The sequence below is a fragment of the Streptomyces sp. NPDC102279 genome (genome assembly GCF_044766365.1).
Classification (GTDB): Bacteria; Actinomycetota; Actinomycetes; order Streptomycetales; family Streptomycetaceae; genus Streptomyces.
Window position 1 is genome coordinate 1 of the sequence record NZ_JBIWLU010000014.1, and the last position, 56,613, is coordinate 56,613.

Below are 56,613 nucleotides of genomic sequence, written 5' to 3' on the forward strand. Positions count from 1 at the left end.
CGCGGTGTTTGCCGGGGCACACGCCGGGCCCGCCCCGGGGCGCGCGCGTGGGCTCTACGGGGGGCCGGGGCGCGGGGCGCGCCCCGGATGCCGGGCCGGCGGGGGGGGGGGGCCCCCCCCGCGCCCCGTCCGGTCAGCGGCCCAGCAGCACTCTGCGGGTGGCGCGGGCCAGCCGGGCCCCCGGGCGACGGGACAGCGGGGCCGGCCCCGAACGCTCCAGCCACCACTCGCGCAGCAGCCGCGTCTCCGCGCTCTCCGGGAGCCCCGCGAGCAGCAGGTGCTCGGCGAAGTCCAGGGCGTCGCGCCGGTACCCGCCGCTCATCGGATGGCCCTGCGCGTAGGCCAGGAATGCCGGGCGGTACACCTCCGCGAGGATCTCCGGCAGTTCGGGGGCGACCTTGGCGACCACGTCCGCCCGCTTGGCGGCCAGGGCGCGCGCCTGCACCCCGAGCCGCACCCGGTCGAACCCCTCGGGCGCGGGGGTACCGGCGACGAGCGCCGACAGCAGGGCAGCCTGTGCGAGCGCCAGCCGCTGCCGGGCGGCGTCCTCGGCCCCGGACGCCGGTTCCGCCCGGACCGCGGCACCGGGTTCCGGGCGTCCGGCGGCCCCGGCGTCCGGCTCCACGCCGGTACCGGTGATCGCCTTCGGCGCGGTCGGTGCGTACGTCACGCCTCCTCGCGTGCCCGCTCCGATCGTGGCGCGCGCCTGTGCCCTGGTCACCGTGCGCCGGATCGCCGTCAGTTCCCGCTCCAGTTCGGCGGGCTCGGGGAAGTTCTCGTCCCTTTCGAGGAGGACCCCGGGCGGCGCGACCCGGGACGCGAGGTCGGCGAGGATGCCGAGGACGGGCTCGGGGACGGGGTGGGCGTGGCTGTCGTGCCACACGCCGTCGCGTTCGAAGCCCCCGGCGACATGGACGTAGGCGATGGCCTCGACGGGGAGTTCGTCGAGCGCCTTGGAAGGGTCCTCACCGCGGTTGACGTGGTTGGTGTGCAGGTTGGCGACGTCGATGAGCAGCCGGACCCCGGTGCGGTCGGCCAGGTCGTAGAGGAACTGCCCCTCGGTCATCTCCTCGCCGGGCCAGGCGATCAGCGCGGCGATGTTCTCCACGGCGAGCGGTACGGGCAGCGCGGCCTGCGCGGCACGGACGTTCGCGCACAGGACGTCGAGCGCGTCCCGGGTCCGCGGGACCGGCAGCAGGTGTCCGGCCTCCAGGAGCGGCGAGGCGGTGAGCGGTCCGCCCGCCCGGACGAACGCGATGTGCTCCGTGACGAGCGGCGAACCCAGTGCCTCGACCCGCTCTGCGAGCGCCGTGAGCCGGGACCCGTCGGGACGGTCGGCGCCGCCGAGGCCCAGCGAGACGCCGTGCGGCACCACCGTGACACCCCGCTCGCGCAGCCGCAGCAGCGACTCTGGAACGTGGCCCGGGCACACGTTCTCCGCCACGGCCTCGACCCAGTCGATGCCGGGCATGCGCTCCACGGCCTCGGCGATCTCCGGCCGCCATCCGATTCCCGTCCCCAGCCGCCTCAGCTGCTGCATGTCCCCTCCTCCGTCACGGTGCCCGTCCGGCCTGCCTGTGTGTCGTCTCCTCACGACGGCCCGCCCCCCCGGTGTGACCGTGTCATGGCCCAGACGGCGAGCGCCGAACCCACCGGAGCTGACCTTCAGAGCAACATTTGAGGTTCGGGGTCCGCGGGCGGAGCGGGCGAACCCGCCGGCGGAGCACGTCGTCCGGGTCCGAGGCGGACAGCGGACCCCAGCGGTCACCCTGCCGGCGGTGAGGTTCGCCCGGCCGGTGTCCGCGCGGTCGGCGTACGCCCACACGGGGAAGGTGAGCGCTCCGAGGGTGGCGACGAGCGCCGCGACGACGAGGGCGCCGCCGTTGAGACGCCGCAAGTTGCCTCCTGGCGCAGGCCAACTGGGCGTTGTAAGCCGGTTCTTGGTTTGTGCTTGGTGATAGGCGGGGGAGAGCTTTGCCGTTCAGGTGCCTCCGTGGCGGAATGTTCCGGGTCTCGGCACGGTGCGGCTCAGCGTGCGGGATGCTGGAGGGCGAGGTCGGGAGCGGGTTGTCCACGTCATCCTTCGTCCGGGGACTGGTAACGCCAACTTCCGTTTATCTACTATGTATTGACCGTCGGGCCAGACCTTGGCGCGGCACTGATCTGGGGGAATGATGCAGCCTGACCAGCAGCTGTCCACGGCGATCGATGCCACCGTGCCCACGGCCGCGCGCATGTACGACCACTATCTCGGCGGCAAGGACAACTACGCCGCGGACCGGGCGGCGTGCGAGGAGCTGGACAAGGTCGTACCCAGCACACGCGCGCTGGCGCTGAACAACCGGCGCTTCCTGCAGCGGGTGGTGAAGACCCTCGCCGACGGGTACGGGATCCGGCAGTTCCTGGACCACGGATCCGGCCTGCCCACGCAGGACAACGTGCATCAGGTCGCCCAGCAGATCGACGAGGCGTCCCGCGTGGTGTACGTCGACAGCGACCCGATGGTCCTCGTGCACGGCCGGGCCCTGCTGGACCAGAACGACCGCACCGCCGTCATCCACGCCGACCTGCGCGAGACCGAGCAGATCTTCTCGCACCCCGACACCCAGCGGCTGATCGACTTCTCGCAGCCGGTCGCCGTGCTGTTCAACTCGGTGTTCCACTGCATCCCGGACAGCGACACGGACGGGCCCCTCGCCGTGATCGCCCGTGTCGCCGAGCGGCTCGCCCCCGGCAGCTTCATGGTGATGTGCCAGCTGGTCAGCGAGGACCCCGAGGTCCGTACGTTCGTCACCGGCTTCATGGACACCGCGACGCAGGGCCACTGGGGCCGGGTGCGCCAGGAGAAGGACGTCGCCGAGTACTTCGACGGGATGGAGATCCTGGAACCCGGGCTCGTCGAGGTGTCCACCTGGCGTCCTGACACCGACGTGGTGCCACGTCAACTCACTCAGGAATGGATCGAGTTCGGCGGAGTCGGCCGCATCGTGTGACCCGGAGGCGATGCTTCGGCCGGCCGCGCCGAAGCATCGCACCGCCGAACCCGCCCGACAGCCGGGGCCCCCGCCGTCGAGTCAGCCCGACACGCTGTAGCGCCGCTCCATCGTGTCGCGCAGCATCGCCAGGGACTCGCGCGGGTTGAGGGCCTCGTCGGCGAGCCGGTCGAGCACCACGCGGTACTCCTCCGTCTCGTCGCGGTCCTCCAGGAAGTTGGCGCTCCTGATGTGCTCCAGGTAGACCACGTCGGGCAGTTCGACACCGCCGAAGCGCAGATAGGTGACGGGGATGGCCGGCGCCGACGCGTTCGTCACGTCCAACGGCACCACCTGCACGATCACATGGGGGCGCTCGGCCATCTCGATGAGGTGCTCCAGCTGCCGCCGCATCACCTCGGGACTGCCGAGGACCCGCAGCAGCACGGACTCGTCGACGACCGCCCACAGATGCGGTGCGTCCACCCGGTCCAGGAGCTCCCGCCGGCGCATGCGCAGCTCCACCCGGCGCTCGACCTCACCGGCCGTCGCCGTCGGCAGACCGCGCTGCACGACCGCCCGTGTGTAGTCCGGGGTCTGCAACAGCCCTGGCACGTACTGGATCTCGAAGGTGCGGATGGTGGTGGCCGCCTCCTGGAGCCCGACCAGCCGGTCGAACCACTCGGGCATCAGCCGCTTGTCGTAGCGCTGCCACCAGCCCGGCTCACCGGCGCGCCGGAGGAGCCGGAGCAGGACGGACACCTCGTAGTCGTCGGTCCCGTACAGGTCGAGGAGGGCCCGGACATCGGCCTCCGTCGGGGGCTTGCGGCCCTTGCCCGCCTCTATCCGCGACAGCTTCGCGGGGCTGAACCCGAGGGCCCGCGCCGCCTGTTCCTGGGAGAGGCCGGCGTCCTCGCGGGCACCCGCCAGCTGAACGCCGACCAGCATCTTCAGCAGAGTGGGCGCGGGCTCCTGCCGACTCAGATACGGTTCGAGGCGGGAGACGCGGGGTGACTCGACAGACATCCTGGCTCCCAGTCGACCGGCAGAAGACAGCCCAAATTATCGCACCGAGTCGGTCTTCGCCGCATGCGTCGACAGAAGTGGAAAATCACTCCTCCGCTTCGCCGGGACCGGGATCCGGGCTGCGTGACGCGGGAGACCGTTCACAGGAGGTGGTCGAACTCGCCACCCTTCGCACCGGCCAGGAAAGCGGCCACCTCCGCCGTGGTGTAGACGAGGGCCGGACCCTCGGGGTCACGGGAGTTGCGCACCGCGATTCCCCCTTCGCCCAGGCCGGCCACCTCGACGCAGTTCCCCTCGGCGTTGCTGTGGCTGCTCTTGATCCAGTGAGCGGCCAGCGAACTCGCCCGCACTCCGTTAGACACCGATCGCAACACGCACTCTCCTTGCTGACGTTCCATCACGTGGATACCGCCCACCCCGTCCCGGAATCGGACGGACACCACGTGGCTTGATCTTCTCCCTCCACCCTCGTGCAATTTCTCGTGCAATTGCACGAAGGTGGTGTCAGGTGGATACTAGCGGCGGCGCCAACGGCGTTGCCAGCGCCAGGTACTGACGTTGTTTCAGGAAGCGCCCTCGGGGCGGGACCGGGGCCGGGACGTCGACCGGCTCGCACCACCTGACACTGTCCGACGCCTTCGGAGGGAGCGGAAATGGCAACACCACTCGACAACCTGGAACACGTGTCGTGGGAGGACATCAAGGACTCCAGCGGCTCCGCTCAGGCCATCCCGTTCCTGCTCAGCGCCATCGCCTGGGGTGACGAACCGACGGCCCGGGCGGCACTCCACGATCTGCGGGAACGAATCTGCCAGTACGGATTCGTGGTCGAACAGGCCACCGCCGCGACGGTCCCCTTCCTGTGGGAACTCGTCGAACTCCCGCAGGTCACCTGCCGCGTGCAGATCGTCCAGCTCCTCAAGGACATCGCCGACGCCCGCCAGTGGGAGCGCACGGCCCGCGCCTACCCCAAGCTGCTCAACCGCCGTGAGAACTACGTGGGTTGGGAGCGCGAGGCCCGCCAGGCCGTCCGCGCCCGCCGTGGCGCCCTGCAGCACCTGCTCGACGAGCCGGACACCGAACTCGTCCGGGTCACCGCCGAACTCGTCTCAGCGCTGGCCGACTGACACGGTCTGCCGCCGTACTCCGGCGCCTCCACCCCGCCCGCCGCGATCGCGGAGCGGCCGGCGCCGTCGGAAGGGTGTCAGACGGCCGGGCTCGGCGACGCCAGGGTCCGCCGGACCGCGTCGCGCAGCCAGTGATGGCCGCCGTCGGCCGCGTGACGGGGATGCCACGCCATGCCGATGGCCAGTGGTGGCAGGGGCAGCGGGATCTCCAGAAGCCGAAGGCCGAGCACGGTGGCCGCGTCCGTGAGCGAGGACGCCGCGGCGCCCGGCGGCGCGGTGGGGATGAGACACACCATGTCGCTCCCGGCGGCGAGCGTCATCGCGGCCAGATGCCCGGGCAGGACGACAGTCACCCTCCGACGCAGGTTCCGCTCGGCCAGAGCACTGTCCAGCGGGCCGGTGAACCGGCCCCGACGGCTCACCACCACATGCTCGGCGGCGGCCAGGCGTTCCGGCGTCAGGGGCCCTTCGGCAAGGGGATGTTCCGGCCGTACGGCGGCCATCATCCGCAGGGTGACCAGTTCCTCGACCCGGGTCTCCGGGTCGACGTGGTCGATGGAGCCGACCTCCAGGTCGATCCGGCCGTCACGGAGCGCCGGGCCGGCCTCCAACTCCTCGGCCCGGAACCGCAGGGAGACCCCGGGTGCCTCCTGGCGGGCCAGCCGCAGCAGGCCGGGAGCGAGGGCTGCGCCGACCAGGTCCGCCGCCTGAAGGGTGAACGTGCCGCGCAGGGCGGCCAGATCGACGCCCGCGCCGGGGGAGAGCAGCGCCCCGACACGGCGCACCACCGTGGACGCCTCCTCCCGGAGGGACTGGGCGCGGGGCGTCGGGACCATGCCCTGCCCGGCCCGGACCAGCAGCGGGTCCTGGAGGACACGGCGGAGGCGGGCGAGCGTCCGGCTCATGGCCGCGGGAGACGTGTGCAGTCGCGCGGCGGCGCGGGTGACGCTCTGCTCGGTCAGCAGGGCGTCCAGCGCGACCGCGAGATTCGCGTCGATGACCGGCTCTGGTGTGCTGCTCATGTGGGTTGTTCCATTCCAGGCAATGATCCCTTGCTGAAGTTCCCATTGTGGCAACACTGAGGGGCTCCGCAGGATGAGGGACGTACCGATCCGGCACGACCCGCGAGGTTTTCATGATCGTCATCACTGCCCCCACCGGGAACATCGGCCGCCACCTGCTGCCCCTGCTCCTGGAGTCCGCCCCCGGCCGCGGCGAGGAACTGCGCGTGATCGTGCGCGACCCCGCCCGGCTTCCCGACACGGTGCGCGAGCGCGTCGAGGTGGTCACCGGATCGCACGGTGACGCCGACGTCGTCGACCGGGCCTTCGAGGGCGCCGACGCCGTGTTCTGGCTCGTCCCGCCGGACGCCTCCCGTACCCCCGAGGAGGCCTACAGCGGCTTCAGCGGCCCTGCCGCCAAGGCCCTCGCGGCGCACGGCGTCGGTCACGTCGTCGGCGTCTCCGCGCTCGGCCGCGGCACGGCGGTCGCCGGACGCGCGGGGCTGGTCACCGCCTCCCTCGTCCTGGACGACCTCATCACCGGCACCGGCGTGGCCTACCGGGCGCTGGCCAACCCGTCCTTCTTCGAGAACCTGCTGGAGGAGGCCGACTCCCTCCGCGACAGAGGCGTCTTCACCGACGCCGTGGCCGCCGACCGCAGGGCCCCGCTCGTGGCCGTCGCCGACATCGCGGCCGTCGCCGCCGGCCTGCTGCTGGACCGCTCGTGGACCGGCAGCGACAGCGTTCCGCTACTCGGACCCGAGGACCTGTCGCCCGACGACCTGGCCCGCATCATGACCGAGCAGCTCGGCCGCCCCGTCCGCTACGAGCGGCAGCCCCTCGACGAGCTGTACACCACCCTCGTCGGCCACGGGCTCGACGACGCCTTCGTCCAGGGCATCGCCGACATGAAGCGCGCCAAGGACGAGGGTCTCGACGCAGGGGTCGTCCGCACCCCGGAGACCGCGACCCCCACCACCTTCGAGCAGTGGTGTGCCCGGACCCTCAAGCCGGCCGTGCTCGCCCGGTGACGAACCACCCCGCCATGGACCGCGCGAGGTCCGACACACCGCAACAGCCCGTCACTTCGGAGGCGCCCGTCATGACCAACCCCGGAGCCGCACCGCCGGTCACCGCGTTCATGCTCATCAAGACCAGGCCCGAATGGCTCGCCATGACCCCGCAGGAACGCATGAACGCGTTCACCGGCCAGGTCGTCCCCGCCATCGAGGCCAGGACGAGCGGCGTCCGGTCACGCTTCTACGACACGGAGTTCTACTCCACCCGCGTCACCGACGTGTGGGTCTGGGAGGCCGACGACCACGACGCCTACCAGCGCCTCGTCGACGCGCTGCGCGAAACCCCGTTCTGGGACCACTACTTCGAGATCGTCGACCTCTTGGTCGGCACCGAGAACGGCTACGCCCGCACCTACGGCTTCGACCCCGTCGCCACCGTCACCACCTGACCGGCCGTCCGATCGCGCCGACGTCCCTCCGGTTCCCCCGAACCCGAGGCCGTCGGCGCGCGGCGTACCCGCAGGCCCGGCCGGGGCCGTCGTCAGTGCTTGAGCGACCTGACGCGGTCCACGCCCTCGACGGCGACGGTCTCCCCGGGCGCGATCTCCGTGAAGCCCGCGTCGCGCACCAACGGGCCGCCCGACAGCACGAGTTCATCCCAGTGGTCCCGCTGCGCGGTGCGCACAGTGAGGGGGAAGCCCGCATCCCGCCAGGCCGCCTTCTCCTCGTCCGACAGCTCCCACCAGGTCAGTTGAGCGCCATGGCCCGTCTGCGCCATCGTCTTCCCGGCCGACATGTCGAGCCCCGGATTGAGCCACAGCACGGGCGCGTCCTGATCGGCCTCTCCCGGCGGCTCCGGATCGTCGAGGTCCGTCCCGGAGACCTGGAGACGGGCCAGGTCCTTGGGCCAGCCGTCCAACGGCACCGGCGGGAAGACCCGCACCTCGGCGGACCCGCCGGTCACCGTGATGCCGGGCAGCGCCTCGGCCCGCCGCCACTCGGCCCCCCGCGCCCGCCGGACGACCTTGCGGATCCGGGCGTCCTGCCAGTCCCGCATCGCCTGCGCCCACTCCCCGTCGCCGAGCGACCGTTCGTCGCTCAGGATCGTCAGGACCGCCCGGGCCGACGTCTCCAGCGCGTCGGTGCGCGCGGGCGGAGCCGCCTTCTCGATGTGCACGACCAGCGGCAGCACGAACTGCGGTGCCTCGTCGCGCGCGGTGGGCTCGGAACGGAAGGGGCTGTCGTCGGCGGGGGTCGGCTCGCTGGTCACGTGCCCCAGTCTGCCAGGCGCAAGATCGGTCCCGAGCGGACGGTTCACACGGGGCCCCGGCCCCGTCCGGCCGCTGCTTCACCGAGCTGCCGTTCCCCGTGGAAGAGGTCGCTCCCGAGAACGGCCGCGTCCCGTGCCGGTCAGCCCGAACAGGCGCTGCGCTGGGCTTCCTGCCACTCGCAGACGGGGCACAGCGTGACGCCTCTGCGCGACTCCGGGTACTCGGTGGGCTTGCGGCACAGCACGCACTCCGCGAACGGCGGACCCTGGTCGCCCGCCGTCCCGAGGTCGCGGTACTCCCCGCCCGTCCCGTCCGCGCCGGTGGCGCGGTAGTCGTCGCTCATGTCACCAGCGTACGGACGAGGGGCAAGCGGACGGGCGGGGAGGCCGGGACGGTCAGTGCCGCCCGGCGGAGGCGCCGATCAGCTGCGACACCTTCACGAACCGGAAGCCCTTCCTGCGCAGCTCGGGCACGATCGTCCGCAGCGCGCGCTCGGTGACCGGAGCCGCGCTCCTTGTGCAGTGCATGACGACCACGGAGCCGGGTCGCACACCGTCGAGGACCTGCCGCGCCACGGCGTCCGCGTCCGTCGCGAACGCGTCACCACTCACCACGTCCCACTGCACGGCGGTGACGCCGACCGAGCTGAGCGTCCGCAGCGACCGCTGGTCGTAGCACCCGCCGGGGAAGCGGAAGTACGGCATCGCGTCCCGGACACCGGCCCGCTTGAAGGCGGCGTACGCGCGCTCCACATCGCCCCGCATCCTGTCCTCGGACACGGTCGGCAGCCCGTAGCAGTCGTCCGTGAAGGCGTAGTGGCTGTACGAGTGGTTGGCGATCTCGAACCGCGGGTCCCGCCCGATGTCCCGGGCCTCCCGCGGGTACTCGTCGGCCCACCGGCCCGTCATGAACACGGTCGCGGGGACCTTGAACGCCCGCAGGGTCGCGATCAGCTTCGGGTTGTCGAAGTGCTCCCCGGCCGCGGCCCGGGGCCCCTGATCGGCGGTCATGTCGGCGTCGAACGTCAGCGCCACGGTCTTGTCCCGCGAACGCGGCCCGTTCTTGAAGACAGGAGTCAGGCCGGCCGGCCCCGGCGCGAGCGTGGGCGGGCGCGGGGGCGCGGCGCTGGTGGCGGGCGCGTGGTGCCCCTGGCGGGCGACGGGCGGGGCGGCCGGGCCGCCGCACGCGGTGAGTGCGGCGCCGAGGACTCCGAGGGCACAGGTCAGGGCGAAACTCCGTACGGAAAGGATCACCGCATGAAGATATGAAATGAAATGTGACTAATCGTCCATGGCGGGGGTGTGGCGCCCGCATGCGGGCGCCACGTCACCCGGCTGGGGCCGTGCCCGGGCCGGTGTCGCCGGTGAGCAGCTGCCTCCGGCACTCCTCCACGTCGAAGTCCGCCTTCGGGTACTGCGGGTCGAGTGCCTCCAGGTGTTCCTGCAGGAGCCTGCCGATCGCCCAGTTGCGGTACCACTTGCGGTCGGCGGGGACGAGGAACCAGGGCGCGCCCGGGGTGGAGCAGCGGTCGAGGGCGATCTCGTAGGCCTTCTGGTACGCGGGCCACGCGGCGCGCTCGGTGATGTCGCCCGGGTTGAACTTCCAGTACTTCTCGGGGTTGTCGAGGCGGGCGAGGAGGCGGCGGCGCTGCTGCTCGTACGAGACGTGCAGAAAGCACTTCACGACGGTGATCCCCTCGTCGGCGAGGGACTCCTCGAAGCGGTTGATCTCGCCGTAGCGGCGGGCGATCTCCTTGCGCGGGGCCAGCTCGCGCACGCGGCCGATCAGCACGTCCTCGTAGTGCGAGCGGTCGAAGATGCCGATCTCGCCGGGCTCGGGCAGCGCCCGCCTGATCCGCCAGAGGAAGGAGTGCTTGCGTTCCTCCGGCGTGGGGGCCTTGAACGCCCGGATGCGGCAGCCCGAAGGGTTCAGCTGGCCGATCACATGCTTGACGACGCCGCCCTTGCCGCTGGTGTCCATGCCTTGGAGGATCAGCAGGATCCGCCGCTGGTCGCCGGCCGTGCTCGCCGCCCACAGGCGTTCCTGGAGGTCGGCGAGGTGTTCGCCCATCCGGGCGGCGGCGGCCAGTCCGGAGGCCTTGTCGTGCGGTCCGCCGAGGGTGGCCTCGGCGTCGTACGCGGAGAGGTCCACGCCGTGACCGCCGGGCACGCGCAGCAGCTCCCGCAGCCGCGCGGGGGGCCTGGCGTCGTCCTGATCGCCGCCCTTCCCGTGGTGCTTGCCGCTGTGCTTCTTGTCGTGCTTCCCGCCGTGCTTCTTGCCCACCGCGCGCCCCTTCCGGCCGTGTTCCTCGATGGTGCGCCGGGTGTCCGGGGTCCGCTACCCGTTCGGTGTGCTCGGGGCGGCCCGGTCACCGCGTGCCCGCAGCGGGTGCCCCGAGCCGGTGGGGGTCAGTCCAGCGGCTTCTCCCTGAGTTCATCCGGAGCTTTTGGCTCCCGGGACTCCGGCAGCCTTCCGGGCGCGTCCAGGTCCCCGAAGGCACCCGGTATGCCGAGCCCGTCCGTGTCGCCGAAGGCGTCCGGAACGCCGAGGCACTCCGGCAGCCTGGCGGCCCCGTTCGCCGGGGCGGGCGGCTCGGTGCCCTCGGTGACCTGCTGCTCGTCCGGCGGGGGCGGTGTCTCCGGCGGCCGCTGGGCCCGCGGCTCCGGAGCGACCGGGGCCTGCCCGGACTGGGCGCGTTCCAGGAAGCGGAGCAGTTCGACGGGGAAGGGCAGGACGAGGGTGGAGTTCTTCTCCGCGGCGACGGCCACCACGGTCTGGAGCAGCCTCAGTTGGAGGGCGGCGGGCTGTTCCGACATCACCTCGGCGGCCTGCGCGAGTTTCTTCGAGGCCTGCAGCTCGGCGTCGGCGTTGATGATCCGGGCCCGCCGCTCACGGTCGGCCTCGGCCTGGCGGGCCATGGACCGCTTCATCGTCTCGGGCAGGGACACGTCCTTGATCTCGACGCGGTCGATCTGCACGCCCCAGCCGATCGCCGGGCTGTCGATCATCAACTCCAGTCCCTGGTTGAGCTTTTCGCGGTTGGACAGCAGATCGTCCAGGTCGCTCTTGCCGATGATCGAGCGCAGGGACGTCTGCGCCATCTGCGAGACCGCGAAGCGGTAGTCCTCGACCTGGATGAGCGCGTCGGCGGCGTTCACGACCTTGAAGTAGACGACCGCGTCGACGCGGACCGTGACGTTGTCGCGGGTGATGCCCTCCTGGGCCGGGATGGGCAGGGTCACGATCTGGATGTTGACCTTGCGGAGCCGGTCCACGAACGGAACGATCATGGTGAACCCGGGTGGGCGGACCTCGCCCGCGAGCCGGCCGAGACGCAGGATGACTCCGCGCTCGTACTGCTTGACGACCCGGGCGCCGGCCGCGACGTAGACCAGTCCGGCAGAGCCTGCCACCGCGATCGCCGCGATGATTGCCTCGACCATGACGACCCCCTTTCGAGTCGTCCGCTGTGGGCGACCCTCTTCCGGGCCGTCCGACATGCCTGACACGTCCAGGTTACGTCGCCCGGTCGGTGTCCCAGCGGGCCGCTCGGCAGGCCCCTGGCGGGCCGGGGCGGCGGGATCGGCCGGGCCCGCCGCGTGGCGGGCCCGGCCGGAGGGTCACATGTCCGGAGTGACCCTCACCGGCTCGGTCCCGGGGGCGCTGTGCCGCGTCGACCAGGTCTCCAGCGCGGACCGGCACGCGTGGTCGAGGTGGTGCAGACCGGAGAGGTTCAGCTCGACGGGACGGTCCTGCGGCAGCGACTCCAGGCTGTCGAGGATTCTGGGCAACCGCAGGAAGGTGGCGTTGCCCGAGAGGTACACCTGGACGGGACCGGCGCCCTTGTCTATGACGTCGAGCCGCACGTGGGAGGCCTCCCACGCCGTCTTAGCCACCGCCAGCGCGAGCCCGATCAGCACACCTTCGAACATGTTGACGGCGAGGATCGACGCGGCGGTGACGACGAGGATCAGCGCCTCGCCCCGGTGCTCGCGCCACAGCGACGCGATCTCCCGCAGCGGGATCAGCTTCCAGCCCGCGTGCACCAGCACGCCGGCGAGGGCGGGCAGCGGGATGGCACCGAGCGCGGCCGGCAGCAGCGCCGCGAACAGCAGGAGCCAGACGCCGTGCAGCACCCGGGACGCCTTCGTGCGGGCGCCCGCCCGGACGTTCGCCGCGCTGCGGACGATCACGGCGGTCATCGGGAGTGCCCCGAGGAGACCGCAGACCGTGTTGCCCGCGCCCTGCGCCATCAGTTCCTTGTCGTACGCGGTCCGCGGGCCGTCGTGCATCCGGTCCACGGCCGCCGCGCTGAAGAGCGACTCGGCCGAGGCGATCAGGGTGAACGCCAGGATCGTGCCGAGCAGCCCGGCGGCCGCCGGTCCGCCGAAGGCGTCGAGGGACGGCGGCTGGACCGAGCCCAGCAGCCCCCGGACCTGGACCGTGGCGACGGGCAGGCCGAGAACCGGCACGGCCAGGGTGGCGAGGAGGACGGCTCCCAGTGCCGCCGGAACCGCCCGCACCCGCCGCGGCAGCCGCGGCCACAGGACGAGAACGGCGACGGTGGCGACGCCGAGGCCGAGCGAGGCCGACGCGTCCGGGTCCCCGACGGCGCCGGCGAGGGCCCGCGGCAGCCCCGCGAGCTTGTCGACGCCGGACACCGGCGCTTTCAGCCCCGCCATCGCGTAGAGCTGGCCCGCGATCAGGACGAGCCCGATGCCGGCCAGCATCCCCTCGACGACCGAGAGGGAGATCGCCCGGAACCAGCGCCCCAGTTTCAGTGCGCCCATGAGGAGTTGGAGCAGTCCGGTCGCGAGCACGATCACGCCGAGGGCCGGGAGGCCGTACTCCCGCACGGCCTCGAAGACCAGCACGGTCAGTCCCGCGGCGGGGCCCGACACCTGGAGGCTGCTGCCGCGCATCAGGCCGGTGACGACACCGCCCACGATGCCGGTGACCAGGCCGAGTTCGGCCGGCACGCCGGAGGCGACCGCGACCCCGACGCACAGCGGCAGGGCGACCAGGAACACGACGACGGAGGCGGCGAGGTCCTGCCACAGGTGAGGGAACCTCGCCGGGAGGTTCCAGAGGCCGGACCCGCGGGCGGGGCCCTCGGTGCCGTGGGGGGTGGTCATCGCGCGCCTCACAGCGCCGCGAAGGTGTCGGCGTCCGGGCGGTGTTCGAGCACCGCACCGGTGTGAACCTCGTGGTACCAGCCGTGCGGCCTGAGCCGGCGGCCCGTCAGGGCCCCGCGCACGCAGGGGTACGAGCGGAGCCGGAGCAGTTGCGTGCGCACGTGTTCGCGAACGGCCTCGGCGACGGCCGGGTCGTCGTCCGGCGCGTCCGGCGCGTCCGCCGGCGGCTCGGCCTGGGTCGGCCGGTCACGGAGGGCCGGGACGGCGCTGAGGTCCTCGCCGCGCACCTGGGCGCCGACGGCGCAGCGGTGCGCGTGGCCGCAGACAACGATCTCGCGGACACCGGGCACGTCCACCGCGTACTCGACGGTCGCCGCCTCGGAGGTGGGACGGCCCGGGGTGCAGGGCGGGACGATGCTGTCCGCGGTGCGCAGTTCGAAGTGCCGGCCCGGGCCGGCACCGGTGATCAGGGCAGGGACGACCCGTGAGTCGGAGCAGGTGACGAACAGCACCTGCGGGGACCGGCCTCGGGCGAGTGGGGGGAAGTCCTCGGGTCGCCGGCCGACGGAGCGGGCATGGTCGATGAATGGCTGCATGGCGGATCCTCCTGGCGCGCCATCAGGGCGCGTCGGCTTGCGGAGCGGAGTGTGGGGGGAGGTGCCCCGCTCAGCAGCGGAAGATCTGAAGTCCCGCGGGGGAGTGCGCGGTCGAGGTTCTGGACGTGCCCGGGTGTGCGGCACGGAGCGGTGCCGGCCGGCAGTCGGCGGCGGGGTCGCACGCCTGCGGAGCGAGGACCGGCGGCCCGGCGTCCGGGTCTTCGTCGTGGACGCGCCGCCGGGTTCCCTGGGCCGGTGCCACCTTGTGGGGGTGTTCCGCCTCGGCGCAGGCGACGACCTCACCCCGGTGCGCGGACGCGGACGACTCGGCGGGGGCGAGGGGTTGCAGGCCCAGCAGGACGGCGGCGAGCACCACGAACAGGGTCCGGGCCGTCGTACCTCGGAACATGCGCCCCCTCCCGGCTGCTCACCCACGGCAACGGTCAGCGTCGCTCCGTAGCGTAACCGCCGGAGTTGTCCGCAGGGTCAACCGCGCGTTTCGCCCGTGAAGAGCGCCCGAAAGGGGGCGGACGGTTGGCGCGAACCCGCTCCCCGCCGGACGACGCTCAGCCCTTCGGCCCCTCCACGAGGCCCTTCGCGTCGCGGGCCAGTGCCGTGAGCCGGGAGATCGCCCGGAAGTACTTCTTGCGGTAGCCGCCGTTCAGCATCTCCTCGCTGAACAGCCGGTCGAAGGGCTCTCCGGAGGCGAGGACGGGGATCTCGCGGTCGTACAGCCGGTCCGCGAGCACGACGAGCCGCAGCGCCGTCGACTGGTCGGGAACGGGCCGGACGTCGGTGAGGCAGACCGCCCCGATCCCGTCGGTCAGGGCGCCGTACCGGCTGGGGTGCACGCGAGCGAGGTGCTCCAGCAGGTGCGGGAAGTCGTCCAGGGACGCGCCCTCGGTGGCGTACGCGGCCCGGGTGACCTGCTCCTCGGAGAACGGCGACGGCGCCTCGGGCAGTCCGCGGTGCCGGTAGTCCTCGCCGTCGATGCGCAGCGGCCGGAAGTGCGCGGACAGGCCCTGGATCTCCCGCAGGAAGTCGGCCGAGGCGAAGCGGCCCTCACCGAGCTTGCCCGGAAGGGTGTTCGACGTGGCGGCGAGCGCGACGCCGGCGTCGACCAGCTTGCCGAGCAGGGTCGAGACGAGGACGGTGTCGCCCGGGTCGTCGAGCTCGAACTCGTCGATGCACAGGAGGCGGTGCCCGGAGAGGGTCTGCACGGTCTTCTGGAAGCCGAGCGCGCCCACCAGGTTCGTCAGCTCCACGAAGGTGCCGAACGCCTTGAGCGCGGGCTCCGCCGGGGTCGCGTGCCACACGGAGGCGAGCAGGTGGGTCTTGCCGACGCCGTACCCGCCGTCGAGGTAGACGCCCCGCGGGCCGGCCGGGGCCTTCGGGGCCTTGCCGAACCCGAAGAGCTTCCGCCGGGGCGCACCCACGGCGTGTGCTCCGCCGAGCCCGGCGGCGAAGGCTTCGAGGACGCCCACCGCCTCGGTCTGGCTGGGCTGGTTCGGGTCCGGGATGTACGTGGCGAAGCGGACCGAGTCGAAGCGCGGCGGCGGCACCATCTCGGCGACGAGCCGGTCGGCGGCCACGTGCGGCTCGCGGGCGCACAGGGACAGGGGGGCCGCTTCGGTTATCGGGTCTATCCCGGAGGCGGTGGTGGAGGACGACACGGTCACCCACTCTATGCGCCGTGCCACACTGCACGTCATGCGACGCCTGTTCCCTGTGACGTACGAAACAGCAGCCCAGGCCTCCGCCGGGGCTCCCGAGACGGATGTGACGGAGCGCGAGTGGGAGCTCGGGGAACTGGCCGAGGCCTACGCCTACCCCGAGACCGGCGGACCCTGGCTGCGGGCCAACATGGTGTCCACGCTGGACGGCGCCGCCCAGCACGACGGGCGTTCGCAGCCCATCTCCAGCCCCACCGACATGCGGGTCTTCGGCGTTCTCAGGGGTCTCGCGGACGTCGTGCTCGCCGGTGCGGAAACGGTACGCCAGGAGGGTTACCGGCCGGCCCCCGCGCGGGAGGCCTTCGCGGCCCTCCGGGAGGCCGCGGGGCAGGCCCCGGCCCCGGCCATCGCGGTGGTCACCGCGGGTCTCGACCTGGACTTCTCGCTGCCGCTCTACACCTCGCCCCTGGTGCCCACGCTTATCCTCACCGGCGCGGCGGCCCCCGCGGACCGGATCGCGGCGGCCGAGAGGGCGGGCGCCCGCGTGGTGATCGCCGGGGACGGTGCGGGGGTCGACCCGGCCCGTGCCGTACGGGCTCTCGGCGACCTCGGCCACACCCGGCTGCTGACGGAGGGCGGACCGCGTCTGCTGGGCCAGCTGATCGCGGCCGACGTGCTCGACGAGATGTGTCTGACGCTGTCCCCGATGCTCGCCGCGGGAGACTCCCAGCGGATCGCGGGAGGGGCCCCGGTGCCGCTGCCGCGCCGGTTCGAACTGGTGTCGCTGCTGGAAGAGGCCGGGTTTCTGTACAGCCGATACGGTCGCTCCTGACATGTAATCGGAGTGCCACGTTCCGTTTGTTGTGCGCCGGGCACACTAAATCGCGCAAGCCCCGTGCGGTTGCGGGGCAGGATGGTTTTTGCAGGGGGCCGGGACGGCCCACGGACGAGAAGGGCGCCTGTCGTGTTCACAAGCGTATTGATGATCGAGAAGGCCCTGACGTCTGCCGACGTGGAGTTCGTCACCACCTTGCACGGTGACGAGACGGTCACGTTCCACGTACTGCTCCAGCCCCGGGGCGATCAGGCGGACCGGCTGCTGCGAGCCATCGACGACGTCGCGCTGGGCGAGATCGACGAGGCGGCGCGCGAGGGCGAGACCCCGGAGGGCGACGCCGCCGCGAGCCAGGGCGAGCGGGCACTGGAGGTGTCGCTGATCGCCCTGCGGGCGTCCGGCAGCGAGGCCGAGGGACGGCTCATCGAGGATCACCCGCTCGACGCGCTGAAGGGCCTCGTCGACGAGGTCAAGGCCGACGAGGTCATCGTGCTGACCGACCCGCACTACGTGGAGGAGTTCTTCCACCGCGACTGGGCCTCCAAGGCCCGCCACAAGGTGGGCGTACCGGTGCTGAAGCTGTTCTCGCACAGCAAGGCGTGAGGCGCGCGCACCGAACTGAACAGCGGGGGTGCGGCTCCGGTGCCCTTGTGGGGCGGTGCCGGCCGCACCCCATAGGCTGGGGGCGCGTTCTCCGCGGAGGACGCGCCCACCTTCGTACCGGATCTTGGGGAGAAACACGCATGGCACCCGGCCTTCCTACCGCGATGGACCGACCGCACTTCATCGGCATCGGCGGCGCCGGGATGTCGGGTATCGCGAAGATCCTCGCGCAGCGCGGGGCCCAGGTGGCGGGCAGTGACGCGAAGGACTCCGCCACCGCTGAGGCGCTGCGCGCGCTCGGTGTCACGGTCCACATCGGGCACGCGGCCGACCACCTCGCCCCCGACGCCAGCTGTGTCGTGGTCTCCTCCGCGATCCGCGCCGACAACCCGGAGCTGGCCCGCGCCGCCGAGCTGGGCATCCCGGTGGTCCACCGTTCGGACGCCCTCGCCCGCCTGATGGACGGCCTGCGGCCGATCGCGGTCGCCGGCACCCACGGCAAGACGACCACCACGTCGATGCTCGCGGTCTCGCTCTCCTCCCTCGGCCTCTCCCCGTCGTACGCCATCGGCGGCGACCTCGACGCCCCCGGCTCGAACGCCCTGCACGGCGACGGCGAGATCTTCGTCGCCGAGGCCGACGAGTCCGACCGCAGCTTCCACAAGTACGCCCCCGAGGTCGCGATCGTCCTCAACGTCGAGCTCGACCACCACGCCAACTACGCCTCCATGGACGAGATCTACGAGTCCTTCCAGACCTTCGTGGACCGGGTCACCGAGGGCGGCACGCTGGTGATCTCCGCCGACCACGAGGGCGCCCGCGAGCTGACCCGCCGCGTGTCGGCGTGCGACGTGAACGTGGTGACGTACGGCGACGCCGCCGACGCGGACGTCCGGGTCCTGTCCGTCGTGCCGAGCGGCCTCACCAGCGAGGTGACCGTCCTGCTGGACGGCGCCGAGCTGACCTTCGCGGTCTCCGTCCCCGGCCGGCACTACGCGCACAACGCGGTGGCGGCGCTGGCCGCCGGTGTCGCCCTCGGGATCCCGGCGGCCGAGCTGGCCCCCGCGCTCGCCTCCTACACCGGCGTGAAGCGCCGCCTCCAACTCAAGGGCGAGGCGGCCGGAGTCCAGGTCGTCGACTCCTACGCGCACCACCCGACCGAGATGACGGCCGACCTGGAGGCCATGCGCGCCGGCACCTCCGGCCGCATCCTCGTCGTCTTCCAGCCGCACCTCTTCTCCCGCACCCAGGAGCTGGGCAAGGAGATGGGCGAGTCCCTGGCCCTGGCGGACGCCTCGGTGGTCCTCGACATCTACCCGGCCCGCGAGGACCCGATCCCGGGTGTCACCAGCGAGCTGATCCTCCGGGCCGCGCGCGCCGCGGGCGCGGACGTGACGCCGGTCCACGACAAGGCGGACGTTCCGTCCGTCGTCGCGGGAATGGCGAAGGCCGGTGATCTCGTTCTCACCATGGGCGCGGGTGACGTGACGGATCTCGGACCGGAGATCCTCGCCCGTCTGTCCGAGTAACAGAGGGCTCCCAGCGAGCCTCCCGGAATGTGAGGGGTTGAGCTTCATGTCGTACGACATCGAAAAGCCGGACGAAGAGTGGCGCGCGGAGCTGACCCCGGCCGAATACGCGGTACTGCGCCAGGCCGGCACCGAGCCCGCGTTCAAGGGTGAGTACACCGACACCAAGACGAAGGGTGTCTACTCCTGTCGCGCCTGCGGCGCGGAGCTGTTCACCTCGACGGAGAAGTTCGAGTCGCACTGCGGCTGGCCGTCCTTCTACGACCCGAAGGACACGGACGCCGTCGAGCTGATCGAGGACCGTTCCCACGGCATGGCGCGCACCGAGGTCCGCTGCGCCCGCTGCGGATCGCACCTCGGTCACGTCTTCGAGGGCGAGGGGTACGCGACCCCGACGGACCAGCGGTACTGCATCAACAGCATCTCGTTGCGGCTGGCGTCCGAAGAGAGCTGAGTTCCACCCCGGGGGCGGCGCCGCCCCCGGGAGGGCACCCGGGGCGGGTCGCGTGGCGCGCCCCGGGAGCCGGTCAGGTCAGCTGTGGCCGAGCGGGACCGGGGCCGGCGGGACCGGGTGTGCCGCGGCCTGGAGCGTGGTGACGCGTCGGATCACCTGGATGACGAGGATTCCGGCGGCGACCATGAGGACCTCTTCCAGCACGAGGAGGGGCAGCGACGTGGGGGCCTTCATCTGGCCGACCGTGCCGAGCAGCGCGTGGGCGACCCACACACCCCACCAGACGTTCACCAGCATCTCGTCCCGTCCTGTTCTCCCTCCGGCGCTCGCCCGCAGGATGTCGAGCACGAACCGGCGCGGCAGCACCAGGTTGACGAACGGCACGAACCAGGAGACGACGGGCCAGGCGCCGGACGCGAGGCCGGCGTTGCCGCTGATGACCTGCGCGTTGCGTCGGCTGCGGGTGAACCACACCAGGAAGAGGACCACCGTCACCGTCGTCAGGTAGACGAACACCATCGACGTGGTCCCCGAGGTGTGCTGGTTGGCCGCGGTGGGATGCACGGCCCGAGCCCTGACCGCCGTCGCACGGAACACGTCCGCGACGGCGGCGACGGCTATCGCCCCCTGGGCGCAACGGGCGAGGATCCAGGGTGCTTTGACGGTGGGACCGGTCACGTGGCCGACCTGCTTCTCTTGGGCGGCACGCGCCGCGACGGGCGCCGCGGGGAGAGCGGCGGATCGGATCATATGGCCGGACCTCGCCGTCACAGAACCTTGCGGTGGACCAGGGCGGACAGCACGAGCGTGCCGGGGAGCAGCGGCACCCAGACCGTCAGTACGCGATAGCCGATCACGGTGGCCGTCGACAGGCTCACCGGGGCGCCCAGAGCGGCCATGGTGAACACCAGGGCCGCGTCCATGGGGCCGATACCGCCGGGCGCGGGTACGGCACCGGCGGCGGTACTGGCGACCAGGAGCGCGAACATCATCTGTGCCCACGACAGCGGCAGTCCGAGCGAGAACCCGACCGACGCGATCACGCTCCCCTGGAGCAGGACGGCCGCGGCGGACCCGCCCCAGAGGGCGAGGACCCGGCTCGGCCGGGTGTGCAGGATCCGTATGTCGGTCAGCGCGGTGCGCAGGAAGTCGAGGACCGGACGGCGCAGCGGGCGGACGATCGCCGGCAGGGCGAGGACGGCGGCGAGCCCGAGCGCCACGCCGCCCACGGCCGGCAGCAGCGTCCAGCGGTCCGGGGCGAGCCGGCCGAGCCGGAGGGTGTCCTCGGAGGTCACCAGGAAGACGATCAGGATCGGCATCTTGGCCAGTGGCTTGACCAGCGAGTAGAGGGCGACCGAGGCGGTGGCGCGGGGCAGCGGGATGCCCTGTCGCCGCAGGAAGCGCAGGGTGACGGCGTGGGCGCCGATGCCGGCCGGCAGGACGTGGTTGGCGGCACCGGCGGCGAACTGCGACGCCAGCAGCAGCCCGGGCGGCAGCCGCTCCGGAAGGGCGCCCTGCCGTACGCACGCCGCGGCCGCCCAGCCGAGGGCGGTGAAGAAGGCCCCGGCCAGCAGCCACCAGGGGTCGGCGGCACCCAGCCGGACGGCTCCGTCCAGCAGGGCCCGCCGGTCCAGTACGGCCCACCCCCCGATCAGCAGGAGCGGCAGCAGGACCATCGTGAGACGGGTGAGGCGTGCGAGAGGGGTGAGGCGGTCGGCGGTGGGGGCGCCGACCGGCGCGGGGACTTCGGCGGGCACCGCGGCCGGGGTGGAGACGGGGGCTGCGGGGGCCGCGGGGAGGCTTTCGAGCGGAAGCAGGGACACGGCGCACGTCGTCCTTCCGCGTCACGCCCGCATGCGGACGGACGGATCCAAGGCGATGCAACGGGGACAGGAGAAACGTTCCCGTGCGGGGTGGCGTCCATGTGTCCGGTAGAGGAAGGGGGGCGAGCTTGTGGGCGACACGGGAGGGGGCGGGGGCGGTCGCCCGGCCGGCGTGACGTGGGGGTGGCGCCGTGCCGTGGAGGCGTTCCTAGGCGGGCGCGGAGGACGGGGACTCTTCCGTCGGGGTGGCGTGGAGGCCGTGGAGCACCTCCAACTCGCCTGCTGTCAGGGGCGGTTCGGTCAGTTGGGGCAGCCGTGGCCCGGTGAGCGTGGCCAGTACCGTGCCGGGGCGCAGCAGGCGGGTGGGGCCCGCCTTGAGGCCGGTCACGTCCCACAGTGCGGTGGCGGCTGTCAGTGAGCCGGTCGCGGCGCGGGTGAGGCGACGTGTGTACTGGGCGGCGACGCGGTCGGCCGCTGTCCGCCGTCCGCCCCGGACGTCGGGATAGAGCACGTCCTGGCCGACGGCGATGTTCCACGCCGTCTCCACGTGCCGGGCGACGGAGCGCTGGACCCGATGGGCGAGGCCGGTGGCCGCCAGATCGGCGTTTTCGAGCCGGTGTCCGAGTTCCCGGGCACCGAGCGCGGCGACCGACATGCCCTGGCCGTAGGCGGGGTTGAAGGTGGCGAGTGCGTCGCCGAGGACGACGAGCCCGTCCGGCCAGTCCCGGAGCTTCTCCAGGTAGCGGCGGGAGTTGCTGGTGCTGCGGCTGAGGAAGACCTCGGTGAGAGGCTCGGCCCCGGAGATGAGCTGCCCGACGACGGGGTGGGGGAGATCGAGCGTGTACGTGAGGAAGCCGTCCGGGTCGGCGGGCGGTTCACCGCCTCTGGAGCCGGCGAGGCTGACCATCCAGCGGCCGCCCTCGATGGGGACGATCACGGCGCTGCGGCCCGGCCGGGACACGTACGGGTCGGCCTGCACCATCGTCAGCGGGAAGTCCTCGGCGCCGGGCGGGGTGCGGTAGATGCGGGTGGCGTTGACCAGGCCGGAGTCGACGTTCTTCTCCTCGACGCCGGTGATGCCCAGCTCTGTCAGCCAGTTGACGATGCGTGAGCCCCTGCCCGTGGCCTCGACGACGATGTCCGCGTGGAGGTCCGTGGTCTCCTCGTCGGAGATGACGCGGACACCCTGCACGCGCCGGGCGCTGCCGATGAGTCCGGCGGCCTGCGCCGTGCGGATCTCGATGTTGCCGCAGCCTTCGACGACGGCGGAGCGGACGGTCCAGTCGAGCAGGGCCCGTGTGCACGTGATCATGGTGTGGTGGGTTCGGTGCCACCGACGCAGCCAGCCCTCCGAACTCAGGACCACCATGCCGGAGCTGAGCGATATCTCGCGGGCGCCCGAGGCCAGGAGCCGCTCCTTGACGCCGGCCGAGGGGATCAGGTCTTCCATGGCTTCCAGCCCGCCCGCCATGAGGAGATGGGCGTGGCGTCCCTGGGGGAGTCCCCTGCGGTGGTCCGGCCCCTCGGTGGGCAGGTCGTCACGGTCGAGCACGACGACCTCGTCGACGTGCGGAGACATCGCCGCCGCGGCCAGCACACCGCCCAGTCCCGCGCCGATGATGACAGCTCTACTCATGATGCTCCTTGGAATTCACTCACGGGATGCGGCCACCGAACCCTGCCGGGCCGCGGCGACGACGGGGGACTGCCCGAGTTCCTGGGCGAGTTCGACGAGTCCTCGGGTGCCGAGGCCGTCGAGGGTGCGCAGGCGGCAGCCGCGGGAGGCTCCGAGCGGTGCGCCGTCGGGGGAGTCCACGTGGCGTGCGGCGTCGGCGAGCATGGCGGCCTCCGCTATCACGCGTGCCTGACGGGGTGTCTTGCCTTCGTGGAGCGCGGTCTCCAGGGAGATCCGGCGAACGTGGTCGTCGAAGTGGGGGGTCAGGGCGAGGAGCGCGTCATGGATGGACACCTCCAGCCGCTGGAGCCGCGCATGGGGCAGTTCCCACCAGGAGGGATCCGGCTTCGGCGTGGTCGCGGCCCACCGTACTTCCAGCCACAGCGGGGTCAGCCTGCGATAGTCGTTCAGGCTGCGCCAGTTGGTGATCGCGGGAGGGAGGAGCCGGGGGAGCATGAACCCCGCGGAGCAGAACAGCGCGCCGAGGGACACGACGGGCGGGGCGAGCGTGGTGGAGAGGAAGTCGAGGTCGTGGCCGAGCCAGCGCGCGACGACAGCAGTGATCTTCGCCAGTTCGAAGCCCACGAGGTCGAAGACCAGGCCGACGACGATGAGCCGCAGCCCTGTCCGCAGGGGCCCCGTCACCTCGCGCATCCACCGGAGGCAGACGACGCCCATGACCAGGGTGCAGGCGCCGTGGCCGACCAGGTAGAGCACGATCATCTCGCGCATGTACGGCGTGTTCGCGTAGTAGGTGTCGAGGTCCCGCAGCCTCTCCGTGTCGGCGTCCGCCAGCGTGAACAGCACGATGATCGCGACGATCAGCAGGCCGTAGACGACGGTGCCTACCAGGGTCATCCGCCGGAGCAGCGCGGGCGGGCCGCCCCTCCACTGGACGAGCAGGACGACCCAGCTGCAGCTGTACGCGGAGATCATGCTGTAGGTGAGCGGGGCACCGAAGTTGGGTACACCGGTCAGTCGGTTCACCCCCGCCAGGGTGATCGGGGCGGAGCAGGTGAAGCACACCGCACCGATCGCGACCACGGCGCAGGTGGAGGCCGTCAGCGGATTGCGGAGCGCCGAGCGCGGCCGGCGGAACAGCAGGACGCAGGTGAGAGCGAGGAGGGCCGCCGCGAGGTACACGACCAGGCTCATGCGTGACGACTCCGTTCAGCGTCCAGGGTGCTGGAGGGCGTCGCCGGTACGGGTGACGTGGCGGCGGCGCGGCGCCCCGTGGGGGCGCTCCGCCGCGGACGGGCGCCTGCGGTGGAACCCGACGGAACCAGGGCCTCGGCGATACGGACGAGCGCGGCGGCGTCGGGTGCCTCGGCCACCGGACTGCCGCCGTCGGGAGCGACGGGCGGCCGTCCGTCGCGTACGTTTCGCATGACCGCGGTGACCGCCGCCGCCCACCCGGCGGCCTGCGCCTGCTCCCGGTCCCCGGTGGCCCTCATCGCCCGGGCGTGGGCCTGCTCGAACACGTCGCGGTCGAACAGCGCGTCGAGGTAGCTCAGCGCGTTGTGGATGCTGGTCTGACGCCAGATCAGCAATGCCGCGGGGGAGAACGGCCAGGGCCGTGGCAGGCGGAGACTCCGCCCGGCCAGGACCGCTTCGAGCTCGTGCTCCAACGGCGCGAGGCGCCGGTAGGTCCGCCACGGCAGCAGCCATGTCATCAGGCTGGGCCCGGCCCACGGGACCAGAATGCCGGCGACCGTCAGGAGGGCGCCGAGGCCCGCGAAACCGGGGGCGAACGCCGTTCCGAGCGACGACCAGTCGGCCCCGCACCACCGTGCGACGACGGCCGTCAGTTTGCACACGCTGTAGCCCGCGCCGACCACGGTGCCCGTTCCCAGGGTGAGCAGTCCGGCCCGGAGCCAGCCGCGCACCTCCCGGGCCCAGCGCAGCGACCACGACGCCGTCGTCACCACGGCGGCCAGGTGGGCCACGAGGTACAGGACGATCGCCTCGGCGACGAACGGTGTCTTCGCGTAGTACGTGTCGAAGTCGGTGCGGCGCTCCGACGGTGTGTCCCCGAGGGCGAACAGAACCGCGATGCCGACGAGCACGGTGCCGTAACCGGCCATCAGGTACCGGGCGATCCGGCGGACACCGGGTCCGCCTTTCCAGTAGACGATCAGGACCAGCGAGGTCGCGCTGTAGGCGGTTATGGAGGCGTAGGTCAGGGGAGCCGCGAGGTTCGGAACGCCGGTGACGCGGTTGATGGCGCCGACGGTCGGGGGTGAGCCGAAGACGAAGCAGAGGCCGGCCAGCGCCATGACCGCGCAGATCACGCGCAGGATGGGATCGCCCCAGTGGCGCACGAGATCGGGGGCCTTGATCGTCAGTCCGAGCCAGAGCACCCCACAGCTCGCGTAGTTGATCAGGCCGCTCATCGCCGGGTCCCGCGGTAGTTGAGGGCGGCCCCGATCCTGCCGGCGAGATCGTCCGAGCCGTCCGGTCCGGCGCCGAGGACCGAGTTCTCCGTCGCCTCCAGGAGTGCTCTGAGTCGACGGCCGACCAACATGCCGAACCGGTCGGCCTCTTGCTCGGCCGCCAGGACGAAGTCGGTCCGAGCGGCGGCCGGTCGGACTCCGTCACCGGTGGCCGGCCGGTGCGGAGGCGCAGCGTCCCCCTGCTTCATGTGCCACACCTCGTGGGCGAGGATCACGATCTGGTGCCAGCCGATGGCGCGCTCTTCGATGATGACGTCGTCGTAGGTGTCGCGTTCGAGCCAGAGCCCGGTCGCGGTGTGCGGGGGGAAGGGAGCCCGGTGGACGAGGACCGGGCGGCCGCGCCACTGGTTGACCGACGCGACCAGCCCGCCGAACACGTCCTCGGGGTCCGCGGGAAGCTTCACCCGGATGGGATCGATGAGCGTGTCGGCGAACTTACGCATCTCCCTGCTCTTGCGCACCATTCTCCCCGTGGTCGCTTCAGATTCCGGGCTGCGTCAGGCGCCGGCCCAAGCAGCCACGGACAGTGCCGATTTGGTTGTGCTCGCAATCATCCAAGCCGACCGCGGACTCAGTCAGCCGCATCCCCCTGATCCGGCAGATGCTGCGGGAGGTGCGAACACGGCATGCCGGACAGAAGCCCGATTCCGAAGCCCGGTGCCCCGCCCTCGCCCCGCGCCGCGTTCGTCCCCTCGGCGGACCGCCGCGCCATCCGTTGCGGGCCGTGTCCGAGTGCCCGTCAGGTTATCGCGGCCGTCAACCGGTCGGTCGGCGCGTCGGCCGCCGTGACGCTCATGGACCCCCGATCCTGGCCTGACCTGCGGCCCCGGACCCCGGCCGGGCCGCGCGCCCCCGACGGTCCCGGCCCGGAACCTATGGAGAAGCATGGACGCCGACAACAAGCACTCCCAGGACGACGGCGACCCCGTCGGCGACGCGACCGGTGACGCCCTCGGCAGAGGCAGCAGCGGTCGCGGCGGTGGCGGCGGGGATGTCGACGGTGCGGCGCGGGGTGCGGGTGGAGGGCCGAGTGCGTCCGGGGGCGGGGCCCGGGCCGGCGCGTTGTTGCGGCGGCCGAGGCTGTGGATCTTCCCCACCGTGCTGACGGCGCTGCTCGCCCTGCTGCTGTCGCTGCTCTACATGGGCGGCATCGTCAACCCGGAACGGAACATGCACGACCTGCCGATCGGGCTCGTCAACGCGGACCTGGGCAAGCCGCTCCCCGGTCAGCGCCAGAACGTCGGCACCCAGGTCACCACCGCCATCGTCACCGACGACACGTCCGACAAGGTCGAGTGGCGCCGGCTGACCCCCGCCGAGGCGCAGGACGAACTCGCCTCCGGCAAGATCTACGGCGCCCTGGAGGTTCCCAGGAATTTCACCGACTCCCTCGCGGCCCTCACGACGGCGAACGCCACGGCACGGCCCACCCTGACGGTGCTGACCAACCCCGGGCTGGGCAGCCTCGGTTCCTCCCTCGCCTCCCGCATCACCACTGCCGCCGCGCAACAGGCCTCGGCCACCATCGGCAAACAGCTGACGGCGTCCCCCGCGACCGCGAAGGCCGACCCCACCACACGCCTGCTCCTCGCCGAACCCGTCCAGGTCGTCACCCGGGTCGGACACCCCATCGGCCGGCACAGCGGTCTCGGACTGAGCGCCTTCTACTACACCCTGCTCCTGGTGCTCGCCGGGTTCCTCGGCGCCAACCTCATCAGCACCGGTGTCGACACGGCCCTCGGCTACGCCGACAGTGAGATCGGCCCCTGGCACACCCGCCGGCCCACCGTGCCGATCAACCGCACCCAGACGCTGCTCCTGAAGATGGCCATGACCGCCGGGATCACCCTGCTGACGGTCTCCCTGGTCATGCTGGCCACCGTCGCGATCCTCGGCATGGACGCCACCCACCTGCCGCTGCTGTGGATCTACTCGTACTGCGCGAGTCTCGCCGTCGGTCTGGGGGTGCAGGCCATCAACGCGGCGTTCGGCGGGATCGGGCAGCTCGTGTCCATGTTCGTCTTCATCGTGCTGGGCCTGCCGTCCTCGGGAGCCACGGTGCCGCTCCAGGCCGTCCCCGGCTTCTACCGCTTCCTCTCGATCTTCGAGCCCATGCGTCAGCTCAGCGACGGGGTGCGGGCCATCCTCTTCTTCGACGCGCGGGCCGACGCGGGCCTCGACCGCGCCTGGCTGATGATCGGCGTCGGCGCCGCGATCGGCCTCCTCTTCGGCTTCGCGATGACCCGTTACTACGACCGCAAGGGGCTGCACCGCATGACCCCGCAGCCGGTCCCGCCCGTCCAGCCGGTCGAGCCCGCCTGAACAACCCTTCAGGACAGGCAGGCTGACTCGTCCTCAGGTCATGTGGCGCAGCAGTGCGGCGACCACCGGCGGGGTCTCGCCGCGGGGGCGTACCACCATGACCTTCCAGTGCGGCGCGTGCCGGTCGAACCCGTGCGTGCTGAGGTCGGGGAACCGTGCGGCGATCGAGGCGGGCATGACGCAGACGCCGAGGTCGTTGCGGACGAGTTCGGCCGCGGCGACGATGTCGTTGACCTCGAAGGTCGTCTCCCGTTCCACCGCGGCCGCGCGGAACGCCCGGTCCACGGAGAGGCGGATCGCCCAGCCGGGCACGAAGTCCACGAGCGGCAGCCGGGCCGTCTCGGCGAGCGTGACCGTGCCGTCGGGGCCGGACGTGGCGAGCGCCCGCCCTGGAGCGGACACGAGCACCATCTCCTCGTGGGACAGCAGCCGCGTCACCAGACCGCGCTGCTGCTGCCGGTCGAGCGCGACCACCGCCAGGTCGACGGTGCCGTCGCGCAGCGCCTGCCGGATGTCGGTCACCGCCGCCTGCCGCAGCCGCACCACGACACCCGGATGCTCGGCGCGCAGCGCGGCCAGCGGCTTGTGGAGGTCGGCCCAGACACCCTGCATCGTGCCGACGGTGAGCTTCCCGCGCAGTTGTCCCCGCGCCAGGTCGACGGCCGCCCGGGCCTGCTCGGCCGCCCGCAGCGCCAGGCGCGCCGCGGGGACGAACGCCTCACCCGCCGGGGTCAGTGACACCCGGTGGGTGGTGCGGTCGAACAGCGCTGTTCCCAGCTCCCGTTCCAGTGCGCGGACCGTGCTCGACACGGCGGACTGCACCACGTGCAGCCGCTGGGCGGCCGCGGTGAATCCGCCCTCCTCGGCCACCGCGACGACGACCTCCATCTGCCGCAGATCCATCTGCACTCCCGAAGCAGCCCGTCGCCGGCCCATCTCCGACGGAGATGACGTCCTGCCTTGATTGTCGCAGGTGGTGATCGTCCGAGGTCGTGCCGACGGGCGTACGGGATCAGCGCCGGCGGCGCAGGGTGACGGCGACTCCGGCGGTGAGCAGGAGCGCCGCCGCACCTCCGGCGGCAAGGGGGAGAGTGGCGCTGCCGCCGCCGGACGTGCTGTCGGCGGCGGGCGTCAGGTGATCGGTGCCCGCCGACTCGGTGGGTGACGTGGTCACCAGGGAGGGCGAGTCGGACGGCTCGGGCGTCGACGTCCGGCTGGGCGTCGACGACGGGGACGACGTGTGGGTGTGCGTGCTCCCGCTGCCGGCCGACGCGCCGGTCTTCCCCGCGGCCGCCGCGGTCCGCGTCGGTGTGGACGCCGCGCGCCCTCCGGAGAGCACCACGTCCGAGCAGGAGTAGTACGTGTCCGTCGTGCTGGTGTTCTGCCAGATGGTGAACAGCATCTGGCGGCCGGTGCGGTCGGACGGCAGCTTCGCCCTGATGCGGTAGGCGCCGTCGACGAGCGCCGGGTCGGTGGCCGTCGCGAACGGCTGCGTCGGCAGGTCCGACCACCTCAGGGGGCGCGTCGGGTCGTAACCCGGCTTCGTCAGGAAGAGCTTGAAGGATCCCGTGTGCGGGATCGTCGAGCTGTAGGCGAGCGTGAAGGACGCGCCGGGCGTCAGACGCGTGGACGGGAAGTCGGCGCGCGCCAGATCGAGCCCCTTGTAGGCGGGCAGGCCACCGCTGCACAGCTTGCCGTCGGGAATCACCGAGCGGTCCCGGCCGTTCACCCCGGCCACCCGCAGGTTGTCCCACGCGGTGAACGGCGCGCCGTTCGCGGCGATCGCGGCCCGGCAGGCGTTCGTGCGGTTCAGGCCGCCGCCCTCGGGCGAGCAGGCGAACACCCTGCTGACCGGTGACGTCGGGGCGCCGTGCGCCGACGCGAGTCCCGCGGCCCACGTCGTGAGGAGCAGCGGGGCCGCCAGGGCGACAGCGGCCGCGGTGGCGGTGCGGTAGGCGGTCATCCGGAGGTCTCCTCGGTGCGTCGGCGAAGCGGCGTGCCACGGCGGGGACCGGACGGTCCCTCGCGCGGGGCACCGTGAAGTACGGGGCCACCGTGCCGTGTGTTCAGGCCGGGGCCGGTCGCCTGCCGACCGGTGCTGGGCCCTCCGGGGGAGCGGCGTCCGGCACGCGCCCGCGTCGGCGGGCCCGTCCCGCCCGGCCGGTACGGTGACGGCATGCCCGATCCCGACGCCACCGCCCCGTCAGCCACCGCTCCCGTCGACGCTCCGGTGGTCGTCTCCTCGCTGCGCGGTTCGTTCCCCTGGAGCGTGCTCGCCGAACGGCATCCGGCGCTCCTGCGCAAGGTGGAGGACGCCTTTCCGTACGGACCCGAGCAGCGCCGGGCACTCGCCGCCCTGCTCACGAACAGCTCCGAGGGCATGATCGAACCGCTCCCGGCATCGGCGGCGGACCGTGCGCAGTGGGACGCCTGGGGCGGCCGGGCGTACTACGGCCGGTCCTGGTTCGACGTCCCCTTCCTCTGGTCCGAGAGCTACTTCTACCGCCAACTCCTCGAAGCGGTCGACTACTTCACACCCGGGCCCTGGCAGGGCATCGACCCCTTCCGGCCCTTCAAGCTCGCCGAGCTGGAGAGTGCGGAGGCGGACGAGGAACTCGCCGCGCTGGACGACCTCGCGCTCCGCCCGGTCGAGGAGCAGGAGGAGGCTCTCCTGCACGGTTCGCTGTGGGGCAACCGGGCCGACCTCGGATTCCGGCTGCAGGCCGCCGGGGTCGAGTCCACGGCGGACTCCCAACTCGTGGCGAACGACGGGGAGATGCTGCGCTCGCTCCTCGCCGGAGGCACCCTCTGCCTGGTCGCGGACAACGCCGGCCGGGAACTCCTGCCCGACCTGCTCCTCATCGACCACCTGCTCCGCCACGGCAGGGCCCGACAAGCCGTCCTGCACCTGAAGCCGTACCCGTACTACGTCTCCGACGCCACCACCGCCGACGCCCTCGACGCCCTGCGCCGGCTCGTCTCGGCCGACGGAGCGGCGGGTGAGGCCGGGCAGCGACTCTGGGCGGCTCTCGCCGACGGCCGGCTCACCCTGCGGGCGCACCCCTTCGCCTGCGCCCCGCTGCCGTACGCCGACCTGCCCGAGGACCTCCGCCAGGAGTTCGCCGCGGCCGACGTCACCGTCCTGAAGGGCGACCTCAACTACCGTCGCCTCATCGGCGACCGCCTCCACCGGGCGACCACCCCGTTCGCCGAGGTCACCGCGTACTTCCCCGGACCGGTGGCGGCGCTGCGCACCCTCAAGTCCGACGTCGTCGTCGGACTCACCCTCGCCACCGAGGCCGCCCTGGACGCGGCCGAGGGAGGCCGCTGGCGCACCGGAGGCACCCACGCGCTGATCCAGGCGCGACGCTAGGACGGGGGCCGGCCCCGGTTTCCGCCGGACCGGAAACAGTGCCGCCGTGCGTGGCTTTCGCACCGATTCACGCGATGGTGTGATCATGTCCGGGCCTCCGGATGCCCGCGCGGGGCCATGGGTAGGGCCCGGCCATGACGCAGCCGTTCGAACTCCCGCACTTCTACATGCCGTACACCGCCCGGCTGAACCCGCATCTGGACGAGGCGCGGGCTCACACCGTCGACTGGGCCCGCGGAATGGGCATGCTGGAAGGTTCCGGCATCTGGGAGCGGTCCGACCTCGACGCCCACGACTACGGCCTGTTGTGCGCGTACACCCACCCCGACTGCGACGGACCGGCCCTCTCCCTGATCACCGACTGGTACGTGTGGGTGTTCTTCTTCGACGACCATTTCCTGGAGACCTTCAAGCGCACGCAGGACCGCGAGGGCGGCAAGTCCTACCTCGACCGGTTGCCGCTGTTCATGCCGCTCGACCTGTCGACTCCCGTGCCGGAGCCGGAGAACCCCGTCGAGGCGGGCCTCGCCGACCTGTGGGCGCGCACCGTGCCCGCGATGACGGAGGACTGGCGCAGGCGGTTCGCCGTCTCCACCGAACACCTGCTGAACGAGTCGATGTGGGAGCTGTCGAACATCAACGAAGGGCGGGTCTCCAACCCCGTCGAGTACATCGAGATGCGCCGCAAGGTCGGCGGCGCGCCCTGGTCAGCCGGTCTCGTCGAGTACGCCACCGCCGAAGTCCCGGCGTCCGTGGCCGAGTCCAGGCCGCTGCGCGTCCTGATGGAGACGTTCTCGGACGGCGTCCATCTGCGCAACGACCTCTTCTCCTACCAGCGCGAGGTGGAGGACGAGGGTGAACTGAGCAACGGAGTCCTGGTCCTCGAGACGTTCTTCGGCTGCACGACCCAGGAGGCCGCCGAGACCGTCAACGACATCCTCACCTCGCGGCTACACCAGTTCGAGCACACAGCCCTCACCGAAGTGCCCGCACTGGTCCTGGAGAAGGGGCTCACCCCGCCGGAGGTCGGCGCGGTCGCCGCGTACACGCAGGGACTCGTGGACTGGCAGTCCGGCGGCCACGAATGGCACATGCGCTCCAGCCGCTACATGAACCAGGGCGCCACGGACGAGCCGCGGCCCTTCGCCATGGGCGGCTTCGGCACGTCCGCAGCGGACATCGGCGGCCTGCTCTCCGCGGCCGGCGCCGAGCGGATGCGCGCGTACTCCCACGTCCCGTTCCAGAAGGTCGGCCCTTCTCGACTCCCCGCGTTCCACATGCCGTTCGAGGTCACCCTCAGCCCGCACCTCGCCGGGGCCCGCGAGCGGCTCACCGGCTGGATGTACGGCACGGGCATGCTCCAGGAGGGCGTCTGGGACGAGGACAAGCTCATCGCCTACGACCTGCCGCTCTGCGCGGCCGGCATCCATCCCGACGCCACCCCCGAGGCGCTCGACCTCAGTTCGCAGTGGCTGGCGTGGGGCACGTACGGCGACGACTACTACCCGCTGCTGTTCGGCAACCGTCGTGACCTGGCCGCCGCCAAGCTGACCACCGCACGTCTGTCGGCCTGCATGCCCATCGACGGTGAGGAGGCTCCCGCACCGGTCAACGCGATGGAACGCGGACTGATCGACCTGTGGCGGCGCACCACTACGGAGATGGCCCCGGAGGCGCGCCGGACCGTCCGCGCGTCGGTGGACGTGATGACCGAGAGCTGGCTGTGGGAGCTGTCCAACCAGATCCAGAACCGCATCCCGGACCCGATCGACTATCTGGAGATGCGCCGGGCCACCTTCGGCTCCGACCTGACCATGGGCCTGTGCCGTCTCGGCCACGGCCCCGCGGTCCCGCCAGAGGTGTACCGCAGCGGGCCCGTCCGCTCGCTGGAGAACGCGGCCATGGACTACGCCATGCTCCTGAACGACGTGTTCTCGTACCAGAAGGAGATCGAGTACGAAGGAGAGGTCCACAACGGCATCCTCGTCGTGCAGAACTTCTTCGGCTGCGACTACCCGACCGCGCTCGGCATCATCCACGACCTGATGACCCGGCGCATGGAGCAGTTCCAGCACGTCGCCGCCCATGAACTGCCCATCCTGTTCGAGGACTTCAAGCTGTCGGACGAGGTGCGCGGCATCATGCGGGGTTATGTGGTCGAGCTGCAGAACTGGCTGGCCGGCATCCTGAAGTGGCACCAGGACTGCCGCCGTTACGGCGCGGCGGACCTGGCCCGGCGCGCCCACGGGTTCGTGCCCGACCAGACACCCGACCGGACGCCCGGGCTGCCGTTCGCCTGGCGGGCGGAGCCCGCCGCCCTCTGAGCGGAGCAGAGGCCGCGGTGGGTCCGCGGTGATCGAGCGCGTCCGGCGGTGCGGGGGATCCGGTTCGAACGGACCACCCCCACCGCACTCGGCCATGCCCTCCCGCCGGTCCGCCGTGCCACCGGTGCGGAGGAGGACTGCTCGAACGCGGGCGCCAGTCTCACTCGTTAGGGAACCATCGCGCGCCGGAGCGTGGGGTAGGGCAGAAGCCGCAGGCGATCCGCAGAGCATCCGCCGGAGGCGACCCATGGAACAGACCGCGTTGCGCCCCAAGCCGATGCCCGGGCAGGAACCGGGCACCGGGGAGCGTCACCCCGGCGGAGCCCGGCGACCGCACGCGGCGAAGCGGCGCGGCAGGCGGTTGGTCACGCTGCTGTTCAGTCTCTTCGTCGGGGTGGTGCTGGTGCTGTCCGGGGTGGGGCTCGGCACCGTGGGCGCGACCGTGATCGGCATGAGCAAGCTGGCCGCCCTGCAGAAGCAGGCCGGCGCGGCGGGGCAGGCGCGAGGGCCGTCCGGCGGACCGGGCGCCTCGGCGGCGCCGCAGCCGGCTGGAACCACGACGGCGTCCGGCAGCGGCGCCCCGATCGCCCCGGGGAAGGCCACCGACCCATCGGGGCGGGCTGCGCTCGGGATCGAGGCCGTCGACGCGCCCAGGGGCGGAGGCGCCCTGCTTGTCGGCGTGCACATCCCCGGTCCCGGCTACACCGCCGGTCTGGTCCGCGGCGACGTCCTGCTCGCCGTCGGCGGGACCGGGATCAAGTCGGCTGCCGACCTCGCCCACGCGGTCGCGGCCGCCGAGCCCGGCCGTGGCCTCACCCTCGACGTCCGGCACGCGAACGGCACCCGCGGACACCTGTCGGCCGTCCCGGGCGTCGCGACCTGAGGACAGCCGCTGCCCACCCGCACCTTCCGGTGCGCGGAGGGGCGGCAGGATCCCCGCCGCGGCGCGCCGTCCGCTCCGGCGGTGCGCCGCGGCGGCGCCATGGAGCGGAGCCGGCCAGGCAGTGGGGTGCACGTCCGCGGCACTCCGGAGCGGCCCGGACCGCTGTTCGAGCCTTCGAGCTTTCGAGGTGGAGGCCCGTGCCGGGGGACCGTCGTCGAACGGAGCGCGGGCGCGCCGGAGGGATCGGCTCGCGCGCGTTCCGGCGGAGGGGGAGGATGCTGCCCGTAGCCCTCTGGGGGAACTCCGCACACACGGAGGCATGGATGACCGCCGCCACACCCGCGCCCTTCACCGCCGCCGACTACGAGGCCCGTATGCGCCGCGCCGCCGAGGCCGCCGCCGACGCAGGTCTGGACGGCGTCCTGGTGGCGCCGGGACCCGACATGGTGTGGCTGACCGGATACCGCCCGGTCGAGACGGAGCGGCTCACCCTCCTGGTGCTCAGGGCCGGACAGGACCCGGCACTCGTCGTGCCCACCCTGGAGGCACCCGACGCCGCCAAGTCGACCGGCGCGCCCGCGCTGACCCTCCACGACTGGACCGACGGCACGAACCCCTACGAAGCCGCGGCGCCCCTCCTCGACCCCGCCGGCCGCTTCGGCGTCAGCGACAACGGCTGGGCCCTGCACCTGCTCGGCCTGCAGAAACGGCTCCCCGACACCCGCTACGCCGCCCTGACGGAGGCGCTGCCGATGCTCCGCGCCGTCAAGGACGCGGCGGAACTGGAGCGGCTCGCGGCGGCCGGAGCGGCCGCCGACGCGGCGTTCGAGGAGATCCGGAAGGTCACCTTCGCCGGCCGCAGGGAGTCGGAGGTCTCCGCCGACCTCGCCGCCCTGCTGCGCCGCTTCGGCCACTCACAGGTCGACTTCACCATCGTCGCCTCGGGACCGAACGGCGCCGACCCGCACCACGAGGCCGATGAGCGCGTCATCCAGCGCGGCGACATGGTCGTCCTGGACTTCGGCGGCCTCAAGGACGGCTACGGCTCCGATACCTCCCGCACGGTCCACGTCGGGGAACCGGACGACGAGGAACGCGCGGTGCACGACATCGTGCGCGCGGCCCAGGAGGCCGGCTTCCGCGCCGTGCGTCCGGGAGCCGCCTGCCAGGACATCGACCGGGCGGCCCGTGCCGTCATCGACGACGCCGGGTACGGCACGTACTTCATCCACCGCACCGGGCACGGCATCGGCGTCACCACCCACGAACCCCCCTACATGGTCGAGGGCGAGGAACAGCCGCTGGTCCCCGGCATGTGCTTCTCCGTCGAACCCGGCATCTACCTGCCGGGCCGTTTCGGGGTCCGGATCGAGGACATCGTCACGGTGACGGAGGACGGTGGACGCCGGCTCAACGACACCTCGCGCGAGATGGTCGTCGTCGACTGACGTGGACGCACCGACCGCACGGCGACCGCTTCTCCCCCGCCCCCGGACGACAAGGGCGCGACCATGAGCCAACCGCCACCGATCCCCACACCGGACACCGTCAGCCGACTGGTCCGCTCGCTGCTCGCCGACGACGGCGCCGCGGGCCCGGGACCCGACGTGCGGCCGGTCGCCGAGGAGGGCGAACACCTCACCTGGTGGGTGGGCCCCCGCCATGTGCTGCGGCTCGCCGGGGACCGCGACGCCTCCGTGCGGCAACGCCGGGAGCTGCGGTTGCGTGACCTGGTCCGCCCGCACATCGGGGTGCCGGTCCCGGTGAGCGTCGCGCGGGGCGAATGGGCGACCGGGCTGGCCTACACCCTCGACACCCGGCTGCCCGGCGCCTCCGGCGAGGAACAGGGGGTCTCGGCCGTCGGGGAGGCCGACCTGGCGGGCCTGCTGACGGGGCTGCGGGAGGTGCCCGTACGCCAGGCAGGGACCCTCGGTGTGCCACAGGCCCGGCCGCGGTCGCTGGAGACCCTGCGGTCCGCCGCGGTCCGCGCGGCCCGCAGGCTGCCCTCCGAGGAGTTCGACCCGGCGGGGCTCGACCAGCTCGCGGAGCCCGCCGCCGTCCAGCTCGCCGCGCAGTCGGGCGCCGCGTTCCTCGTCCACCACGACCTCAGGGGCGAACACCTCGTGACCGGCGCGGGCGGACGCGTGCGGGGCGTCCTCGGCTGGAGCGGCGCCGTCGTCGGCGACCCGGCCGAGGACATCGCCGGACTCGCCGTCGCCGTCGGCGCCCCCGCCGCCGTACGGGCCGCCACGCTCGCCGGCTACGGCGCCCGCCCCTGCCTGCGCGGTCTGTGGCTGGCCCGCTGCGACACCGTCGTCCGCCTCGCCGACCGGCTCCGCGGCCGCGGCGGCACCCCCGTCCCGCTCCTGGACGCCCAGCTGCGGCGCGCCTGGGAGGCCATCCTTCTGGAGCGGGTGACGGACCTGCGGGACGGGCCGGACGAGGCGCCCTAGCGGGCGCCGGCTCAATCGGCGCCCGCGCGGCGGACCGTCCGGACCCCGCGCCTCACGCCTGGGTGAGCACCACGCACGACTCGCCCGGCACGTTCAGCACGCCGTCCGTGAGCGGCCCCGCGACCGGGTCCCAGGACGCCAGCACGCGTCCCCGGCGGATACCGAGCGGAATCACCGCGGGGTCCTTGGACAGGTTCACGGCCACCCGGACGTCACCGCGTCGAACGGCAAGCCAGCGGGCCTCCGGATCGTGGGCCACCCGGACCGCCGCGAGGTCGGGGTCCGCGAGGTCGGCCTGACGGTGGCGCAGCGCGATCAGCTCGCGGTACCAGGCCAGCAGGCGGGCGTGGGCCGGCGCCTCCGGCTCCGACCAGTCCAGGCAGGAGCGGTCCCGCGTCGCCGGGTCCTGCGGATCCGGCACGTCCTCCTCCGCCCAGCCGTGCGCCGCGAACTCCCGCCGCCTGCCCCGCCGTACGGCCTCCGCCAGCTCGGGGTCGGTGTGGTCGGTGAAGAACTGCCAGGGCGTGCCCGCGCCCCACTCCTCGCCCATGAACAGCATCGGCGTGAACGGCGCGGTGAGCGTCAGCGCCGCCGCGCAGGCCAGCAGCCCGGGGGAGAGGGAGGCGGACAGCCGGTCGCCCTGGGCGCGGTTGCCGATCTGGTCGTGGGTCTGCGCGTATCCGAGGAGGCGCTGCGCCGAGATCCGCGCCCGGTCGATCGGCCTGCCGTGATGCCGGCCGCGGAAGCTGGAGTAGCTGCCGTTGTGGAAGAAGCCCGCCGTCAGCGTCTTGCTCAGGGCCGCGAGCGGCGCGCGCGCGAAGTCGGCGTAGTAGCCCTGCCCCTCGCCGGTCAACGTCGTGTGCAGCGCGTGGTGGAAGTCGTCGTTCCACTGGGCGTCGAGACCGAGACCGCCGTCCTCGCGGGAGGTGATGAGCCGCGGGTCGTTCAGGTCCGACTCGCCGATCAGGAACAGCGGCCGGCCCAGCTCGCCGGCGACCGCGTCCACCGCCGTCGACAGCTCCTCCAGGAAGTGCAGCGCGCGGGTGTCCTTCAGCGCGTGCACCGCGTCCAGGCGCAGCCCGTCGAGCCGGTAGTCGCGCAGCCACGCCAGCGCGCTGCCCACGAAGTAGTCGCGCACCTCGTCGGAGCCCGGCGCGTCGAGGTTCACCGCCGAACCCCACGGCGTCTGATGCGTGTCCGTGAAGTAGGGCCCGAACGCGGGCAGGTAGTTGCCGGACGGCCCGAGGTGGTTGTGCACGACGTCCAGGACGACGCCCAGGCCGAGTTCGTGCGCCCGGTCGACGAAGCGCTTCAGGGCCTCGGGGCCGCCGTACGGTTCGTGCACCGCCCACAGGGAGACGCCCTCGTACCCCCAGCCGTGCCGTCCGGGGAACGGGCAGAGCGGCATCAACTCGACGTGTGTGATGCCCAGTTCCACCAGATGTCCGAGCCGCTCGGCCGCCGCGTCCAGGGTGCCCCCGGGCGTGTACGTCCCCACGTGCAGCTCGTACAGGACCGCGCCCGGCAGCGCGCGCCCGGCCCACTCGGCGCGCCACGCGTACCGCTCCTGGTCGACCACCGCGCTCAGCCCGTCGGGACCGTCGGGCTGCCGTCGCGAGCGCGGATCGGGCAGCGTGGGACCGTCGTCGACCGCGAAGCCGTACCGCGTCCCGTCCCGCGCGTCCGCCTCGGCACTCCACCATCCCGGACGGCCCGGATCGCGCTCCATCGCGCTCGTGACGTCGTCGCAGTGGAGCGTCAACCGGTCCGCGTGCGGTGCCCAGACCTCGAATCGCACAGAGTTCCCCCTTGTCGGCTCAGCGTGACCCAGCCCGTCCATGGTGCTCCACGGGAGATCAATCCGCTTTCAGATCCGCCCTTTTGCCGCGTGTCCGTCGCCCATTGGGCGCGCGGACCGCCCCTGTCGGCTTCCTCTGCCCTTTACGGGTTTTCTGGACACGTCGTCGTCGCTGACCGACAATCACGAGCGTGACGTCGTCCTTCGAGTTCCACACGTACCCCGCGCGGCTGTCCGACGCGGAGCGCGACCGGGCGCTCAAGTCGCTCCGTGACGGCGTCGCCCTCGGCCGTCTCTCGCACGACACGTTCATCCGCCGCATGGAGCTGGCCCTGGCCGCCCGCCGGTCCGAGGAACTCGTCGTGCTCACCGCCGACCTGCCCACCGAGAACCGCTGGTCGAAAGCGGTCTTCGGGACCGTGGAGGCCGTCTCCGGGTTCACCGTCCGGCTGCGCAGGGCCTGGCAGGCGGAGCGGCTCCCCAAGCTCCAGCTGCCCAATCCCGGCAGCCCGTACCCGTTGCGGATAGGCCGCGACCCGGCCAGCGGGCTGCGCCTCAACCACGAGACGGTCTCCCGCGTCCACGCCGAACTGAGCAGGCAGGGCGGCGTGTGGGTGCTGCGCGACCTGGGTTCGACCAACGGCACGACCGTCAACGGACGCCGCGTCATCGGTGTCTCCGCCGTCCGGGACGGCGACCAGATCGGCTTCGGCCGCATGCTGTTCCGCCTCGCCTCGGACTGACCGGGCGCGGCCCGCCGCCGCGGACCGACACCGTCGCAGGCCCGTCGGCTCCGGGCGGCCGTTCGGGTATCGGTGTCCTCAACATCCTTCGCGCGCAGAGGTGTTGACGTGGACCATGGCCCGTGACTGACTGTAGGAACACCGTGTACACCAGGTGAGCCGACGGCACCGCACAAGGGGAGGTGTGTCCTGCCGCCTCTGCGCCGCTACCCGACCGTGCACGAACTCGGCGTCCGCGCCGCGGCGCTGGCCGCCCACCGTCCCGAGGACGTCCGGCTGCGCCGCGTGGGCACTTCCCGGGCCGGTGCGCCGCTGTGGCTCCTGTCCGTCGGACACGGCAGCCGGCAGGCCCTCGTCGTCGCCGGACCGCACGCCAACGAACCCGTGGGCGGCGCCACCGCCCTGCGGCTCGCCGAGCGGGCCCTCGCCGACCCCCGGCTCACCGAGGGCGCCGACGCCACCTGGAACCTGCTCCTGTGCCTCGACCCCGACGGCTCCCGTCGCAACGAGACCTGGCTGTCCGGCCCGTACACACTCGGCCACTACTTCCGGCACTTCTTCCGGCCCGGCTTCCTGGAGCAGCCCGAATGGCTGCCCGAGGGCGAGGACGGCCCCGTCCTGCCGGAGACCCGCACCCTGCTCGACCTCCAGGACGAACTGCGGCCCTTCCTCCAGTGCTCGCTGCACGGCGTCGACGTGGGCGGCGCCTTCGTCGAGCTGACCCGCGACCTGCCCGGACTCGCCCAGCGCGTCGCGCACAGCGCCGCCCGCCTCGGCATCCCGCGCGAACTCGGCCCGTTCGACACCCTGTACTGGCCGATGCTCGGACCCGCCGTCTACCGCGTCCCGCCGCCGCGCACCGGCGATCTCGCCGCCGCCATCACGGAGGCCGCCGTCGAGTCCACCTGGTTCCACCCGCAGCCGTACGGCACGGTGACCGCGATCGTCGAGGCGCCCATGTGGGGTGTCGACGCCGTCGAGGACCCCACCCGGCCCGCGGACCCCGACGCCGTCCTGCGCTCGGTGAGCCACACCCTGCGCCGCGACACGGCACACCTGGAGGGCGTCCTCGCGCGCGTGCGGCCCGGCCTGGGCACCTCGCCGGCGATCGACCGCCTCCTCGCCCCGGTCGACGACTATTTACTGGTCGGCCCCGGCATCGCCGACTCGTGGGACCCCGACGTGCGGGACTCCGCGACGCGCGCCCTGCCGCCCCTCGACACCGCCCGTCTGACGGCCCTGCGGCTCGCCGGACGCCGGGTCGCCCTGCGCACGGCCGGACTGCTCCACCAACTCGTGACGGTCACCGGCCGGGACCCGGGCGGTGTCCTGCCCGAGCTCGACCGGCTCATCGACCTGTGGTGCGCCGACTACCGCGACGGCTGCGGCGCCTACTGGATACCCGTCGCCCGGCAGGTCGAGTACCAGGCACGCGTGGTGCTCGCCGTGTTCGACCTGGCGGGACGGCACCCGCACGTGCGCTCCTCTTCGCGCGACTCCGGATGGGGTGCGGTACCGCGGCCCACCGCACCCGTGCGCCGCGACTGACCCGGGCGCGGCGCACGGGAGCCGGGCGACCGTTTTTCTCAGGGGGTCAGGCGGCGTCGTCGCGCGCGTGCCGGGCAGCCGCGACGACCGTACGGGCCTGGTGCTCGACCTGGTTCTCCAACGGCACCCAGCGCGCCCGGAACCGCTCGGCGAAGGCGTCGCTCCAGGAGGCGACCAGGTCCGCCAGCAGGGGAACCTCGGAGTCGTCGGCCTCCTGGAGGACGCGCAGCAGCATCGACGCGGCCCGCAGCGGAAGCCGCCGGCCGAACGCGTCGACGCTGCCCACGTACGCCATCGTCGTGTCCGGCGGGGGAGCCTGCGACCAGTCCCCGGCGAGGCCCGGCACCAGCTCCAGGGCCCACTTCGCGGCGCGCAGCAGCGCGCCGTCGGGGCCCGGCAGCCGGGGCGCGGCCCGTCCGAGCACCGCCTCCACCTGCAGCGCGTCCGTCAGCAGCCGGCGGCCCAGCCGCCGCAGCGCCGCGGCGGGATCGGGGTGCGGCGCCGGATCGTCCACCAGGTCGCTCGCCCACATCGGCACCTCCACGACCGCCGTCAGACCGCCGTAGCGGTGGGCGTGGTACCAGGTGCTGTGCCGCGCGTCGTCCGGCATGCTCGGGTACGCGGTGTCCGAGCCGGGCGCCGGCATCACATGCACCCCGGGCCCGGAGGCGGGCCAGCCCGCCGCGTCCGACGCGGCCGTCTCGACGGGGATGTGCAGCTCCGCGGCCGACTTGGCGAACGGCTCGGCGAGGCCCGGGATGTCCTTGGTCAACTGCACCCAGCTGCCGCCCAGATCGGTCCCGTGCAGGGTCACCTGGAGGTAGGGCCGCAGTTCGTCGATGACCCGGGTGAGCGCACGGGTCTCCGGCGGCAGCCGGTCGGGCGGCAGCACGGAGGGCGACCACTCCGGCTGCTCGGGACCCGCGGGACGGAAGAAGCCCAGGTGGTACTCGAGCAGCGTGCGCGGCGCGGGCGTCACATGCAGGCTGGCCCCGTCCGGGTCCGCGCAGAGCAGGAAGTGCCACGAGGTGTCACGCCGTAACTCCCGCTGCAGAAACGTGCGTTCGGCCAGGTGCAGCAGCGTCGATCCACCCGTCGGCTCGTTCGCGTGGGCGCCCGCGACGACCAGGACCGCGCGCCGCGCGTGGCCGACCGACAGCAGGTGGAGGGGTCTTCCCCCACGAGAGACGCCCACCTGCCTGAGGACGCACAGGTCCGGTCGGTGGGCCGCCAACGCCCGTGCGGACGTGACGATTTCGGGCACACTGGGGTAACGCAACTCCGGCAGGTGACTCACCCCCGACTTGTCCCGCCCTGCGTCGCTTTTGGCAGTACTCCACGCTCTTGGAGAACTGTCAAGGATTTGACGGGGCGGCGCCAGAGGGCACCAGGTGACACTTCTCCCCGCGCCGGCACCCACCGGCCGCGTGGACCGGCCCGTCCCGCACGCGCGCGCCGTCCCGAACCGGCGCGGAACGGCCCACCGGCCTGCGAAGACGGGGCGGCGGCCCGCGAGGAAGGGCGGGGGAGCCGCGCACGCGACCGGTCCCACGGCGCCTCCTCCCACGGAGCCGGCAGGACGATTCACCCGTACGGGCGTACGTGGACTGCGGTCCCCGGCGCGCGATGGTCCGCTGGGAGCAGTGCGCGCGGGTCCGGCGCGCAGATCCGAGATGGAGGCCCGCGTGCTCTGTCCACACGGCCTTCCCGGCGAAGGCGCCCCGGCCGCCCTGCGAGCCGCCCCGCCGCTGCCGACCGGCCCGCCGCCGGCCCGCCCGCTTCCGTCGCCGGCGCCCGCCGCGCACCTGTCCGACGTGCCGCCGGGTGCCCCGCCCGCCGTCCCGACGGAGCCGCCGCGTCCGGCGCGAGGGTGCCCGTACACGCCCCCGCCGGTCGGGGCCGCGCCCGTGACCGCGCCGAGCCTGCTCGACCCGGGCACCGGGCGCGACCCGTACCCGCTCTACCGCACCCTGCGGGGCCGTTTCCCGCTGTTGTACGACGAGCCGTTCGGCGCCTGGCTGATCAGCCGGTACGCCGATGTGCGTGCCGCCCTCGCCGACCCCCGGCTCGCCGCTCCGGAGCCGGGACCCGCCCTGGCCCACCTGGACACCGGCGCGCGCGACGCCCACCGGGCCCTCGTGTCCCCGGCGTTCCAGGACGGCGCGCCCGCAGCCCTGGCCGCCGGCGTCGAACGCACCGCGTACGTCCTGGCCCGTCGCCTGGCGGCCCGCCAGGAGGCCGACCTCGTCGCCGAGTTCTGCCAGTGGCTGCCCACCGCCACGGTCGTCTCCGCCCTCGGGCTGCCGTTCGAGGCCACCGCGCGCGTGCACGCCCTGTGCCGGGCGGGCCTCGACCACCTCGGGGGACACCACCCCGCGCTGGCGGCACTGCTGGGCCCCCACATCGCCCGCCGCCGCGCCCGCCCCGGCGACGATCTGCTGTCCCTGCTGTGCACGGCCCGTACCGACGGGCGGCCGCTCACCGACGAGGCCGTGACGGGCGTGGCCGGGATCCTGCTGGGCGCGGGCGGCGGCACCACCGCACGGGCCCTCGCCATGTTCCTCGCCAACCTCCTCGACCACCCACGCCAGTTGGACGCGATCCGGGACCGCCCCGAGCTGACGGACGGCGCCTGGGCCGAGTCGCTGCGCCGCGATCCGCCCCTGCAGGTGGTGCCGCGCCGCGCCCTGGAGGGGATCGGCCCGATCCCCGCAGGCGCCACCGTCGCCTGTCTGCTCGGCGCCGCGGGGCGCGACCCGGAACGTTTCGCGGACCCCGATCGCTACGACGTCTTCCGCGCCGACCCGGGCGCCCTCGCGTACGGCTCCGGACGGCACTTCTGCCCGGGCACCTCCCTAGCCCGGCTGACCGCGGTGCACGGGCTGCGGGCCCTGCTCGACGTCCTGCCGCACCTCCGCCGGGTCCCGGGGGACCGGCCCCCGGCGGAGGGGCTGGTCAGCCGCTCGCCCCGGACCCTGCCGGTCCGGCTGCGCTGACCCGCTCCAGCAGCACCGCGGGTGACGGCCCCAAGAGGTCCGCCACGCGTGCGTGCCCGGTGAACACCCGCTCCGGGACACCCGGGGAGAGCACGTCGGCCCACCGCCCCTCCGGGAGCGCGAGCCGGGTGTCGCCCCAGCCGCCCGCCTCCGCGAGCCGCAGCGACAGCCGGGTGACGGCCGTGATCACCTCTCCGGACCGCACGAACGCCAGGCAGTGCCCGGCCGCGGAACCCTCGGCGGACAGCGGCGCGTACGTCGCCACGTCACTGAAGACGTCGGGCCGCCGCGCCCGCAGCCGCAGCGCGGCCACCGTGAGCGCCACCTTCTCCTCGGAGGTGTCCCGGGGTGCGAACGCCCCCCGGTTGTCCGGGTCGACCAGCGCCCGGTACTCGCCCTCCGTGCCCTGGTACACGTCCGGCACTCCGGGCATCGTCAGATGGACCAGAGCGGCCCCGAGGACGTTCGCCCGGACATGCGGCGCCAGCGAGGCGCGGAAGTCGGCCACGCGCCGCCCGGGAGGCCCGCACGGCCCCTCCGCCACGAACGCCGCCACCGCGTCCTCGTAGGCAGGGTCCCGCTCGGTCCAGGCGGTGTGCGTGCCGGCCTCCCGGATGTGCTTCACCATCGCGTCCTGGACCCGTGCCTCGTAGACCGCGGCGGAGCCGGCCGCGTCGCCGGTGACCGCCTCCTGCGCGGGCCCGAGGCCGAACACCGTCTGCCACGCGGCCCACGCCACCTGCGGGTCCGGCATCCCGGCACCCTCACGGGACACCTCCTCCAGGACGTCGGACCAGCGGTCCGGGCACTGGGAGAGCACCGAGACGGCGGCGCGCACGTCGGCGCTGCGCTTCGTGTCGTGGGTCGACAGGACGGTCCCGCAGACCGGCCAGTCGCGCTGGAGACGCGCGCAGTAGGCGTGAAAGTCCTCCGGGGACACCGCGGGCCTGCCCGGATCACCGCCCACCTCGTTCGCGGACAGCAGGGGCACATAGCGGTAGAACGCCGTGTCCTCCACGGACTTGGCCCGCAGCGCCGACGACGTCTGCGCGAACCGGGCCCGGAACTCGGCCCGCTCCGGCCCGTCCCCGCCCCGGCCGAGCACCAGATCCCGTACGACGTCCACGGCGTGTGCCTCCTCCGGCACCGTGAACGCGGCCCTGGCCTCGTCGGCGGCCTGCTCGGTCACCACCAGGGAGGCGTCCGTGGACGGGTAGGGCCGGTACACCTCCAAACGGACCAGGAGCTCGCGCAGCGCGGCGCCGAGCGCCCAGGGGGCGTGGTCGCGCAGGGCGGGGTCGGGTGAGGCGGCGCACAGCCGGCTCGCCACGCGGGTCAGGCGGTCGACCTCCGTGGCCAGTTCGTGCGTGACCACCTTGTACGCGGCCCGCCGCACCGTCGTCTCCCAGTGGCCGCCCCGGTCGGCCCGCGGTGCCGCGAACCGTCGGTACCGGCCGAGCAACTGGCTCGCGCCCGCCGGATCGGCGAAGAGGCCGTCGACCTGGTGCAGCGCGTCGTACCCGGTGGTGCCCGCCACGGGCCACGCGGCCGGCAGGGGCTCGCCGTCCGCGAGGATCTTCTCCACCACCGTCCACCGCCCACCGGTCGCCTCGTGCAGCCGGCGCAGATACGCGTCCGGGTCCGCGAGACCGTCCGGGTGGTCGATGCGCAGCCCCTCGACAACCCCCTCGTCGAGCAGTTCCAGGATCTTCCCGTGCGTCGCCGTGAACACCTCGGGGTCCTCGACCCGCACCCCGATCAGCTCCGAGATGCTGAAGAAGCGGCGGTAGTTCAGCTCGGTGCGGGCCAGCCGCCACCACGCCGGGCGGTACCACTGGGCGTCCAGGAGCTGCGGCATCGGCAGCTTCTCGGTGCCCGCGCGCAGCGGGAACACGTGGTCGTAGTAGCGCAGTATGTCGCCGTCGACCTTCAGGTGGCCGATCTCTGCGCCGAGCCGGTCCCCGAGCACCGGCAGCAGGAGCCGGCCGCCCTGGGCCTCCCAGTCGATGTCGAACCACCGCGCGTACGGCGACTCGGGGCCCTCGCGCAGCACCTCCCACAGGGCACGGTTGTGGCGCGGGGCCATCGCCATGTGGTTCGGCACGATGTCGACGACGAGTCCGAGGCCGTGCTCCCGCGCGGTGCGGGCCAGCGAGCGCAGCCCCTCCTCACCGCCGAGTTCGGCGCGCACGCGCGCGTGGTCCACGACGTCGTAGCCGTGCGTCGAGCCCGGCACCGCCTCCAGGACGGGTGACAGGTGCAGGTGCGAGACGCCGAGCGAGGCCAGGTACGGCACGGCCGCCTCCGCCCTGGCGAAGGGGAACTCCGGCTGGAGCTGGAGCCGGTACGTGGAGGTGGGTACGACGGGGGACACCGGGCCGGGGACCACCGAGTCCGCCAACGCCGGTTCGGGACGCTCAGGTGTCATGGGGACTTACGTACCCGCCCCGCCGCCTTTCGTGTCACCCGGACGCGCATATGGCACGCGGCGTCGGCGGGGACGGCGCGTACGGGCCACGCCTGCGTGCTTGCGACGCCCGCACACGAACGCGTGCGACTCCGGGAAGGAGGCGCACGCGTTCGTGTGCCGGTGGCCCGGGCTTCCTCAGGCGGGCCGCTGAAGCACCGTCATGCTCCGGTCGACGAGGGTCAGCCGGTCCCCGGCGTCGACCTTCGCGCCCGCGCCCGCGGCGATGCCCCCGGGGAGGGAGGTGTCGACGACGACCTGCCACTGGCGGCCGTGGTCGGCCGGCACGACGAAGTCCAGGGACTTCGGCGAGGCGTTGAACAGCATCAGGAAGGAGTCGTCGGCGATGCGTTCCCCGCGCGGGCCCGGCTCGGAGATCGCGTTGCCGTTGAGGAAGACCGACAGAGCCCGGGCCGTCGCGGAACCCCAGTCGTGCTCGGTCATCTCCTGCCCCTCGGGGGTGAACCACGCGATGTCGGACAGCTCGTCGTGGGTCCCCTGGACGGGCCGTCCGTGGAAGAAGCGCCGCCGCCGGAAGACCGGGTGGTCGCGGCGCAGCCACACCATCGCGCGCGTGAAGTCGAGGAGTTCGCAGTCCTCCTCGGGCCACGGCACCCAGGCCAGCTCGCTGTCCTGGCAGTACGCGTTGTTGTTGCCGCCCTGGGAGCGGGCGAACTCGTCGCCGTGGCTGAGCATCGGCACGCCCTGGGAGAGCATCAGCGTGGCGATGAAGTTGCGCCGCTGCCGGCCGCGCAGCGCCAGAACACTCTCGTCGTCCGTCGCGCCCTCGGCGCCACAGTTCCAAGAACGGTTGTGGCTCTCGCCGTCGCGGTTCTCCTCCCCGTTGGCGTCGTTGTGCTTGTCGTTGTACGAGACGAGGTCGTTCAGGGTGAAGCCGTCGTGGCAGGTGACGAAGTTGATGGAGGCGAGGGGCCGCCGCCCGTCGTCCTGGTAGAGGTCGGAGGAGCCGGTCAGCCGCCCGGCGAACTCGGCGAGCGTGCGCGGCTCACCGCGCCACATGTCCCGCACGGTGTCGCGGTACTTGCCGTTCCACTCGGTCCACAGAGGCGGGAAGTTGCCCACCTGGTAGCCGCCCTCGCCGACGTCCCAGGGTTCGGCGATCAGCTTCACCTGGGAGACCACCGGGTCCTGCTGGACGAGGTCGAAGAACGACGACAGCCGGTCCACCTCGTGGAACTGGCGGGCCAGGGTGGCCGCGAGGTCGAAGCGGAAGCCGTCCACGTGCATCTCGGTGACCCAGTAGCGCAGCGAGTCCATGATGAGCTGGAGCACGTGCGGGGAGCGCATGAGCAGCGAGTTGCCGGTGCCCGTGGTGTCCATGTAGTAGCGGGGGTCGTCGGCCAGCCGGTAGTACGAGGCGTTGTCGAGGCCCCGGAAGGACAGCGTGGGGCCCAGGTGGTTGCCCTCGGCCGTGTGGTTGTAGACCACGTCGAGGATGACCTCGATGTTCGCCTCGTGCAGGGCCCGGACGGCCGACTTGAACTCCAGGACCTGCTGGCCGCGGTCGCCCCAGGACGCGTAGGCGTTGTGCGGGGCGAAGAAGCCGATGGTGTTGTAGCCCCAGTAGTTGTTGAGGCCCATGTCGACCAGACGGTGGTCGTTCACGAACTGGTGTACGGGCATCAGCTCCAGTGCCGTGACGCCCAGTTCCGTCAGGTGTTCGATGATCGCCGGGTGGGCGAGGGCCGCGTACGTGCCGCGCAGTTCGTCGGGAAGCGCCGGATGACGCATCGTGAGGCCCTTGACGTGTGCCTCGTAGAGCACCGTGTGGTGGTACTCCGTCCGGGGGCGCCGGTCGTCGCCCCAGTCGAAGTACGGATTCACCACGACGGACGACATCGTGTGGGGGGCGGAGTCCAGGTCGTTGCGCTTGTCGGGCGACCCGAACGGATAGCTGTACACCTCCTCGCCCCACTTGATGGCGCCGGAGATCGCCTTCGCGTACGGATCGAGCAGCAGCTTCGCGGAATTGGCGCGCTGGCCGCTCTCGGGCGCGTACCGCCCGTGCACCCGGAAGCCGTACCGCTGCCCGGGCATGACGCCGGGCAGATAGGCGTGCCGGACGAACGCGTCCGTCTCCCGCAGCTCCACGGCCGTCTCCGAGCCGTCGTCGTCCAGCAGACACAGCTCAATACGGTCGGCGGCCTCCGAGAAGACCGCGAAATTGGTACCGGCACCGTCGTACGTGGCACCGAGTGGATATGCCTCACCAGGCCAGACCTGCATGGATATGACTCTTCCAGTAGTGCCGTGCCCCTGGGGGCGAGTCCGAGTCGAGTCTCCCCGAAAGTGATGGAACCTCCAATGACTTACATCCCTCTTACCCCGCGACCAGGCATACCTCGTATGCCGAACCAGTGGGGCTTCGAACGACTCCTGGAAACGCAGGGGGAGTAGGGGGAAATGTGCGCAGGACAGTGCACCGCCATCTGGGCAAGGTGGTGGCGGGCGCGGCCATCGCGGTGGCCGGTACGGCCGTGATGATCGGCATCACTCTTCCGGGCTCGGCGGGGGCCGACGACACCGGTGGGGCCAAGGGAGGCGGGGGAACCGCCGGGCAGGCCGCGGAGCAGGGACAGGCACCCGACGGCGCGGTACGGCCCGGTGTCGTCGAGCAGGCGCCGGCCCAGGGGGAGAAGGGCACCGGACGTGACCCGCTGACCGACGACGAGATGAAGCGGGTCGAGCGCATCGCGGTGAGCCGGCAGCTCTTCGACTCCAGCGAGAACGTCGAGGGGGCGCGCGGACCGCAGCGCCTCGGCATCGACCTCACCGAACCGGAGACGTCCGAACTGGACGACCCGAACGCGCCGCGGCGCGCCGACGTCACGTTCTACGACTACAAGGACGACACGCTCGTCACCCGGACGGTCAACCTCGACACCGGAAAGGTCGAGCACACGGGCGTCCAGCACGACGTGCAGCCGCCGATCAGCCGCGCCGAGATGACCGAGGCCGCCGATCTGCTGATCGCCGACCCGCTCGGCGCGGGCCTGAAGGCCGACTACAAGGACGCGACCGGCAAGGGCCTGACCTCGTCCGGCCAGCTCATCCTGAACAGCATGGTCTACCGCGCCACGTCCGGCGCGCAGCCCGCGGTCCTGGACGCCTGCGGCGTGCACCGGTGCGTGCGGCTCTTCCCGAAGGTCAAGAACGGGCCCTGGATCGACAGCCGTGACCTGGTGATCGACCTGAGCACCCGCAAGGTCGGCAAGCTCGGCTGAGCGCCGGCTGCCCGCTCCTCCTTCCTTCCCACCTTCACGCTTTCCGCAAGGAGTCACTTCCTCATGCGCGTCAACAGAAACAGCCGTGCCCGCAGCCGGGCAGCGGCGGGCCTCTCGGTGCTCGCCCTGGCCGCCGGTGCCACGACGGCGGCGGGACCGGCCGTCGCCCAGCCCAAGGCCGCCCCGGCACCGGCCCCCGACTGCAGCGCCGCCTACCGGATCGAGCAGAAGCTCGCCACCGGCACCACCTGGCGGATGTGCTGGCACTACGAGAGCGAGGCCGGGCTCGTGCTGGAGGACATCTCCTACCAGCCCCCCGGCGAGGCAGCCCCGATCAAGGTCCTCAGCACCGCCAAGCTCGCCCAGATCGACGTCCCCTACGACGACGGCTCGGTCGAGTACAGCGACCTGACGGGCGCCGGCTTCGGCCAGGGCCTGATGGGCATGGCCCCCACCGAGTGCCCCGGCGGCACCATCAAGACGGTCAAGGTCCCCGAGGCCTGGGACCCGCAGCACGCGAACGTCAAGGGCCTGTGCACCACGACCCGTTCACGCGGTCACGCCTACCGGATGCAGGCCGACACCGGGAACAAGGTCTTCCAGCAGCAGGGCAAGGACCTGCTCGTCTACACCGTCAACAAGGTCGGCTGGTACGAGTACATCACCGAGTGGCGCTTCCAGGACGACGGCACCGTCAACATGAACGTCGGCGCCACCGGCAGTCTCTCGCCCGGTGACTACGACGCGGGCGACGGCCGCGGCTGGCCGCTCGGCAAGGGCGCCAAGGACTACGCCACCAGCCACAGCCACAACGTCTTCTGGCGGCTGAACTTCGGCCTCGACGGCTCCTCCAAGGCCAAGGTCGAGCAGTACGACTCCACGGTCAGTCCGCCCGCGCGCGGAGGCGAGGCGCCCAGCAAGAAGACCACCCTCACGAAGGTCACCAAGGAACTCGCGGGCGACGTAAAGAACTCGCGCTGGTGGCGCGTCGTCAGCAACTCCGGCAAGAACAAGGACAACCACGCCCGTTCCTACGAGCTGATCCCGGGCGCGACGACCAAGTACCTCGGCCGCACCTTCACCCAGCACGACGTCTACTTCACCGAGTACAACAAGTGCGAGCAGTTCGCCAGCGACAACCTGCGCAACTGCGGTGCCGGGCACGGCAAGTCCGTCGACAAGTGGGTCGGCGGCCAGACCCTCACGCACCCCGTGGTCTGGGTCAACGTGGGCTTCCACCACATCGCCCGCGACGAGGACCAGCAGCCCATGCCGGTCCACTGGCAGGGCTTCTCCATCGCCCCGCGGGACGTCACCGCTATGAATCCGCTCACTCCGCCGGAGCTGGCGAACCAGAACGGGCAAGTGGAACCGCGGTAGTTGGGAAACAGCCTGTCCATCGGGCTGCACCGCCGACCGCTCCCGGAGTACCCTTCCTTGATCGTTGATTGGGGCCTGGCCCCTGGGGATTGCTCGGGGGAGCGGAAGGCGGTGCGCGGGTGGGCTCGGGAGGGCTGGAGCTGCCTCCTGGTGACGCGGGTCACGAGGGGAACTCCACAGATGTCCCACCCGGCGCGGTGTCCCTGGCACGGCCGATGGAGATGGGATCCATTGGACCGGAACTGGACTGGGGTGCCGACGCCTGGCGCGAGGTGCGCACCCGCGCGCAGCGGGCCGGCCGCGCCTACATCTGGCTGAACCTGGTCGAACAGCGGCTGCGCGCGGTCGTGGCCGCTGTCCTGCGCCCCATCTACGAACCCGTCCACGGCGACGACTGGGTGGTCGCCGCCGCGGGTCCCGCCGGACAGGAGTGGGTGCAGCGCGCGGTCGCCGTACGCGAAGTCAGCCGCCGCAAGGGGTACTTGCTCGACCCGGCCGACGACAACGTGCTGAGCTTCCTCACCCTGCCGCAGCTGCGCGAGCTGATGGTGCAGCACTGGCCCTGCTTCGAGCCGTACTTCGACGAGCGCCGTGACGTCGAACTCGCCCTGGACGAACTGGAAGTGACCCGCAACGTCGTCTCGCGCAACCGCGCCCTGTCCGAGGCGGTCCTCGGCCAGGCGGAGCGGGCCGCGGGGAAGCTCCTGGAGATCCTCGGCGCCGGCAGCGACGTGCCCTCGGCGCGCCGGCTGCCCGTCGACGCCGTCGAGGAACTCGTCGGCGACCGGTACGCGGATGTCGTCGGGGTCCATTCCGACCGCGTGCGGTTGCTGCGCCAGTTCCCCGCCGAGGACCTCTTCGGGGGCGCCCGCAGGCTCGACGCGATCGGCATCGGCCTGAACCTGCTGGTGCAGAACTTCTCCGGACGCAGGCTCGTCCGCCTCGCCGAGTCCGGCTGCCGGGTCCGCCTGCTGTTCCTGAACCCCGCTTCCAGCGCGGTGAAGCGGCGGGAGCGTGAACTCGGCATCAAGCGGGGCGAGTTGAGCCGCGCCGTCGAGATGAACATCCTGCACATGCGGCGGGTGCGGTCCAAGCTGCGTGACCCGGACGCCTTCGAGATCCAGGTCTTCGACGAGACCCCCCGCTTCACGGCCTACCTCGTGGACGGGGACGGCTCGGACGGCATCGCGGTCGTGCAGTCGTACCTGCGCCGTACGCGCGGCATGGAGGCGCCGGTGCTCGTGCTCCGGGGCGGCAGCCGCACGGTCAAACCGGACGACAAGGATGAAGAGGGTCTCTTCCCGACCTATCGCGAGGAGTTCGAGACGGCTTGGGCCGATTCACGGCCCGTGTCCTGAAAGGGCCCACCTGGCGCACCCGTCCCGTCCGCACCCGTCGGTCGTCGAGCGGAACGCGGTCCCCGGATTGTCAGTGGCCCATGCGATCGTGGAGACCACTGGGGGAAAGCACCACGAAGAAGGGGGGCCACCCATGAGCTGGCACCGGGAGCTGCTGATCGGCTTCGACCTGGAGACGACCGGGACCGATCCGCGCGAGGCGCGCATCGTCTCGGGTGCCGTGATCGAGGTCAGGGGCGGCGAGCCGAGAGGGCGCCGCGAGTGGCTGGCCGATCCGGGCGTGGAGATTCCGGCCGACGCGGTGGCCGTGCACGGGATCACGAACGAGCGGGCGGCCGCCGAGGGCCGCCCCGCCGACGAGGTCGCCGAAGCGCTCGCCGACGTCCTCACCGGCTACTGGAAGACGGGCGTCCCCGTCGTCGCGTACAACGCCGCCTTCGACCTCACGCTGCTCGCCGCCGAACTGCGGCGCCACGGACTGCCATCGCTGCGCGACCGGCTCGGCGGCAGCGACCCGGCGCCGGTCATCGACCCGTACACGATCGACCGCTCCGTCGACCGCTACCGCCGGGGCAAGCGCAACCTCGAAGCCGTCTGCACCGAGTACGGCGTGGCCCTGGACACCGCGCACGACGCCTCGGCCGACGCACTCGCCGCCGCCCGGCTCGCCTGCGCGATAGCCGACCGCCACCCCAAGGTGGCGTCCCTCGGCCCCGCCGAACTGCACCGCAGCCAGATCGACTGGTACGCGGCGTGGGCGGCGGACTTCCAGAGCTTCCTGCGCCGCAAGGGCGAGGCCGACGCCGTGGTGGACGGGACCTGGCCCCTGCGCGACCTGGCCGACGAGCACGTCTGAGCCGGCCCGCCCGCCCGTCCCGAGCCCTGCCCCGTACCGCCCGTCATGGGCTCAGGCGGCGGGTCAGAAGGGGTACCAGCGGACGGTCTCGTCGCCGTCCCGCAGTGAGGCGACCCGGCGTTCGAACTCGGCCCGCGCCTTGGGATTGGCCGGCGCGTGCTGGGCGACCCAGGCGCAGCTGGCGGTCTCCCGGGCGCCCCGCAGCACCGGGCAGCCCTCCCACTCCCGGACGTCCCAGCCGTAGGTCTCGGTGAACGCGTCGTACGCCTCGGCCGGAAGTCCGTAGCGGTCGCGGGAGAGGGCCATGACCACCAGGTCGTGCTCGCGCAGATCCGCGGAGAAGGTCTCCAGGTCGACCAGCACCGGTCCGTCCGGGCCGACGTGGACGTTGCGCGGCAGCGCGTCGCCGTGGATCGGGCCCGGCGGCAGATGCGGGGTGAGCGCGGCGGCGGCCGAGGCGAACCCGTCCCGCCGCTCCCGCAGATACGCGGCGTCCGCGGGGTCGATCGCGTCGCCCGCCAGCCGCAGCCAGCGCTCCACACCGCCGAGGAGTTGCCGGGGCGGCAGGGCGAAGCCGGGGGAGGGCAGCGCGTGCACGATCCGCAGCAGTTCGGCCAGATCGCGGGGCTCGGCGGGGCGTACGGCGTCGGGCAGCCGGTGCCACACCGTCACCGGGTGCCCGTCGACCAGCAGCGGCGCCGGCTCGGCGGCCCTTACCGCGGGAACGTCCGACGCGGCCAGCCAGCCGGCGATGTCCAGTTCCCGCCGTGCCCGGTCGAGGAGTTCCGCGTCCCGGCCCACCTTCACGACCAGGCCGCCGGCGGCGAACACCGCGTTCTCGCCGAGGGCGAGGAGCGTCGCGTCCCGCGCCGGCCCGGGCAGTACGTTCGCCGCGGCCAGTACGTCCCGCGCCCGTGCCTCGTCCATCGCTCGCCTCCGTGTCCTCGCGCGCGGCCCGCGCGCTCCCGCTCGTCACGGCGTCGGGTTCACGCCATCCGTCCGTCAGTGTCGCATTGCCACAGGTCGGACCAGGTGCACGGTGTCTTGACGACCCACAGCGCCTTCACGACCATGACGGGGGCCGCCGGGACGGCCGGACCCCCATGAGCCGCCCGAAGGAGCTGAGTCACTTGACCTTGACGGCCAGGGCGGAGCGGTCGGCGCGCGGAGCGCCCCGCGCCGCGGACCGGGACGGCGGGCGCGCCGATCACGGCGCCTGGTTCCTGGTGCTGCCCGCGCTGATCCCCATCCTGGTGCTCAGCGTCGGACCGCTGCTGTACGGGATCGGGCTGGCGTTCACCGACTCCCAGTCCGGACGGACGGCGCCCACGCGGTGGGTGGGCGGTCTGAACTTCCAGGACCTTTGGCACGACACCCTGTTCTGGGAGTCCTTCCGGATCGGCCTGGTGTGGGCGGTCGGAGTGACCGTCCCGCAGTTCCTCCTCGCGCTCGGGCTGGCCCTGCTGCTCAGCCAGGAACTCCGGCTGCGCTGGCTGGCCCGCGCCCTCGCGATCATCCCCTGGGCCATGCCCGAGGTCGTCGTCGGCATCATGTGGCGGCTCGTCTACAACCCGGACGCGGGCATCCTCAACGAGACCCTGCGCGACCTCGGTCTCGGTGACGGCCGCGACTGGCTGAGCGGACTCGGTACCGCGCTGCCCGCGGTCGTCGTCGTCGGTGTCTGGGCGGGCATGCCGCAGACGACGGTCGCCCTGCTCGCCGGACTGCAGAACACCCCGCGTGAACTGCACGAGGCCGCCGCGATGGACGGCGCGGGCGCCTGGCGCCGCTTCCTGACGGTCACCTGGCCCGCGCTGAGGCCGGTCGCCCTAGCGATCACCGCGCTCAACTTCATCTGGAACTTCAACTCGTTCGCGCTGGTCTACGTGCTGACCAACGGCGGTCCGGGCGGGCGGACGCGGCTGCCGATGCTCTTCGCCTACGAAGAGGCCTTCCGTTACGGGCAGTTCGGCTACGCGGCGGCGATGGGATGCGTGATGGTCGCGGTGATCTCGGTGATCCTCGCCGTGCGGCTCGTGGCCACGCTCCGGGGAGGCGACGACATATGAGGACCCGCAAAGGAGCCCGGGCCGGGCAGTACGCGGCCCTGCTCTGCTATCTCGTCTTTCTCGCCTTCCCCTTCCTCTGGCTGATCTCCACCGCCTTCAAGCCGGCCCGGGAGCTGGCGAGTCTGCACCCCACGTGGATCCCCCGCGACCCGACGCTCGCCAACTTCCGGCAGGCCTTCGACGAGCAGCCGCTGCTGCGCGCGGCACTCAACTCCCTCACCGCCGCCCTCGGCGCGTCGCTGATCGCCGTGGTGATCGCGACGCCGATGGCCTACGTCATCGCGCGGCACCGCACCGCGCTCGCGAAGGCGGCCACCGGGTGGGTCGTGGTCAGCCAGGCCTTCCCCTTCGTCCTGGTGATCATCCCGCTGTTCCTCGTGCTCAAGAACCTGCGGCTGATCGACTCGATGACCGGGCTGATCATGGTGTACGTGGTGTGGGCGCTGCCGTTCGCGCTGTGGATGCTCGTCGGCTACGTACGGGCGGTACCCGTCGAGCTGGAGGAGGCCGCCGCGGTCGACGGCGCGGGCAGAGTGCGCACGCTGGTGTCCGTCACCGCCCCGCTGCTGGCGCCGGGCATCGTGGCGACAGCGCTGTTCGCGTTCATCAGCGCCTGGAACGAGTTCTTCTTCGCGCTGGTCCTTCTCAAGACCCCGGAGAAACAGACCCTCCCGGTCATCCTCACGCACTTCATCGGCGCGGAGGGTGTGGCGGACCTCGGACCGCTGGCCGCGGCGGCGTTCCTCGCGACACTGCCGTCCCTGGTGGTGTTCGCGCTCATCCAGAAGCGGATCACGGGCGGCATGCTCGCCGGGGCGGTGAAGAGCTGATGCGCACACGGCTTCTGACGGTCCTCGCCGTTCTCGGCATGCTCCTCACCGCCTGTACGGACGGCGACGGCGGGGCGCACGGCGTGATCACGCTGCGCTTCCAGTCCCTGGCCTGGCAGCAGGACTCCGTCACCGCCAACAAGCAGCTGGTGAAGGAGTGGAACGCGAGCCATCCCGGTATCAAGGTCGAGTACGTTCAGGGCAGTTGGGACAGCGTCCACGACCAGCTGCTGACCTCCTTCGAGGGCGGCGAGGCCCCGGACATCATCCACGACGCCTCGGACGACCTCGCGGACTTCGCGTACGGCGGCTATCTCGCCGATCTGCGCGGGCTGCTGCCGTCCCGGCTGAAGTCGGACATCCCGCGGCGGAGTTGGAAGGCGGCCACCTTCGGCGACGGGGTCTACGGCGTGCCCTTCCTCCAGGAGCCGCGCGTCCTGGTCGCCAACTCCCGCCTGCTGAAGGCGTCCGGCGTGCGCGTTCCCACCCCGGACAGGCCCTGGAGCTGGGACGAGTTCCGCTCGGTGGCGAGGAGGCTCAGCGGGAAGGGCACGTACGGCGTCGCGTGGCCGCTGAAGGAACCGGTCTCGGCGACGCTCAACCTCTCCCTCTCGGCGGGCGGCCGGCTGTTCCACCGGGGTGCGGACGGCAAGGTGACCGTGCGGTTCGGGGACGCCGACGCGGTGGTGCCGCGGACCGTGCGCGACACGGTGGCGACGGACCACAGCGCGTCGGGAACCACGCTGGGCATGGGCGGGTCCGACACGCTGCCCGGC

The 56,613-nt window shown here is 72.4% G+C and carries 50 protein-coding genes (1 of these 50 only partly in view); 24 read left to right on the forward strand and 26 right to left on the reverse strand.

Translation table 11 applies throughout. From position 1 onward, the window contains the following. Window positions 1-133: 133 nt before the first annotated feature. Window positions 134-1,540, reverse strand: coding sequence for a DUF692 domain-containing protein (locus ACIRQH_RS31920; RefSeq protein WP_388871646.1), 1,407 nt, complete (start codon window positions 1,538-1,540; stop codon window positions 134-136). 634 nt (window positions 1,541-2,174) lie between these two features. Between ACIRQH_RS31920 and ACIRQH_RS31925 the strand changes: the two genes are divergently transcribed. After that, window positions 2,175-2,993 (forward strand): SAM-dependent methyltransferase, encoded by an 819-nt coding sequence (locus ACIRQH_RS31925; protein ID WP_404228422.1) that lies wholly within the window; start codon window positions 2,175-2,177, stop codon window positions 2,991-2,993. 81 nt (window positions 2,994-3,074) lie between these two features. Here ACIRQH_RS31925 and ACIRQH_RS31930 read toward each other — a convergent pair whose 3' ends face one another. Together ACIRQH_RS31930 and ACIRQH_RS31935 are read right to left on the reverse strand one after the other, a co-directional pair. Further along, complete coding sequence (locus ACIRQH_RS31930) at window positions 3,075-3,998, reverse strand: helix-turn-helix transcriptional regulator (protein WP_358818411.1); 924 nt, start codon at window positions 3,996-3,998, stop codon at window positions 3,075-3,077. A gap of 140 nt (window positions 3,999-4,138) precedes the next feature. Then, window positions 4,139-4,369 carry a DUF397 domain-containing protein gene (locus tag ACIRQH_RS31935; protein WP_388871643.1) on the reverse strand — a complete coding sequence of 77 codons (231 nt, stop codon included), beginning with the start codon at window positions 4,367-4,369 and terminating at the stop codon, window positions 4,139-4,141. Window positions 4,370-4,651: 282 nt separating this feature from the next. Here ACIRQH_RS31935 and ACIRQH_RS31940 point away from each other — a divergent pair, with 282 nt between their 5' ends. Continuing rightward, window positions 4,652-5,125 (forward strand): hypothetical protein, encoded by a 474-nt coding sequence (locus tag ACIRQH_RS31940; protein ID WP_358818409.1) that lies wholly within the window; start codon window positions 4,652-4,654, stop codon window positions 5,123-5,125. 77 nt (window positions 5,126-5,202) lie between these two features. Here the strand turns inward: ACIRQH_RS31940 and ACIRQH_RS31945 are convergent, their stop codons facing one another. Next, window positions 5,203-6,147: a LysR family transcriptional regulator gene (locus ACIRQH_RS31945; RefSeq protein ID WP_404228134.1), complete on the reverse strand. Its 945-nt coding sequence runs from the start codon at window positions 6,145-6,147 to the stop codon at window positions 5,203-5,205. A 113-nt stretch (window positions 6,148-6,260) separates the two neighbouring features. Here ACIRQH_RS31945 and ACIRQH_RS31950 point away from each other — a divergent pair, with 113 nt between their 5' ends. Further along, window positions 6,261-7,157 (forward strand): NAD(P)H-binding protein, encoded by an 897-nt coding sequence (locus tag ACIRQH_RS31950; protein WP_388871637.1) that lies wholly within the window; start codon window positions 6,261-6,263, stop codon window positions 7,155-7,157. A 71-nt stretch (window positions 7,158-7,228) separates the two neighbouring features. Beyond that, window positions 7,229-7,594, forward strand: coding sequence for a darcynin family protein (locus ACIRQH_RS31955; RefSeq protein WP_358818406.1), 366 nt, complete (start codon window positions 7,229-7,231; stop codon window positions 7,592-7,594). Between the two features lie 92 nt (window positions 7,595-7,686). Here the strand turns inward: ACIRQH_RS31955 and ACIRQH_RS31960 are convergent, their stop codons facing one another. The 9 genes from ACIRQH_RS31960 to zapE form a co-directional block, all read right to left on the reverse strand. Continuing rightward, a complete protein-coding gene (locus ACIRQH_RS31960) occupies window positions 7,687-8,415 on the reverse strand; it encodes a peptidyl-tRNA hydrolase (RefSeq protein ID WP_388871634.1) in 729 nt (242 codons plus the stop codon). A 140-nt stretch (window positions 8,416-8,555) separates the two neighbouring features. Further along, a complete protein-coding gene (locus ACIRQH_RS31965) occupies window positions 8,556-8,759 on the reverse strand; it encodes a hypothetical protein (RefSeq protein WP_358818404.1) in 204 nt (67 codons plus the stop codon). 52 nt (window positions 8,760-8,811) lie between these two features. Then, window positions 8,812-9,669 (reverse strand): polysaccharide deacetylase family protein, encoded by an 858-nt coding sequence (locus ACIRQH_RS31970; RefSeq protein WP_404228138.1) that lies wholly within the window; start codon window positions 9,667-9,669, stop codon window positions 8,812-8,814. Between the two features lie 73 nt (window positions 9,670-9,742). Next, a complete protein-coding gene (locus ACIRQH_RS31975) occupies window positions 9,743-10,699 on the reverse strand; it encodes a PPK2 family polyphosphate kinase (RefSeq protein WP_388871628.1) in 957 nt (318 codons plus the stop codon). 125 nt (window positions 10,700-10,824) lie between these two features. Further along, on the reverse strand, window positions 10,825-11,859 hold the full coding sequence (locus ACIRQH_RS31980) for a slipin family protein (protein WP_404228141.1): 1,035 nt from the start codon (window positions 11,857-11,859) through the stop codon (window positions 10,825-10,827). A 177-nt stretch (window positions 11,860-12,036) separates the two neighbouring features. Then, entirely contained in the window at window positions 12,037-13,551 is a 1,515-nt protein-coding gene (locus tag ACIRQH_RS31985) for a SulP family inorganic anion transporter (RefSeq protein ID WP_404228143.1), read from the reverse strand. 8 nt (window positions 13,552-13,559) lie between these two features. Beyond that, a complete protein-coding gene (locus ACIRQH_RS31990; RefSeq protein WP_404228145.1) occupies window positions 13,560-14,147 on the reverse strand; it encodes a carbonic anhydrase in 588 nt (195 codons plus the stop codon). Between the two features lie 70 nt (window positions 14,148-14,217). Then, window positions 14,218-14,556, reverse strand: coding sequence for a hypothetical protein (locus ACIRQH_RS31995; protein ID WP_358818290.1), 339 nt, complete (start codon window positions 14,554-14,556; stop codon window positions 14,218-14,220). A 157-nt stretch (window positions 14,557-14,713) separates the two neighbouring features. Beyond that, complete coding sequence (gene zapE, locus ACIRQH_RS32000) at window positions 14,714-15,820, reverse strand: cell division protein ZapE (protein ID WP_358818289.1); 1,107 nt, start codon at window positions 15,818-15,820, stop codon at window positions 14,714-14,716. 37 nt (window positions 15,821-15,857) lie between these two features. On the opposite strand from zapE, the gene ACIRQH_RS32005 reads away from it, so the two are divergent. The 4 genes from ACIRQH_RS32005 to msrB all read left to right on the forward strand — a co-directional run bounded on the left by ACIRQH_RS32005 (window position 15,858) and on the right by msrB (window position 19,241). Then, window positions 15,858-16,652 carry a pyrimidine reductase family protein gene (locus ACIRQH_RS32005; protein ID WP_404228149.1) on the forward strand — a complete coding sequence of 265 codons (795 nt, stop codon included), beginning with the start codon at window positions 15,858-15,860 and terminating at the stop codon, window positions 16,650-16,652. A 132-nt stretch (window positions 16,653-16,784) separates the two neighbouring features. Further along, on the forward strand, window positions 16,785-17,258 hold the full coding sequence (locus ACIRQH_RS32010) for an indole-3-glycerol phosphate synthase (RefSeq protein WP_358818287.1): 474 nt from the start codon (window positions 16,785-16,787) through the stop codon (window positions 17,256-17,258). Window positions 17,259-17,398: 140 nt separating this feature from the next. After that, a complete protein-coding gene (murC, locus tag ACIRQH_RS32015; protein WP_388871614.1) occupies window positions 17,399-18,787 on the forward strand; it encodes a UDP-N-acetylmuramate--L-alanine ligase in 1,389 nt (462 codons plus the stop codon). Window positions 18,788-18,833: 46 nt separating this feature from the next. After that, window positions 18,834-19,241, forward strand: a complete 408-nt coding sequence (gene msrB, locus ACIRQH_RS32020; RefSeq protein ID WP_358818285.1) for a peptide-methionine (R)-S-oxide reductase MsrB — start codon at window positions 18,834-18,836, stop codon at window positions 19,239-19,241. Window positions 19,242-19,319: 78 nt separating this feature from the next. Here the strand turns inward: msrB and ACIRQH_RS32025 are convergent, their stop codons facing one another. From ACIRQH_RS32025 to ACIRQH_RS32050, 6 genes are all read right to left on the reverse strand, one after another. Beyond that, window positions 19,320-19,991, reverse strand: coding sequence for a DUF4328 domain-containing protein (locus ACIRQH_RS32025; protein ID WP_388871611.1), 672 nt, complete (start codon window positions 19,989-19,991; stop codon window positions 19,320-19,322). Between the two features lie 17 nt (window positions 19,992-20,008). After that, window positions 20,009-21,064, reverse strand: coding sequence for a YbhN family protein (locus ACIRQH_RS32030; RefSeq protein WP_404228154.1), 1,056 nt, complete (start codon window positions 21,062-21,064; stop codon window positions 20,009-20,011). A gap of 208 nt (window positions 21,065-21,272) precedes the next feature. Continuing rightward, window positions 21,273-22,700: an FAD-dependent oxidoreductase gene (locus ACIRQH_RS32035; protein WP_404228157.1), complete on the reverse strand. Its 1,428-nt coding sequence runs from the start codon at window positions 22,698-22,700 to the stop codon at window positions 21,273-21,275. Between the two features lie 15 nt (window positions 22,701-22,715). Continuing rightward, window positions 22,716-23,894 (reverse strand): MAB_1171c family putative transporter, encoded by a 1,179-nt coding sequence (locus tag ACIRQH_RS32040; protein ID WP_388871602.1) that lies wholly within the window; start codon window positions 23,892-23,894, stop codon window positions 22,716-22,718. Then, window positions 23,891-25,132: an MAB_1171c family putative transporter gene (locus ACIRQH_RS32045; RefSeq protein ID WP_404228160.1), complete on the reverse strand. Its 1,242-nt coding sequence runs from the start codon at window positions 25,130-25,132 to the stop codon at window positions 23,891-23,893. Before ACIRQH_RS32045 ends, ACIRQH_RS32040 begins: the two co-directional genes overlap by 4 nt. Then, window positions 25,129-25,635, reverse strand: a complete 507-nt coding sequence (locus tag ACIRQH_RS32050; RefSeq protein WP_358818280.1) for a toxin — start codon at window positions 25,633-25,635, stop codon at window positions 25,129-25,131. The genes ACIRQH_RS32045 and ACIRQH_RS32050 overlap by 4 nt, the downstream gene beginning before the upstream one ends. A 442-nt stretch (window positions 25,636-26,077) precedes the next feature. Here ACIRQH_RS32050 and ACIRQH_RS32055 point away from each other — a divergent pair, with 442 nt between their 5' ends. Next, complete coding sequence (locus ACIRQH_RS32055) at window positions 26,078-27,514, forward strand: YhgE/Pip domain-containing protein (protein ID WP_404228163.1); 1,437 nt, start codon at window positions 26,078-26,080, stop codon at window positions 27,512-27,514. 33 nt (window positions 27,515-27,547) lie between these two features. On the opposite strand, the gene ACIRQH_RS32060 is transcribed toward ACIRQH_RS32055, so the two are convergent. After that, window positions 27,548-28,417, reverse strand: coding sequence for a LysR family transcriptional regulator (locus ACIRQH_RS32060; RefSeq protein ID WP_358818278.1), 870 nt, complete (start codon window positions 28,415-28,417; stop codon window positions 27,548-27,550). Window positions 28,418-28,526: 109 nt separating this feature from the next. Continuing rightward, complete coding sequence (locus tag ACIRQH_RS32065; protein WP_404228166.1) at window positions 28,527-29,477, reverse strand: lytic polysaccharide monooxygenase; 951 nt, start codon at window positions 29,475-29,477, stop codon at window positions 28,527-28,529. A 213-nt stretch (window positions 29,478-29,690) separates the two neighbouring features. On the opposite strand from ACIRQH_RS32065, the gene ACIRQH_RS32070 reads away from it, so the two are divergent. The 5 genes from ACIRQH_RS32070 to ACIRQH_RS32090 all read left to right on the forward strand — a co-directional run bounded on the left by ACIRQH_RS32070 (window position 29,691) and on the right by ACIRQH_RS32090 (window position 36,547). Then, entirely contained in the window at window positions 29,691-30,887 is a 1,197-nt protein-coding gene (locus ACIRQH_RS32070; protein ID WP_404228168.1) for a damage-control phosphatase ARMT1 family protein, read from the forward strand. 134 nt (window positions 30,888-31,021) lie between these two features. Beyond that, complete coding sequence (gene cyc2, locus ACIRQH_RS32075) at window positions 31,022-33,211, forward strand: germacradienol/geosmin synthase Cyc2 (RefSeq protein ID WP_358818275.1); 2,190 nt, start codon at window positions 31,022-31,024, stop codon at window positions 33,209-33,211. Between the two features lie 247 nt (window positions 33,212-33,458). Beyond that, complete coding sequence (locus tag ACIRQH_RS32080) at window positions 33,459-34,094, forward strand: PDZ domain-containing protein (protein WP_404228172.1); 636 nt, start codon at window positions 33,459-33,461, stop codon at window positions 34,092-34,094. 323 nt (window positions 34,095-34,417) lie between these two features. Beyond that, entirely contained in the window at window positions 34,418-35,542 is a 1,125-nt protein-coding gene (locus ACIRQH_RS32085) for an aminopeptidase P family protein (RefSeq protein WP_388871581.1), read from the forward strand. Between the two features lie 63 nt (window positions 35,543-35,605). Continuing rightward, on the forward strand, window positions 35,606-36,547 hold the full coding sequence (locus ACIRQH_RS32090) for a phosphotransferase family protein (RefSeq protein ID WP_404228175.1): 942 nt from the start codon (window positions 35,606-35,608) through the stop codon (window positions 36,545-36,547). Between the two features lie 52 nt (window positions 36,548-36,599). On the opposite strand, the gene treZ is transcribed toward ACIRQH_RS32090, so the two are convergent. Then, a complete protein-coding gene (gene treZ, locus ACIRQH_RS32095; RefSeq protein WP_388871578.1) occupies window positions 36,600-38,345 on the reverse strand; it encodes a malto-oligosyltrehalose trehalohydrolase in 1,746 nt (581 codons plus the stop codon). Window positions 38,346-38,536: 191 nt separating this feature from the next. Between treZ and ACIRQH_RS32100 the strand changes: the two genes are divergently transcribed. Beyond that, window positions 38,537-39,088 carry a DUF1707 and FHA domain-containing protein gene (locus tag ACIRQH_RS32100; protein ID WP_358818270.1) on the forward strand — a complete coding sequence of 184 codons (552 nt, stop codon included), beginning with the start codon at window positions 38,537-38,539 and terminating at the stop codon, window positions 39,086-39,088. A 216-nt stretch (window positions 39,089-39,304) separates the two neighbouring features. After that, entirely contained in the window at window positions 39,305-40,636 is a 1,332-nt protein-coding gene (locus ACIRQH_RS32105; RefSeq protein ID WP_404228179.1) for a M14 family zinc carboxypeptidase, read from the forward strand. A 46-nt stretch (window positions 40,637-40,682) separates the two neighbouring features. Here the strand turns inward: ACIRQH_RS32105 and ACIRQH_RS32110 are convergent, their stop codons facing one another. Further along, a complete protein-coding gene (locus ACIRQH_RS32110; protein ID WP_404228181.1) occupies window positions 40,683-41,933 on the reverse strand; it encodes a M14 family zinc carboxypeptidase in 1,251 nt (416 codons plus the stop codon). Window positions 41,934-42,543: 610 nt separating this feature from the next. Between ACIRQH_RS32110 and ACIRQH_RS32115 the strand changes: the two genes are divergently transcribed. Continuing rightward, window positions 42,544-43,632, forward strand: a complete 1,089-nt coding sequence (locus tag ACIRQH_RS32115; protein ID WP_388871571.1) for a cytochrome P450 — start codon at window positions 42,544-42,546, stop codon at window positions 43,630-43,632. On the opposite strand, the gene treY is transcribed toward ACIRQH_RS32115, so the two are convergent. Next, window positions 43,592-46,060: a malto-oligosyltrehalose synthase gene (gene treY, locus ACIRQH_RS32120; protein ID WP_404228184.1), complete on the reverse strand. Its 2,469-nt coding sequence runs from the start codon at window positions 46,058-46,060 to the stop codon at window positions 43,592-43,594. The two genes, ACIRQH_RS32115 and treY, sit on opposite strands and share 41 nt — an antisense overlap. Before the next feature lie 177 nt (window positions 46,061-46,237). Then, window positions 46,238-48,346 carry a glycogen debranching protein GlgX gene (gene glgX / locus ACIRQH_RS32125; RefSeq protein WP_404228187.1) on the reverse strand — a complete coding sequence of 703 codons (2,109 nt, stop codon included), beginning with the start codon at window positions 48,344-48,346 and terminating at the stop codon, window positions 46,238-46,240. Window positions 48,347-48,525: 179 nt separating this feature from the next. On the opposite strand from glgX, the gene ACIRQH_RS32130 reads away from it, so the two are divergent. The 4 genes from ACIRQH_RS32130 (at window position 48,526) to ACIRQH_RS32145 (ending at window position 52,938) form a co-directional block, all read left to right on the forward strand. Beyond that, the gene (locus ACIRQH_RS32130) at window positions 48,526-49,344 is read left to right on the forward strand and encodes a Tat pathway signal sequence domain protein (protein WP_388871564.1); all 819 of its coding nucleotides are present in this window, start codon (window positions 48,526-48,528) and stop codon (window positions 49,342-49,344) included. 63 nt (window positions 49,345-49,407) lie between these two features. After that, complete coding sequence (locus ACIRQH_RS32135; RefSeq protein WP_358818263.1) at window positions 49,408-50,724, forward strand: copper amine oxidase; 1,317 nt, start codon at window positions 49,408-49,410, stop codon at window positions 50,722-50,724. A gap of 119 nt (window positions 50,725-50,843) precedes the next feature. After that, window positions 50,844-52,082, forward strand: coding sequence for an SAV2148 family HEPN domain-containing protein (locus ACIRQH_RS32140; RefSeq protein ID WP_358818262.1), 1,239 nt, complete (start codon window positions 50,844-50,846; stop codon window positions 52,080-52,082). 133 nt (window positions 52,083-52,215) lie between these two features. Next, on the forward strand, window positions 52,216-52,938 hold the full coding sequence (locus tag ACIRQH_RS32145) for a 3'-5' exonuclease (protein ID WP_358818261.1): 723 nt from the start codon (window positions 52,216-52,218) through the stop codon (window positions 52,936-52,938). 63 nt (window positions 52,939-53,001) lie between these two features. Here ACIRQH_RS32145 and ACIRQH_RS32150 read toward each other — a convergent pair whose 3' ends face one another. Then, entirely contained in the window at window positions 53,002-53,865 is an 864-nt protein-coding gene (locus tag ACIRQH_RS32150; protein ID WP_404228191.1) for a phosphotransferase enzyme family protein, read from the reverse strand. 176 nt (window positions 53,866-54,041) lie between these two features. Between ACIRQH_RS32150 and ACIRQH_RS32155 the strand changes: the two genes are divergently transcribed. The 3 genes in view from ACIRQH_RS32155 to ACIRQH_RS32165 are tightly spaced (each overlapping or abutting the next) and all read left to right on the forward strand, a layout consistent with a single transcriptional unit that may run on beyond the window. After that, window positions 54,042-55,007 (forward strand): carbohydrate ABC transporter permease, encoded by a 966-nt coding sequence (locus ACIRQH_RS32155; RefSeq protein ID WP_388933365.1) that lies wholly within the window; start codon window positions 54,042-54,044, stop codon window positions 55,005-55,007. Next, complete coding sequence (locus ACIRQH_RS32160) at window positions 55,004-55,837, forward strand: carbohydrate ABC transporter permease (RefSeq protein WP_404228194.1); 834 nt, start codon at window positions 55,004-55,006, stop codon at window positions 55,835-55,837. The genes ACIRQH_RS32155 and ACIRQH_RS32160 overlap by 4 nt, the downstream gene beginning before the upstream one ends. Further along, on the forward strand, window positions 55,837-56,613 hold the 5' portion of the coding sequence (locus ACIRQH_RS32165; protein ID WP_388871554.1) for an ABC transporter substrate-binding protein. It continues 504 nt past the right edge of the window; only the first 777 of its 1,281 coding nucleotides appear in the window; its start codon is at window positions 55,837-55,839; its stop codon lies beyond the right edge, outside the window. Before ACIRQH_RS32160 ends, ACIRQH_RS32165 begins: the two co-directional genes overlap by 1 nt.

Bases quoted from the DNA above. Each gene is read 5' to 3' on its own strand.
- ACIRQH_RS31920 (WP_388871646.1), bottom strand. From the start codon at position 1,540: ATGCAGCAGCTGAGGCGGCTGGGGACGGGAATCGGATGGCGGCCGGAG.
- ACIRQH_RS31925 (WP_404228422.1), top strand. From the start codon at position 2,175: ATGCAGCCTGACCAGCAGCTGTCCACGGCGATCGATGCCACCGTGCCC.
- ACIRQH_RS31930 (WP_358818411.1), bottom strand. From the start codon at position 3,998: ATGTCTGTCGAGTCACCCCGCGTCTCCCGCCTCGAACCGTATCTGAGT.
- ACIRQH_RS31940 (WP_358818409.1), top strand. From the start codon at position 4,652: ATGGCAACACCACTCGACAACCTGGAACACGTGTCGTGGGAGGACATC.
- ACIRQH_RS31945 (WP_404228134.1), bottom strand. From the start codon at position 6,147: ATGAGCAGCACACCAGAGCCGGTCATCGACGCGAATCTCGCGGTCGCG.
- ACIRQH_RS31950 (WP_388871637.1), top strand. From the start codon at position 6,261: ATGATCGTCATCACTGCCCCCACCGGGAACATCGGCCGCCACCTGCTG.
- ACIRQH_RS31955 (WP_358818406.1), top strand. From the start codon at position 7,229: ATGACCAACCCCGGAGCCGCACCGCCGGTCACCGCGTTCATGCTCATC.
- ACIRQH_RS31965 (WP_358818404.1), bottom strand. From the start codon at position 8,759: ATGAGCGACGACTACCGCGCCACCGGCGCGGACGGGACGGGCGGGGAG.
- ACIRQH_RS31980 (WP_404228141.1), bottom strand. From the start codon at position 11,859: ATGGTCGAGGCAATCATCGCGGCGATCGCGGTGGCAGGCTCTGCCGGA.
- ACIRQH_RS31985 (WP_404228143.1), bottom strand. From the start codon at position 13,551: ATGACCACCCCCCACGGCACCGAGGGCCCCGCCCGCGGGTCCGGCCTC.
- ACIRQH_RS31990 (WP_404228145.1), bottom strand. From the start codon at position 14,147: ATGCAGCCATTCATCGACCATGCCCGCTCCGTCGGCCGGCGACCCGAG.
- ACIRQH_RS31995 (WP_358818290.1), bottom strand. From the start codon at position 14,556: ATGTTCCGAGGTACGACGGCCCGGACCCTGTTCGTGGTGCTCGCCGCC.
- ACIRQH_RS32005 (WP_404228149.1), top strand. From the start codon at position 15,858: ATGCGACGCCTGTTCCCTGTGACGTACGAAACAGCAGCCCAGGCCTCC.
- murC (WP_388871614.1), top strand. From the start codon at position 17,399: ATGGCACCCGGCCTTCCTACCGCGATGGACCGACCGCACTTCATCGGC.
- msrB (WP_358818285.1), top strand. From the start codon at position 18,834: ATGTCGTACGACATCGAAAAGCCGGACGAAGAGTGGCGCGCGGAGCTG.
- ACIRQH_RS32025 (WP_388871611.1), bottom strand. From the start codon at position 19,991: ATGATCCGATCCGCCGCTCTCCCCGCGGCGCCCGTCGCGGCGCGTGCC.
- ACIRQH_RS32035 (WP_404228157.1), bottom strand. From the start codon at position 22,700: ATGAGTAGAGCTGTCATCATCGGCGCGGGACTGGGCGGTGTGCTGGCC.
- ACIRQH_RS32040 (WP_388871602.1), bottom strand. From the start codon at position 23,894: ATGAGCCTGGTCGTGTACCTCGCGGCGGCCCTCCTCGCTCTCACCTGC.
- ACIRQH_RS32045 (WP_404228160.1), bottom strand. From the start codon at position 25,132: ATGAGCGGCCTGATCAACTACGCGAGCTGTGGGGTGCTCTGGCTCGGA.
- ACIRQH_RS32050 (WP_358818280.1), bottom strand. From the start codon at position 25,635: ATGCGTAAGTTCGCCGACACGCTCATCGATCCCATCCGGGTGAAGCTT.
- ACIRQH_RS32055 (WP_404228163.1), top strand. From the start codon at position 26,078: ATGGACGCCGACAACAAGCACTCCCAGGACGACGGCGACCCCGTCGGC.
- ACIRQH_RS32060 (WP_358818278.1), bottom strand. From the start codon at position 28,417: ATGGATCTGCGGCAGATGGAGGTCGTCGTCGCGGTGGCCGAGGAGGGC.
- ACIRQH_RS32065 (WP_404228166.1), bottom strand. From the start codon at position 29,477: ATGACCGCCTACCGCACCGCCACCGCGGCCGCTGTCGCCCTGGCGGCC.
- ACIRQH_RS32070 (WP_404228168.1), top strand. From the start codon at position 29,691: ATGCCCGATCCCGACGCCACCGCCCCGTCAGCCACCGCTCCCGTCGAC.
- cyc2 (WP_358818275.1), top strand. From the start codon at position 31,022: ATGACGCAGCCGTTCGAACTCCCGCACTTCTACATGCCGTACACCGCC.
- ACIRQH_RS32080 (WP_404228172.1), top strand. From the start codon at position 33,459: ATGGAACAGACCGCGTTGCGCCCCAAGCCGATGCCCGGGCAGGAACCG.
- ACIRQH_RS32085 (WP_388871581.1), top strand. From the start codon at position 34,418: ATGACCGCCGCCACACCCGCGCCCTTCACCGCCGCCGACTACGAGGCC.
- ACIRQH_RS32090 (WP_404228175.1), top strand. From the start codon at position 35,606: ATGAGCCAACCGCCACCGATCCCCACACCGGACACCGTCAGCCGACTG.
- treY (WP_404228184.1), bottom strand. From the start codon at position 46,060: ATGACACCTGAGCGTCCCGAACCGGCGTTGGCGGACTCGGTGGTCCCC.
- glgX (WP_404228187.1), bottom strand. From the start codon at position 48,346: ATGCAGGTCTGGCCTGGTGAGGCATATCCACTCGGTGCCACGTACGAC.
- ACIRQH_RS32135 (WP_358818263.1), top strand. From the start codon at position 49,408: ATGCGCGTCAACAGAAACAGCCGTGCCCGCAGCCGGGCAGCGGCGGGC.
- ACIRQH_RS32145 (WP_358818261.1), top strand. From the start codon at position 52,216: ATGAGCTGGCACCGGGAGCTGCTGATCGGCTTCGACCTGGAGACGACC.
- ACIRQH_RS32150 (WP_404228191.1), bottom strand. From the start codon at position 53,865: ATGGACGAGGCACGGGCGCGGGACGTACTGGCCGCGGCGAACGTACTG.
- ACIRQH_RS32155 (WP_388933365.1), top strand. From the start codon at position 54,042: ATGAGCCGCCCGAAGGAGCTGAGTCACTTGACCTTGACGGCCAGGGCG.
- ACIRQH_RS32160 (WP_404228194.1), top strand. From the start codon at position 55,004: ATGAGGACCCGCAAAGGAGCCCGGGCCGGGCAGTACGCGGCCCTGCTC.